A 54800-nucleotide genomic window follows, 5' to 3' on the forward strand; every position below is an offset into this window, starting at 1 on the left:
GGCACCGTCGATCTCGGTCTTCTGGCGCGGCACGCCGTGCAGGATCTCATGGAAGTAGGCGCCGTCGACCGTGCTGAAATCGTTGTCGACGCGAAACTGCGCCTCGATCTCGTTGAGCGGCTGGCCGGCCACGTGCCACTGGTAGAGCGCCTGCATGGCCAGCACGCGCGCCTGCCGGCGCGCCGCTATCTTGCCCTTGGCCGGCTTGGCACCCTGCCCGCTCTGGCCGTCGTCGCGATTGGCGCTCACTTGGCCTCCAGGGCCGCCATCAGGCTGACCATTTCCAGGGCGGACAGGGCCGCTTCGGCGCCCTTGTTGCCGGCCTTGGTGCCGGAGCGCTCGATGGCCTGCTCGATGGAGTCGACGGTGAGGACGCCGAAGGCGACCGGCACGCCGAACTGCAGGGACACCTGGGCCAGGCCCTTGGTGCACTCGCCGGCGACGTACTCGAAGTGCGGGGTACCGCCGCGGATCACCGCGCCGAGGGCGATGATGGCGTCGAACTCGCCGCGCTGGGCGACCTTCTGCGCCACCAGCGGGATCTCGAAGGCGCCCGGCACGCGGATGATGGTCAGCTCGCTCTGCTCGACGCCGTGGCGCACCAGGGTGTCGATGGCGCCCTGCACCAGGCTTTCCACGACGAAGCTGTTGAAGCGGCCGACCACCAGGGCGTAGCGGCCTTTGGCGGCGGTAAAGGTACCTTCGATGGTCTTCAGGGTCATGGCGAATCTCGTCTCGTTAAAGAACCGGAGCGCTCCCGGCGGCTCCGCAAACAATCGGTCCCGGCCTTCCAGACGGAACCGCCCGCCCCCTGCCGATAGGGGCAGGGAAAGGGCGGGCGGTTCCGGTGGGGATCATTCGGCGGGCAGGTATTCTACAACCTCCAGGTCGAACCCGGATATCGCGTTGAACTTCATCGGCGCGCTCATCAGGCGCATCTTGCGCACGCCGAGGTCGCGCAGGATCTGCGAGCCGGCACCGACGGTGCTGTAGGTACTCGGCGACTTGGGCGTGCCCTCGCGCAGCAGGGTCAGCACCTCGTTGGCTTCCAGCGGATGGCCGAGCAGCAGCACCACGCCGCGGCCGGCGTGGGCCACCTCGGCCATCGCCGCGCGCAGGCTCCAGCGCCCCGGCTGACGGACCATCAGCAGGTCGCGCAGCGGGTCCATGTTGTGCACCCGCACCAGGGTCGGCTCATCGGCATGGATCTCGCCCATGATCAGCGCCATGTGCACGTCGTCTTCCACCGCGTCGCGGTAACTGACCAGGTGGAAGCGGCCCAGCTCGCTGTCCAGCTCCTGCTCGGCGATGCGCTGGATGGTCCGCTCGTGGATCAGCCGGTAGTGGATCAGGTCGGCGATGGTGCCGATCTTGATGCCGTGCTGCTCGGCGAAGACTTCCAGCTCGGGACGGCGGGCCATGCTGCCGTCGTCGTTCATGATCTCGCAGATCACCCCGGAAGGCTCGAAGCCGGCCATCCGCGCCAGGTCGCAGGCCGCCTCGGTATGCCCGGCGCGGGCTAGCACGCCGCCCGGCTGGGCCATCAGCGGGAAGATGTGCCCGGGGCTGACGATATCGTCGGCCTTGGCGCTCTTCGCCGCGGCGACCTGCACGGTGCGCGCCCGGTCGGCGGCGGAGATGCCGGTGGTGACGCCCTCGGCCGCCTCGATGGAGACGGTGAACTTGGTGCCGAAGCCGGAGCCGTTGCGCGGCGCCATCAGCGGCAGCTTGAGGGTCTCGCAGCGATCGCGGGTCATCGGCATGCAGATCAGCCCGCGCGCGTATTTCGCCATGAAGTTGATGTGCTCGGCCTGCACGCATTCGGCGGCCATGATCAGATCACCCTCGTTCTCGCGATCCTCGTCATCCATGAGGATGACCATCTTGCCCTGGCGGATGTCTTCGATCAGTTCGTCAATGCTGTTGAGAGCCATCAGGCCACTCCTCGATTACTTCAGGTAGCCGTGCTCGGCCAGAAAGCTGCTGGTGAGGCCGGAGGCGCTGGGTTCGGCGGCCTTGTCGCCGAGCATCAGGCGCTCCAGGTAGCGGGCCAGGAGGTCGACCTCCAGGTTCACCTGCCGGCCCGGCCGGTAGTCGGCCATGATGGTCTCGCCCAGGGTGTGCGGCACGATGGTCAGCTCGAACTCGGCGCCGTTCACCCCGTTGACCGTCAGGCTGGTGCCGTCGACGGTGATCGAGCCCTTGAGGGCGATGTAGCGGGCCAGCTCGCGCGGCGCGCGGATGCGAAACTGCACGGCGCGGGCGTTTTCCTCGCGGGAAATCACCTCGCCGACACCGTCGACGTGCCCGCTGACCAGGTGGCCGCCGAGGCGGCTGGTCGGGGTCAGGGCCTTCTCCAGGTTGACCCGGCTACCGGCCTTGAGGTCGATGAAGGCGGTGCGCGCCAGGGTCTCGCGGCTGACGTCGGCCCAGAAGCCGTCGCCGGGCAGCTCCACCGCGGTCAGGCAGATGCCGTTCACCGCGATGCTGTCGCCGAGCTTGACGTCGCCGAGGTCGAGCTTGCCGGTCTGGACATAGACGCGCACGTCGCCGCCCTTGGGGGTGAGGGCGCGGACGGTGCCGATGGCTTCGATTATGCCGGTGAACATGCCGTCCCCCCCTGGCGCACTGCTGCGGAAAATGGTGCATGAAACGATCTCCTGTTTCGGAAAAACAGGGCATGCAGATCGAAAGGGATCGCGCGCGCGGACTGCGCGTGGCGGAACATCCCGCTCTCTCTCATCCGGACTCTGACCGTCGGCTCCGGAATCGCACCGGATCTGCTGACCTTGCGTGGGGTTGCCCCGTGGCAAGCGCTCGCGGGCTGGACGCTGTACGTCATCACCGCCGGTGGGGAATTCCACCCCGCCCTGAGAACGTCGGGCCCTGCGGCCCGGAGGCGCTTTTTACCACAAGGCGCGCGCCGCCGGCCACCGGCGCCTGGCTCTCCGGGCGAGGATGAGGCGCCGTCTAGGCGGGCACGGCGACGATCTGCCAGTCCTCGCCCACCGCGCGGATGTCGCGGATCTTCAGCTCGCGCGCCTCGGCCATGCGCTCCAGAGGCAGCTCCAGCAACGGCCGGGCAGTCGAGCCGAGGAACTTGGGCGCGACGAAGAGGCGGTACTCGTCGACCAGCCCCAGCCGGGCGAAGGCCCCGGCCAGACGCGGGCCGGCCTCCACCAGCACCTCGTTGGCGCCGCGGGCGGCCAGTTCGGCCAGCAGCGCCGGCAGATCGACCCGACCGGCCTCGCCCGGCACGGCCAGCAGTTCGTGGCCGGCCGCGCGGTAGGCGGCCTCGCGCTCGGCCGCGAGGGTCGCCACCAGGGCCGGCCCGGCCTGGAAGAAGGGTGCGTCCAGCGGCACCCGCAGGCGCCCGTCGATCAGCACGCGCAGCGGCGGGCGCTGCAGCGCCAGGGCGGCCTGCTCGGGCGCCAGCCCCAGCTCCGCGCCGCGCACGGTGAGCCGGGCGCTGTCGGCAAGGACGGTGTCGGCGCCGGTCAGCACCACGCTGGAGCGGGCGCGCAGGCGCTGCACCGCGGCGCGCGCCGGCGCCCCGGTGATCCACTGGCTCTCGCCGCTGGCCATCGCCGTGCGGCCGTCCAGGCTCATCGCCAGCTTCACCCGCACCAGCGGCAGGCCGCGCTCCATGCGCTTGACGAAACCGGCGTTGAGCGCGCGCGCTTCGGCTTCCAGCACGCCGACCTCGACCGCGATGCCGGCCTGGCGCAAACGCGCCAGACCGCGCCCGGACACCTGCGGATTGGGGTCCTGCATGGCCGCCACCACCCGGCCGACCCCGGCGGCGACCAGCGCCTCGGCGCAGGGCGGCGTGCGCCCGTGGTGGCTGCAGGGCTCCAGGGTGACGTAGGCGGTGGCACCGCGCGCCCGCTCGCCGGCCTCGCGCAGGGCGTGGACCTCGGCATGCGGCTCGCCGGCGCGCACGTGCCAGCCCTCGCCGACCACCGCGCCGTCGGCGACGATCACGCAGCCGACCCGCGGATTGGGATGGGTGGAATACAGCCCCTGGCGCGCCAGCTCCAGGGCGCGGGCCATGTACGGATAGTGGTTCATGGCTTGGACGGCTCGCGGGACAGGCGCTCGATCTCCTCGCGGAACTCGTTGAGGTCCTGGAAACGCCGGTAGACCGAGGCGAAACGGATGTAGGCGACCTCGTCGAGCTTGCGCAGCTCGGCCATCACCAGTTCGCCGAGCACCCGCGACTTGACCTCGCGTTCGCCGGTGGCGCGCAGCTCGTGCTTGATCCGGCCGATCGCCGCCTCCAGGCGCTCGATGCTCACCGGGCGCTTCTCCAGGGCCCGCTGCATGCCGGCGCGCAGCTTGTCCTCGTCGAACGGCTGGCGGCTGCCGTCCTGCTTGATCAGCCGGGGCATGACCAGTTCGGCGGTCTCGAAGGTGGTGAAGCGCTCGCCGCAGGCCAGGCACTCGCGCCGGCGGCGCACCTGGTCGCCCTCGGCGACCAGCCGCGAGTCGATGACCTTGGTGTCGTGGGCGCTGCAGAAGGGACAATGCATGGACGGAGTTGTCGCAGAGTGAAGGGGACTCATGGTAGCGCATCCCGCCCCCAAGACAACCCACGGGCTTTGCGCTATACAGACGCCCAGCCGTCCCCTCGCCAAGGAGTCTCCATGTCGCTGCGCCCTTTCGCCCTCCTCGGCCTGAGCCTCCTGCTCGCCGCCTGCTCCAGCCAGCCCGAAACCCCAGAGCCCCCGTCGGCCTCGACGCCCCCCGCCGCCGCCAGCGCGCGCCAAGCGCTGCCCGCCGGCCAGCGCGAGCTGCGCGGCAGCCTGCTCGGCGCCCCGGCGAACAGCGAAGTGGAGCTGGCGCTGCTGGTGGTCGACGAACGCGGCCGACCCCAGGAGGAGCTCGGCAGCACCCACCTGCCGGGCAACGGCCAGGCGCTGCCGTTCAACCTGCACTTTCGCCCGCAAGCCTCCGTCGCCGGCCTGCGAATCGAGCTGCGCGGCCGGGTCAGCCAGTCCGGCCGGCTGATTCTGCGCCTGCCGCCGCGGACCCTGTCCGCCATGGACAGCCAGGCGCTCGGCACCCTGCAGCTGGTCCCCGCGCCGTGAACGCGCCGCCCCTGCTGCAGGCGGCGCTGAGCGATCTGCTCGGCGACGCCCGGCTGGTCGCCCAACCGCTGCCGGGCAGCGAACTGCGCCTCTGGCTGCTCGACCCGGCGAACATGGCGCGCGCCTTCAGTCCGGAGGAGACCCGGCGCATTCTCGAGGAGCCGCCTTACTGGAGCTTCTGTTGGGCCAGCGGCCTGGCGCTCGCCCGCTGGCTGGCCGAGCGCCCGGAATGGGTGCGCGACCGGCGCGTACTGGACTTCGGCGCCGGCAGCGGCGTCGCGGCGATCGCCGCGGCCCGGCTGGGCGCCGCCGAGGTGGTGGCCTGCGACCTCGACCCGCTGGCGCTCGCCGCCTGCCGGGCGAACGCTGCGCTGAACGGCGTGGAGCTGGGCTATTCGGCGGACTTCTTCGCCGAGGCCGACCGCTTCGATCTGATCCTGGTCGCCGACGTGCTCTACGACCGCGCCAACCTGCCGCTGCTCGACCGGTTCCTCGCCCGCGGCCGCGAAGCCCTGGTCGCGGACTCGCGGGTGCGCGACTTCGCCCACCCGCGCTACCGGCGCCTGGCCAGCCTCAAGGCCTGCACCTGGCCGGATCTGGCCGAGCCGGCGGAGTTCCGCCAGGTCAGCCTGTACCACGCCCGGCGCGCTGCCTGAGGGCAATCCAGCCGCGCCTGCCTTGCTTCCCCCGCTGCGCGCCCCCACTTACCATGCTGGATTCCATTCCAGCCCACTGCCGAGAGTTCCGATGAGCGAAACCCCCTATATCTTCGACGTCACCGACGCCAGCTTCGACCAGCTGGTCCTCGAAAACTCCTTCCACAAGCCGGTGCTGGTGGACTTCTGGGCCGAATGGTGCGCGCCCTGCAAGGCACTGATGCCGCTCCTGGCGAAGATCGCCGAGAGCTACCAGGGCGAACTGCTGCTGGCCAAGGTCAACAGCGACGTCGAGCAGCAGACCGTGATGCGCATGGGCATCCGCAGCCTACCCACCGTGGTGCTGTTCAAGGACGGCCAGCCGGTGGACGGCTTCGCCGGCGCACAGCCGGAATCGGCCATCCGCGCCATGCTCGAGCCCCATGTGCAGCTGCCGGCCGCCCCCGACGCCGACCCGCTGGAGGTCGCCCTGGAGCTGTTCGCCGCCGGCCAGATCAGCGAGACCGAAAACCTGCTCGTGGCGTTGCTCGGCGAGGACAACGAGAACGGCGCCGCACTGATCCTCTACGCCCGCTGCCTGGCCGAGCGCGGCGAGCTGAGCGAAGCCGAGGCGGTGCTGGATGCCGTGCAGGGCGACGAACACAAGCAGGCCCTGGCCGGCGCCCGCGCCCAGCTGACCTTCCTGCGCCAGGCCGCCGACCTGCCGGAAGTCGCCACCCTGAAAAGCCGTCTGGCCCAGGATGCCAACGACGACGAGGCGGCCTACCAGCTGGCGATCCAGCAACTGGCGCGGCAACAGTACGAGGCGGCGCTGGACGGCCTGCTGCGCCTGTTCGTGCGCAACCGCAGCTATGCCGACGGTCTGCCGCACAAGACCCTGCTGCAGGTGTTCGACCTGCTCGGCAGCGATCACCCGCTGGTCGCCACCTACCGCCGCAAGCTCTACCAAGCCCTCTACTGAGGGGCGGCCATCACTCCGCCCAGTGGTAGATCGGTGCGTCCGGCGCGTTCTCGACCCGGACCTGCGCGCAGTGGCGCAAGCGCACCAGCAGGCGCTTGCCCGCCTCGGCGCTGCCGGCCAGTGCCTGCAGTTGGTTGAGCAGCGCCGGCCCCTCGATCTGTCCGGCGCTGCGCAACACTTGCTGGGCGGTCTGCCAGAGGCGGTCGGCCGGCTCCGCCGCCGGAGCTGCGGGAGCGCCGGCATTGCCGGCGGCCAGCCGGGCCCCCAGGCGCGCCCAATCTTCGTCGTCCAGTTCCAGAGTCAAATCCACCGGCCAGTCGCCGATGTGTCCGCGTATTCTCAGCATGGGCATAGCTCCTCGCGATGAAGGGCACCATGCTCCCACGCTGCCCGTACGCAGCCAAGCGCGGCTGGCGGGGCCGGGTGAACTCGTTATAAGGTAACGTGAAGCCGGCCCGGAGACCGCCATGCCCCGCCTACTGCTCGCCCTGCCCCTCGCCCTGCTGTCCCTGGGCCTTGCCCAGGCCGAAGAGGCCCATCGCCATCCCGGAGAAACCCTCGCCGCCCATGAGCACGGCAGCGCCCAGCTCAATCTGGCACTGGACGGCGATATGCTGGAAATCGAGTTCGCCAGCCCGGCCATGAATCTGCTCGGCTTCGAGCATGCACCCCGCAGCGACGCCGACCGGGCCACGCTGGCCGCCGCCCGTGCCCGGCTGGAACAGCCGCTCGCGCTGTTCGGCGTTCCCGCCGTGGCCGGCTGCCAAGTCCGCGGGCAAGACCTGCACGGCGCGCTCTTCGAAGCGGCCGAAACCCGCGAGCACAGCGAGATCGAGGCGCACTACCGCCTGCAATGCAGCACGCCAGACGCGCTGCAAGGCTTGAATCTTGCCGCGCTGTTCGGCACATTCCCGGCCACCCGGAAGATCCAGGTCCAGCTGATCGGCCCGCGCGGCCAGCAGGGGCTGGAACTCACCCCCGAGCGCAGCGAGCTGACCTTCTGAAGCCGCTGCCGAGCGCCCACCCGATCTGCCCGACCGACACCATGAGCACACCCCTGATCGAACTGTCCGACCTCGGCTTCGCCTGGCCGGGCCAGCCCGAGCTGCTGGACATTCCCGAATTCCACCTGCGGCGCGGCGAAACCCTGTTCCTCAAGGGCCCTCCGGCAGCGGCAAGACCACCCTGCTCGGCCTGCTCGGCGGTGTGCAGAAACCGTCCCGCGGCCATATCCGCCTGCTCGGCACCGAGCTGGGCGCGCTCTCCGCGGCGGCCCGCGACCACTTCCGGGTCGATCACATCGGCTACATCTTCCAGCAGTTCAACCTGCTGCCGTTCCTCTCGGTGCGCGCCAACGTCGAACTCCCCTGCCACTTCTCCAGATTGCGTGCCGAGCGCGCGCGCCAGTGCCACGGCAGCATCGAACGGGCCGCCGCCCAGTTGCTGGAACACCTGGGGCTCGACGCCACGCTGCTGGAGCGCCGCGCCGCGGAACTGTCGATCGGCCAGCAGCAGCGGGTCGCCGCGGCCCGCGCGCTGATCGGCCGGCCCGAGCTGGTGATCGCCGACGAGCCCACCTCGGCGCTGGATGCCGACGCCCGCCAGGCCTTCCTCGACCTGCTCTTCGCCGAGTGCCGCGGGGCCTCGGCCAGCCTGCTGTTCGTCAGCCACGACCAGAGCCTGGCGGGGCTGTTCGAACGCCGCCTGTCGCTCCTCGAACTGAACCGCGCCGCCCGGCCCCAGGAGATCTGACATGCATCTGCTGCGCCTGGCCCTGGCCAGCCTGGCCAACCGTCGAGCCACCGCCCTGCTCACGGTGTTCGCCATCGCCGTCTCGGTCTGTCTGCTGCTCGCCGTCGAGCGGGTGCGCACCGAGGCCCGCGCCAGCTTCGCCAGCACCCTGAGCGGTACCGACCTGATCGTCGGCGCCCGCTCCGGCCCGGTGAACCTGCTGCTCTATTCGGTGTTCCGCATCGGCAACGCCACCAACAACATCCGCTGGGAAAGCTTCCAGCACTTCGCCGACCACCCGCGGGTGAAGTGGGCGATCCCGCTGTCGCTCGGCGACTCGCACCGCGGCTACCGGGTGCTGGGCACCACGGCGGCCTACTTCGAGCATTACCGTTACGGCCGCCAGCAGCCGCTGCAGCTGACCGAGGGCCGCGCCTTCGCCACGGACCCGTTCGAGGTGGTGCTCGGCGCCGAGGTGGCCGAGGCGCTGCACTACAAGCTGGGCGACGAGATCGTGCTGGCCCACGGCGTGGCCAGGATCAGCCTGACCCGCCATGAGGACAAGCCGTTTCGCGTGGTCGGCATCCTCGACCGCACCGGCACGCCGGTCGACCGCACCCTGCACATCAATCTGGCCGGCATGGAAGCGCTGCACGTCGACTGGCGCGGCGGTGTGCCGGCCCAGGGCAAGGCGCGCATCGACGCCGAGCAGGCGCGCCGCATGGACCTGCAGCCCAAGGCGATCACCGCCTTCCTGCTCGGCCTCGACAGCAAGATCGCCACCTTCGCCGTGCAGCGGGAAATCAACGACTACCTCGGCGAGCCGCTGCTGGCGATTCTTCCCGGGGTCGCCCTGCAGGAGCTGTGGGGCCTGATGGGCACCGCGGAGCAGGCGCTGTTCGTGATCTCGCTGTGCGTCGTGCTGACCGGGCTGATCGGCATGCTCACGGCGATCCTCGCCAGCCTCAACGAGCGCCGCCGGGAGATGGCGATCCTCCGCTCGCTGGGCGCACGGCCCTGGCACATCGCCGGACTGCTGGTGCTGGAGGCCTTCGCGCTGACCCTGATCGGCGTGCTGCTCGGCCTGGCCCTGCTCTACCTCGGCATCCTGCTGGCCCAGGGGCCGCTGCAGGCGGCCTACGGCCTCTATCTGCCGTTCGCTGCGCCGAGCCCCTACGAATGGCTGCTGCTCGGTGGCATTCTGACCGCGTCCCTGCCGCTGGGCGGCGTGCCGGCCTGGCGCGCCTATCGCCAGTCGCTGGCCGACGGCCTGTCCATTCGTCTGTGAGGAATCCCGATGCGACGCCTTCTGCTTGTCCTGCTGCTCGCCCTCGCCATGCCGCTGTGGGCGGCCGAACCCCGGGATCTGGCCTGGACCGAGATGATTCCCGAGGGCACGCCACCAGCACCGGAACCCCAGGCGCCGATGCACGAAGGCCAGGGCGACGACGGACTGGCCGACGAAGCCGCACCGGCGGCGGCCCAGGCCTCGCCGTCGGCGCCGGTGGTCAAGGCGCTCGACGAGCAACTGGTCCGCCTGCCCGGCTACCTGGTGCCCCTGGAAACCGGCAGCGACGGCCGCGTCCGCGAGTTCCTGCTGGTGCCCTACTTCGGCGCCTGCATCCATGTGCCGCCGCCGCCGTCGAACCAGATCGTGCACGTGCGCAACGAGCCGGGCGTGCAGCTCGACGTGCTGTACCAGCCGTACTGGGTGGAGGGCAAGCTACAGGTCGAGCAGACCAGCAGCGAGCTGGCCACGGCGGGTTACCGGATGACGACCAGCAAGGTCTATCCCTACCAGCTGGAGCAATGAAGCCGGCGAGGCTACCGCCGCTCAGTCGGCCCCGGCCAGAGGCCGGTCGCGCTCGAAGGCCAGCTCGCTTTCCGCCCACTCGCGCCAGACGCGTATCTGACTGCCGGCCGCGCCGGCCTGCTCGGCGCGCTTCAGCGCGTCCAGCCCCAGCAGCCAGTGGGCCTGTTCCAGCTCCAGCTGGGCAAGACTCAACCAGTGGCCTGGGTTGTTCGAGCTGGCGGCGAGACGGCCGAACACCTCGGTCGCCCGCGGCCGGTCGCGGGCCTGCCACCAGAGCAGGCCGAGGCGCTCCTCGCGGGCCGCAGTGCGGGCCAGGACGCCGTTCTGCAGCAGCACGGCCAGCAGCCTGGCCCCTTGCCAAGGCTGGCCGGCCCCCGCGGCCAGCAGCACGAGATCGTCCAGTTCGCGTTCGCTGAAGTGCAGCCCCTTGCTGTAGGCCGTGCGCAAGGTCGCCAGCGCCTTGTGCCCCGCACCGCTCCTCTGCTGCAGGGCGGCCAGCTGGCGCCATTGGCCGATCTCGTCGGGATGGCGGGCCAGCAGCTGGCGCTGCCAGCGCTCGGCGACAGGCCAACGCCTGAGATCGGCGCTGGCAGCGACCAGAAAGCGCAGCCAGCTGTCCGTCGCCGCCGGAGTGACTTCTACATAGCGCTCGGCCAGCGGCAGGGCCCTGTCGGGCTGCCCCAGCCCCTGATAGGCCTGCGCCAGCATCAGCAGGACCTCCCCATCGGCCGTGGCGGAAAGCGCCGCGAGCAGCTCGACCACCTGGGCATGGCGGCCCTCGGCGGCGTTCAGCCTGGCCAGGTTGAGGCGCTCGCGGGCTGCCACCTCCTTGTCCAGCCTGCCGCTGGCCAGCGCCTTGGACAGCAGCTCGATGGCTCGCACGGTGTGGCCCTCGGCCCAGGCCAGATAGCCGCGGCTGCGCCAGAGCAATGCCTCCTCGAGACTGCCCGGTGCACCCTTGACGCCCTCCAGGACGCGCCGGGCAGCCGCACGATCGCCCCTCTGCTGCGCCGCCTGCGCCGCCTGCAGGGCCTGGAGCACAGTAGAGTCGACGTTTTGCGTCGCCTGCGCCGCCGCCGTCAGCACAAGCAGCAAAAACACCAGACGGCGCATCTCAATCCCCCTTGCGAATCTTGAAATACAGGGTCTTGAACGCTTCGCGGTCGACAGCCCGGCCGCTCTCGGTACGCGGTGCGAAGCGCCAGCGGGCGGCGGCGCTGCGCGCCTCGCGCTCGAAAACACCGGGCGGCGAGGCTTCCAGCACGCGGATGTTCTCCACGCTGCCGGCGCGGTTGATGGTGAAGGCCAGCTTCACATGCCCCTCGATGCCGCGCTGCAGGGCCTCTTGCGGATAGCGCGGACGGACGTCGTTGAGCGGCCGCACATCGCTTTCCACCCCCGCGGACGGGCCGGCCTCGCCGGCTCCGCTCCCGCTGCCGCCAGTTGCCCCGCCGCTGCCGCTCTCTGCGGAGCCGGCCGCGGCCGACGTCGATGCCGGGCCGGATGCGGCCGGTGCGGCGGCCAGCCCCTCCAGAGTCGGAGCCGGCGCACTGGCGACACCGATCCTGCTCGACAGAGCCGGGATTTCCAGATCGAGGCTCGGCAGCCGGGATACGGGCGCGGCGGCAACCGGCGCCAGCGGGGTCGCCGGCGTCGGCAATGCCTTGGCTTGCGGCAGGTCCGGCGCCGGCTGCCGGCTGGCGCTCGCACGGCTCGGCTCGACCGCCCCTATTCGCACGAAATGGCCGACATTGAGCGGGTCCTCGGGAACCTTGCCGCCCGGCAGATCGACCAGGCTGAGCATCAGCGAGAACAGCGCTAGGGTCACCAGGCAGGCGACGGCAAAGGACAGTGGCAGACGCATCAGCGCACGTCCGCACCGGCGGCCAGCGCCACATCGGTCACGCCGGCCTGCCGCGCCTGGTCCATCACCTGCACGACCAGCCCGGTCCGCGCGTCGCGGTCGGCCTGAACCAGCACCGCACCGTTGGGCTGGTCGGCACGCAGGCGCTCGACATGGGCGCGCACGCTGCGCACATCGACGATCTGCCTGTCGATCCAGACCTGGCCGTCGGCGGTCACCGCGATCAGGATGTTGCCCTTGTCCTGGGCACTGGCGGTGTCCGCCTGCGGGCGCTGGACCTCGACACCGGACTCCTTGATGAAGGAGCTGGTGACGATGAAGAAGATCAGCATGATGAAGACCACATCAAGCATCGGCGTCAGATCGATGCCGACCTCCTCGTCCTGCTGGTAGTGGTGGCGGCGCATCTTCATCGTCGATGCCTCCGCTCAGTCGTGACGCAACTGGTCGGCCAGCCGCTCGAGCATGCGCTCGGCGCTGCGCTCCAGCCGCGCCAGGCTGAACAGGCCGGTGATGGCCAGGACCATGCCGGCCATGGTCGGCAGGGTCGCCCGCCAGACCCCGGCGGCCATGCTGCGCGGATTGGCGACCCCGCTCAGGGCCAGCACGTCGAATACCGCGATCATGCCGCTGACGGTGCCCAGCAGGCCAAGCAGCGGGTACAGCGCCACCAGGACCTTGCCGAAGCGCAGGGGGCCGGCGAGCTTCTGCCGGGCCTGGGCCAGCCAGGCGGTGCGCACCGCGCGTTGCCAGGTGCCGGGCTGCTGGCTGATCGCTCCCCAGTCTTGGCGGCGCGCCTCGGCCCAGCGCGGGAATACCCGACGCATGAACCACAGGCGCTCGAACACCAGCGTCCAGTAGATCACGCAGAGTCCCGCCAGGACCCACATCTCCGGCCCGCCGGCGGCCATGAAGTCGAGCAGTGCGTGGCCGCTGTCGACCAGCCGCAGCCAGTGGAGGTACAGATCAGTCACGGCGCGGCGCTCCCGACAGGTGCAAAGCGACCAGGCCGGCGCTCTGTTGCTCGAGCAACTGGACCAGCGCTTTGCTGCGACCGGCCAGCAGGCTGTGCAGGAACAGCATGGGGATGGCCACCACCAGCCCCTGTACGGTGGTCACCAGGGCCTGGGAGATGCCATCGGCCATCAGCCGCGAGTCGCCGCCGCCGCTCTGGGTGATGGCCTGGAAGGTGACGATCATGCCGGTCACGGTGCCGAGCAGGCCGAGCAGCGGCGCCACGGCGCTGATCAGCTTGATCAGGCCCTGGCCGCGCTCCAGCAGCGGAGCCTCCAGGAGGATCGCCTCGTCCAGCTTGAGCTCCAGGGTTTCCAGATCGCCCAGTTGCGGCTTCGGCCCGAGCACGCCGAGGACCCGCCCTAGGGGATTGTCGTCGCGGGGCGTACCGAGGTCCTGCAACTGGGCCCTGACGCGGCGGGCGACGCCAGCGAGATAGACCATCCGCCAGGCGGCGAGGCACAGACCGAACAGGCCGAGGGCGACGATCACCCAGCCGACCAGCCCGCCCTGCTGCAGGCGATCCCAGAAACTCGGCTCGCGTTGCAGCTGGGCCAGCAGGACGCCGCGCGTGGGGTCGATGGGCAGCTCGGCAAGGGCGCCGCCGCTCTCCAGATAAGCCTTCACCCGATCGCCGCCGGAAGGCTGGCTGGCGGCGGCCAGCAACTCGCCAGCCTCTGCGTCGTAGCGCAAGAAGCCCGCCTCGCCAAAGGCGGAAAAGGTGCCGACACGCAGCACCGGCTGGCTCTTGCGCTGGCCGTCAAGGCCCACCACCGGCAGTTCGACCCGCTCGACCCGGCCGCTGGCGGCGAGATCTTCGAGCAGGGTCATCCAGTAGCCGTCGAGATCCTCGCTGGAGGGCAAGGCCTTGCTTTTCGCCAGCGCCTCGAGGTGTGTCAGACGCCCTGGGTACTGCGCGTTGAGCAGGCTGTCCTGCCACTGCCCGGCGATATCTCCGGCACTCTGGCGGACCACGGCGAACAGCTCGCCAAAAGTGCCGGTACGCAGGGCCAGTTGCTTTTCCTGCTCGGCCAGCAAAGCCGCCTGACGGTCGAACTCGGCCTTCAGCCGCTCGGCCTCGACCTTCTGTGCCGCCAACTCGGCATGTGCGGCGGCGAGCAGCCTGGCCTGCTCACCGCGCTCGGCGAGGAAGGCCCTTTCCCGCTCGGCCATGGCCTGGACTTCGGCGGCACGCTCGCTGCGGATGCGCTCGAGCAGCTGATCGGGAGTCAGGAGAGCGGCCGCCTGGAGGACAGGGGAGAACAGCCCCAGGATAGCGAGGAGGAACAGACGGGGGCTCACGGCCTAGTCTCCCGGGTCAAGGTCCTGATGGGCAGCTGCAGATAGGCTGGCGCCAGTTGCTGGCGGGCCATGCCGATGGCCTGGGCCAGCGGGCGGCGGACGCTGCCGTCGAGCGCTTCCCAGCGCTTCGCCTGTGGGTTCCACCAGCCGCTCTCATGGCCATCGAGGGTCTGGTAATAAAGCATCACTCGGCCCAGGCGGAAGAACTCGACGCTGCGCAGGTCGCCCTCTGCGTGCAGTTCGCCGCGCCATGCCTCGAGGGTGCGGCCATAGTCGCTCTCGATCTGGTAGGCCTCGAGGATGCGCCGGTACTTCTCGGCCAGGGAAATACCCGGCTGCGGTAGCAACCCCTGCAATTGCGCCAGCCGGTCGCCGCGCTCCTCACGAAGAAACGGCAGATCGGCAGCGATGAACTCGCCCAGCACCTCGACCATGCGCTGCATCTGTGGCGCCACCGCCTGCTGGGTGCGCTCGATATCCGCCAGTTGCTGCTGGTAGCTGACCAGCTCCTTGCTCTGGACGATGGTCATTTCGCGCATCTGGACGTTGTAGCCCTTCAAGGCTTCGGCCTGCTGGATGGCGACGCGGTACTCATTGAGCATAGCCCGGCTGGCATCGTCCAGCGCCTCGACGCGAGCTTGCGAGGCCTTCGCCTCCTCGGCCAGGTGCTGGCTCTCGTCCAGCGCCGCCTCCAGCGACGCCGCCAGCAGCGGCTGGCTGGCCAGGAGTAGGACAGCCGTCAACAGATAGCGGGAGCAAGAGGTCATACGGAGCCTCCTCGGCAAGGCACAGCGTAGAAGAGCTACCCGGAGCAACCATTGCAGCTTCTGCCCGAGGCTGCGAAAAGACGTCCGTCGCAGATGGCGACAGGCGGCATCTGCGCCGCTGAAGCCAAATTTTGTGATCTACATCACGCATCTATCGAAAAGCAAAAGAGCCAGGGAACTTTTATTGCGCCAGGTCAACACGAGGACGCCTGAGCAAAATATCCTTTACCCCAACAGGAAGAGCGCTTCCACGAGGAGCCTTCCGACTCCCTTATCCAGTAGTAATAGCAGATCCCCGCCCTCGTTCCTTCGCAGTATTAATTGCCGACGCTTACCGGCAATTCAAATCTCTTACGAAAGCTCTTTTCGTTTCGCCGCAAAACAGACTTTCCCATTGCAACAAATCATTCCAATCGGCAACTTTCCGAATATCTCCTCCATTAATAACACTTACTTTTTTAGTGCCCACCCCAATAAGAAAGCAATCCGATTGTTTTATTGAGGCAAATCAAGGCTGGCCTGCCGGAACTTATTAACATTAACTCCATACAAAAATACTTCTTCGGGAGTTCGCCATGGCCAAGTTCAAATCCTTCTTCGCCCTTTCCTTGGTCGGCATGGCCCTGGCAGCCCCCTACGTCAGTGCACATGAGCGCGGCGACATCATCCTGCGGGCTGGTGCAGTCACCGTCGACCCCCGCGAAGACAGTGAGGACATCCGCCTCGCCGGCGCCGGCAAGCTCTCCGGCACCAAGGCCACGCTCGACAGCGATACCCAACTCGGCCTGAACTACCTCTACATGCTGACCGACCACGTCGGCATCGAATACCTGGCCGCCACCCCCTTCACCCACGAGGTGAAAGCCAAGGGTCTTCCCGCCAACCTGGATGGCCGCCTGGGCGACTTCAAGCAGCTGCCGCCGACCGTCAGCCTGGTCTACTACCCGCTGTCGCCCAACGCCACCATCCAGCCCTACGCCGGGGTCGGCATCAACTACACCTACATCTTCGAGACCAAACTGGGCAAGGCCGCCGAGCACAAGGGCTTCAGCGGCCTGGACATGCAGGATTCCATCGGCCTGGCCGCCCAGGTGGGCGTGGACTACATGCTGACCGACACCCTGATGCTCAACGCCCAGGTGCGCTACATCGACATCGAGACCAAAGCCACCACCTACCTGAACGACAAGAAGGTCACCGTCGACGTGGACGTCAACCCCTGGGTCTACATGGTCGCCTTGGGCTACAAGTTCTGAACCCACCCTCCAGCGAAAAAGGCGCCAGATGGCGCCTTTTTTGTTTCCGCGACATCGTGCCGCACAATGAAAACGGATTGCTCAACGCCCCAAAAGCTCCATCAATCAATACCCGTATTGATGCGGATCAAAGGGTCTTCGATCCCCAAAGATTTTTCCGACCAATATTAACTGCAAGTTCTCCTTCAAGTTATCGGAAGCAGCAGAAGAACCTCGAGAGCGGGCCTTGATTCAAATCAAGAAAGCACAAACGGTAACGACCGCCTGGCGGACCAGGCCTGCCCCTTTTGACATGCATCAAGCGCACTCAAACAACCGGTCCAGCCCCCAATAATTGGCATGAATATAGTGGCCATTATTTATTGAGTTGAATCAAAACAGCTTAAGGCGAACGGCCTAATATGGAGCCCAAGAACCAAACATATTAAAGGCCGACAACTTCACTGGCCTTTAGGAGCAAGACCATGCGCAACTCACTGTTCGCCCTTTCCCTGGTCACCATGGCCCTGGCAGCCCCCTACGTCAGTGCACATGAGCGCGGCGACATCATCCTGCGGGCTGGTGCAGTCACCGTCGACCCCCGCGAAGACAGTGAGGACATCCGCCTCGCCGGCGCCGGCAAGCTCTCCGGCACCAAGGCCACGCTCGACAGCGATACCCAACTCGGCCTGAACTACCTCTACATGCTGACCGACCACGTCGGCATCGAATACCTGGCCGCCACCCCCTTCACCCACGAGGTGAAAGCCAAGGGTCTTCCCGCCAACCTGGATGGCCGCCTGGGCGACTTCAAGCAGCTGCCGCCGACCGTCAGCCTGGTCTACTACCCGCTGTCGCCCAACGCCACCATCCAGCCCTACGCCGGGGTCGGCATCAACTACACCTACATCTTCGAGACCAAACTGGGCAAGGCCGCCGAGCACAAGGGCTTCAGCGGCCTGGACATGCAGGATTCCATCGGCCTGGCCGCCCAGGTGGGCGTGGACTACATGCTGACCGACACCCTGATGCTCAACGCCCAGGTGCGCTACATCGACATCGAGACCAAAGCCACCACCTACCTGAACGACAAGAAGGTCACCGTCGACGTGGACGTCAACCCCTGGGTCTACATGGTCGCCTTGGGCTACAAGTTCTGAACCCACCCTCCAGCGAAAAAGGCGCCAGATGGCGCCTTTTTCTTTTCCCACGTCTCTCTTCTGCAGGTGCCGGCCGTCACGGCTGTGCCTGTCCCAGCAGGCAGGCCAGACCGGCAGCCATCGAGGTTGGCTCGGCCAGTCGATAGCGCTCCAGCAGGCGTCGGTTGTTCGCCCGCGAGTGACGAATATCGCCCGGACGGGCGGTCTCTCGGCGCACCTCCGGAAGACCGCCGAACAAGGTCGAGATTTCCTCGAGCAGCCGGTTCAGGCTGAGGCTGCGGTTCAATCCGACATTCACCGCTCCCGGCAGGACCTGCGGCGCCTCCAAGGCCTGCAGCAGCACCGCGACGAGATCGGCGATGTAGACGAAATCGCGGGTCTGCTCGCCATCGCCGAACAGGGTTATCGGCAAGCGCTTCGCGGCACGCTCGGTGAAGATGCTGATTACGCCCGAGTAGGGCGACGACGGGTCCTGCCTCGGCCCGTAGATATTGAAGAAACGGAAGATCACCGGCTCCAGCCCGTGCTGGCGGTGATAGAAGTCAAGGTAATGCTCGCTGGCCAGCTTGTCCGCCGCATAGGGCGTGAGCGGCGCCTTCGGCGTGTCCTCGTCGATCGCCTCGCCTTCTCCGTTGTTGCCGTAGACCGCGGCACTGGAGGCGAACAGCACACGCCTGACTCCTTGCTCGCGCATCGCCTCGCAGACATTCAGGGTGCCGATGAAATTGCTCCGGTGGGTTCCTACCGGGTCGAGCACAGAAGCCTGAACCGAAGCCACGGCTGCCAGATGGACCACAGCGGCACAGCCGCCCATGAGCTTCCGCAGCAGGGTGGCATCGGCGACATCGCCCTCGACCAGTTCGAGACGGGAATCGCCGAGCGGCAGATTGTCCGGCTTGCCGCTGGACAGGTTGTCCAGCACGCGCACGGAATACCCTTTGGCGAGCAGCGCGTCGACCAGATGCGAGCCGATGAAGCCGGCGCCCCCGGTGACCAGAACAGGCAGATCAGACATGGCGATAATAGCGATCCAGCAGGTTCGGCAAACCGGCGCGCCAGGCACGCGGCTTGATGCCGAAGGTGTTGAGAACCTTCTTGCAGGATAGCACCGCATGCTGTGGTTCTTCGGCCGCGTCCGGGCTCGCTCCGTGCGGCTGGGCCTGGATATCCTCGACGACCAGCCGGCGGTGGACACGCGCCTCGCCGAGGACCGCCTGACCGAAGGCCAGCGCGGTGGTCGCCTCGTGGCCGCCGTAATGATAGGTGCCCCACAGCGGCGCCCGGCAATCCAGTTGCTTGAGCACAGCGAGCATCACCCGTGCGGCGTCGTCCACCAGGGTCGGGTTGCCGCGCCGGTCATCGGCGAGCGTCAGCACACTTTCCTGCTCGGCACGCTGGAGAAAGCGCCCGAGCAGTCCGTCAGGACTGTCGTCGTATAGCCAGCCGAAACGCAGCAGCACATGCCAGGGACAGATCGCGCGCACGCTCTGCTCGATGCGCAGCAAAGATTGTCCTCGCGACCCGAGCGGCAGCGGCTCGTCCTTCTCGCTGTAGGCTGTGGCGCGGGCACCGTCGAAGACCCGGTAACTGGACGGCTGCATCAGAATGATCTGATGATGTTGACAAAGCTCAGCCAGGCGCTCAGTAGCCCGCTCCTGAGTGGCCAGACGCGCCGCATCGAGGGTCTCGGCCTGAAACCAATCATGGTAGTAGGCGAGATTGACCAGGGCCTCGGGGCGGGTCTCGTCGAGCAGAAGGGTCAGGCTAGCCGAATCCCAACCCTGTTCGGGCGGACGCGGAGCCAGAAAGCTGATGTCGGCCTCGGCACCCAGGTGTATCAGGGCTCGCCCCAAGGCGCTGCCACCGCCCAGTAGCATCAGGCGCATATGCATGGGATGAGACTATCCTGGGTTGGCAGAAGGAATGAATGCATGGAAAGGCCGGAAGCGGTCCATCATCTGCAGTGATCGGCACCGGGTCGGCCAAACCATTCCCGGCAATTGCGCGTTATTGTGCGGCTTTCGACCGTGCACGTCACTACTGCCAGCGCCACGGCGCGGAACGCGCCTCAGAAGCCGCTTCGCAAAACACGACCAAGCGGAAAGCACCCTGCGCCCCTGAAGACAATGTAGACCGACAGAAACGGCATCGGCAGCAGATGTTGGATTCCGCGGTCGATCCACACCAAGTCGGCCTGAGAATGTGAGTACTCGCCAGCATCTGCCCTGCCATCAGGGCAGCCCGCGACCGGATGGCCAAGCCGACCGCCAGCGACAGACCGCCGATGCCCTTCAGCAGCGCCATGCACAAGGCAAAGAGAGTCGGCTCCGGCAGGTGCGATACCTCTTGGATCGGTTTGATCGAGGCCGCCATGGGATCGGTCATGGAACCATGGGAGAGATTCCCAGCAGCCTGGGTAGGCCGTGACTCGCCACTGCGGCAGAAGCTGCCGAATTAGAGCGCCGCTTCGGTTGCGCGTCGCGATCGTCGCTTAGCTCTTGGTGCTCTATGCCAAACATTTCGCGTTGCTTGCAGCAACAGGGAGCATTTACAGGCACCGAGCGCCTGAACTCCCGCCCGCCGCAAGACAGGCGGGAAAGCCGGCCTAGAACGGAATGTCGTCGTCGAAGCTGTCGTAGTCCGGCGCTGGCGGCTGCCGATCCTGCTGCGGAGCGGGACGCGACTGGGGGCTGGGGCCTGCTGCTGCGGCTCGCGCGGGGGGCGCGGCGCACGCGGGGCCTCGTCGGCATTGCCGCCACGCCCGCCTAGGAGTTGCAGGGTGCCGTTCATGTCGACGACGATTTCGGTGGTGTAGCGGTCCTGACCGTCCTGGCCCTGCCACTTGCGGGTCTGCAGACGGCCCTCGACGTAGCACTGTGACCCCTTGCGCAGGTATTCGCCGGCAATCTCGGCGAGCTTGCCGAAGAACACCACGCGGTGCCATTCGGTACGCTCCTGCTGCTGGCCAGTCTGCTTGTCTTTCCAACTGTCGGTGGTGGCCAAGGTGATGTTGGTGACCGCATTGCCATTGGGCAGGTAGCGGGTTTCCGGGTCGCCGCCGACGTTGCCGATCAGAATGACTTTGTTAACCCCACGGGCCATAACGTTCTCCTAGGCTTCAGCACGCACCGGCGCCGGGTCGATCAGGCGCTCGAGGGACGTGCGGTCCAGTTTCTGGGTATCCACTTTGATATACAGGGCAGCCTCCTCGGCCACCACTTCGGCATCTGCCACTCCGGGCACGGCCAACAAACGCTCGCGCAGGGCCACATCGCGCAAGGCTGCGGGCGACAGCGGCAAGCGCAGGCTGGTCACGTAGGGAGGTTCGCGCATGGTAACAGCTATCGCCAGCCACAGGGCGCAGAGCAGTGCACAGCCGACGAATACCGCACCCAGCCCGCCCTGCTGATACAACCAGCCGCCGAAGATCCCGCCCAGTGCCGCACCGAGGAACTGACTGGTGGAGTACACCCCCATTGCCGTCCCCTTGCCCCCCGCCGGAGCGACCTTGCTGACCAGAGAGGGCAAGGACGCCTCCAGCAGATTGAAGGCAGTGAAGAAGGCCACGGCCCCCAGCACCAAGGCCGTCAGACTGCCGCCAAACAGCCAGAAATACAGTTCGCAGAACAACAGCGTGGCCACCGCCGCGCAGAACACCCGCTTCATCTGCCGCCTCTTTTCAGCATAGAAGATGAAGGGGACCATCCCGAAGAAGCCCACGAACAGGGCGACCAGGTAGACCCACCAGTGCTCCTCCCGGGGCAAGCCGCCCCGCTCCACTAGGGCCAGCGGCAGGGCGACGAAGGTAGCCATGAGGATCGCATGCAGCGCGCCGATGCCGAAATCCAGGCGCAGCAGGTCGGAATGACGCAGCGTGGCACCCAGGGCCTGGCGCGCCACGGCGGATTCGCGATGCTGCAGGGCTCGCGGCGCTACCGGCACCAGCACGGCGACAAGCAGGATACCGAACAAGGCCATGCCCGCCGTCGCCCAGAACAGTCCGGACAGGCCGAAGGCACTGGTCAGCAGCGGACCGATCACCATGGCGGCAGCGAATGACAGGCCGATGCTCATGCCGATCATGGCCATGGCCTTGGTGCGGTGCTGCTCACGGGTCAAGTCGGAGAGCAGGGCCATGACAGCCGCCGAGATGGCTCCGGCGCCCTGCAGCACGCGGCCGGCGATGACGCCCCAGATGGAGTCGGCATTGGCCGCCAACGCTGCGCCGACGGCAAAGATCACCAGGCCGACATAAATGACCGGACGCCGGCCAATACGGTCGGAAAGGATACCGAAAGGAATCTGCAGCACCGCCTGGGTCAAGCCATAGGCCCCGATCGCCAGACCGATCAAGGCCGGCGTGGCCCCCTTCAGATCCATGCCATAGGTGGCGAGCACCGGCAGTACCATGAACATGCCCAGCATGCGAAAGGCGAACACCAGCGCCAGCCCGCCTCCCGCCCGGATTTCGCTGCCACTCATGCGTTCGCGGTCGTGCATGCTTCAACCCTCGTGAAAAGGCGCGATTCTACCAGCCGCATCCCGGCCAGCCCATGCCAGCCGGGCCGGGCGTTTCCCGCCCTCCCCCGGCGCGCCGTATACTCGCGGATTTCCGCCCGCCATGCGAGGCCGCTTTGGACAAGATCCTGATCCGTGGGGCACGTACCCACAACCTGAAGAACATCGACCTGACCCTGCCCCGCGACAAACTGATCGTCATCACCGGCCTGTCCGGCTCCGGCAAGTCCTCGCTGGCCTTCGACACACTCTATGCCGAAGGGCAGCGCCGCTATGTGGAGTCCCTCTCGGCCTATGCCCGGCAATTCCTGTCGATGATGGAAAAGCCTGATGTCGATGCCATCGAAGGGCTCTCGCCGGCGATCTCCATCGAGCAGAAATCCACCTCGCACAATCCGCGGTCCACCGTCGGCACCATCACCGAAATCTACGACTATCTGCGCCTGCTCTATGCCAGGGTCGGTACCCCGCGCTGCCCGGAACACGACGTGCCGCTGGAGGCACAGACCGTCAGCCAGATGGTCGATCAGGTGCTGGCACTGCCGGAAGGCAGCAAGCTGATGCTGCTGGCCCCGGTGGTTCGCGAGCGCAAGGGCGAACACCTCTCTGTGTTCGAGGAGTTGCGTGCCCAGGGCTTCGTCCGCGCCCGGGTCGACGGCCGACTCTTCGAGCTGGACGAGCTGCCCAAACTGGACAAGCAGAAGAAGCACAGCATCGACGTGGTGGTCGACCGTTTCAAGGTACGTGGCGATCTGCAGCAGCGCCTGGCCGAATCTTTCGAAACAGCCTTGAAACTGGCTGACGGGATCGCCTTGGTGGTGCCGATGGAAGGTGAGGCCGGCGACGAGTTGATCTTCTCCGCACGCTTCGCCTGCCCGCACTGCGGCCACTCGATAGGCGAGTTGGAGCCCAAGCTGTTTTCCTTCAACAACCCGGCCGGCGCCTGCCCCTCCTGCGACGGCCTGGGCGTCAAACAGTTCTTCGATCCGCGCAGGCTGGTCAACGGCAAGTTGTCCCTCGCCGCAGGCGCGATTCGCGGCTGGGACCGGCGCAATGTCTACTACTTCCAGATGCTCGGCTCACTGGCGGAGCACTATGGGTTCAGCCTCGAAGAGCCGTTCGAGGAGTTGCCGGCCGCACAGCAAAAGATCCTGCTGCAGGGCAGCGGCCGCGAGAGCATCAATTTCCGCTATCTCAATGATCGTGGTGACATCGTCGTGCGGGCGCATCCCTTCGAAGGGATCATTGCCAACCTCGAGCGCCGTTACCGCGAAACCGAATCCGCCAGCGTGCGCGAGGAGTTGGCCAAGCTGCTCAGCAGCCAGCCCTGCCCCGACTGCCGCGGTACCCGACTGCGCCGCGAAGCCCGGCATGTCTGGGTTGGCGAAAAGACCCTGCCGGCCGTCACCGCCCTGCCGGTGGGCGATGCCTGCGGTTACTTCGCCGATCTATCGCTGACCGGTCGACGCGGCGAGATTGCCGGGAAGATCCTCAAAGAGATCCGCGAACGCCTGCAGTTCCTGGTCAATGTCGGCCTCGACTACCTGACCCTTGATCGCAGCGCCGACACCCTGTCCGGCGGCGAGGCACAGCGCATCCGCCTGGCCAGCCAGATCGGTGCAGGTCTGGTCGGTGTCATGTACATCCTCGACGAGCCCTCCATCGGTCTGCACCAGCGCGACAACGAACGTCTGCTGGCCACCCTCACCCATCTGCGCGACTTGGGCAATACGGTGATCGTGGTTGAACACGACGAGGATGCCATCCGTCTAGCCGACTATCTGGTCGATATCGGTCCCGGTGCCGGTGTGCACGGCGGACAGGTCGTCGCCGAGGGTGCGCCGGCCGAAGTGATGGCCCACCCCGACTCGCTGACCGGCAAGTACCTCTCCGGCCGAGTCAAAATCAAGGTACCGGCCGAACGCACCCCCCGTGACGCCCAGAGACTCCTCATGCTCAAAGGAGCCCGTGGCAACAATCTGCAGAATGTCGATCTGGAAATACCGGTGGGCCTTTTCACCTGCATTACCGGGGTGTCCGGCTCGGGCAAGTCGACCCTGATCAACAACACCCTGTTTCCCCTCACCGCCACGGCCTTGAACGGCACTAGCTCACTGGAAATCGCCCCGCACGACAGCTTCGATGGCTTACAGCATTTGGACAAGGTGGTCGATATCGACCAGAGCCCGATCGGCAGGACCCCTCGCTCGAATCCAGCCACCTATACCGGGCTCTTCACACCTATCCGCGAACTGTTCGCCGGGGTCCCGGAGTCGCGCTCGCGCGGCTACAACCCTGGGCGCTTCTCCTTCAACGTCAAGGGGGGGCGCTGTGAGGCCTGTCAAGGTGACGGTGTAATCAAGGTGGAGATGCACTTTCTCCCCGACATCTACGTTCCCTGCGACGTTTGCAAAGGCAAACGCTACAACCGTGAAACGCTAGAGATAAAGTACAAGGGGCGAAACATCCATGAAGTGCTAGAAATGACCATCGAGGAGGCGCGCGATTTCTTCGATGCCGTACCGGCAGTGGCGCGCAAGCTGCAGACGCTTATTGACGTCGGCCTCTCCTACATTCGCTTAGGCCAAAGCGCCACGACCTTGTCCGGCGGCGAGGCGCAACGGGTCAAGCTGAGCCGCGAGCTGTCGAAACGAGATACCGGCAAAACCCTGTATATCCTCGACGAACCTACCACAGGGCTGCATTTCGCCGATATCCAACAGCTGCTGGACGTGCTGCACCGCTTGCGCGACCATGGCAATACAGTGGTAGTGATCGAGCATAATCTGGATGTGATCAAGACAGCCGACTGGATTGTCGACCTTGGCCCCGAAGGTGGCTCGCGAGGAGGCAGCATCATCGGCACCGGAACACCCGAAGAGATTGCGTATATGGAGCGCTCCCATACCGGTCGCTTTCTCAAGCCCTTACTGGAGCGTGACCGGGCCTGACAAGAGAGCTCAAGGCAAAAAGTCAGTCCTTGGCGAGGTCGACTTTTCCGTTTAGTACCGGTAAAGATCCTTGCCAAGACTCAAGCGAATAAGACTGGACGCCCCTGCCGATGATCGGGTCGACCTGCCTAAGCTCTATCTGCCTGGTTATTGCCAGCGCATTCGCTCCTTCCGTGGCCCAGACAGCCTAATGTCGAGACCATGCGCCTGCTGGAGCGCCTGGCTCCGGGCTTCAAAAGCATGGCTGACCTTCACAAGGATAATAGACCCGAGCCTCAGGAGGTCAGCTGTCGAGCCTTCGTATAATTCTGCAACCGGATCGGGCTGTTCGCCGGAGAGCGGCTAGCCGTAAATGACAGCAAATTTCAGACGGCAACCTCAAGCGCGTCGACAGCTGAGCCCCAAACACCTTAAGTGTCCATAGATAACTCTGAACAAGAACATTGCCGAGTATCTGGCGAAGCTGGACGAGGTCGGCGAAACGCTAGATCGCTCAGTCGTCAAGGCGCCTCTGGAGCAGTTGCAACGCCAACAGCGCCGACAACTTGACCTACCAGGGGCTGATTGAGACTCAGCAACTGGAACAGTTCGTGGCCCGCAAGCCGGATGCGCTGGAGCCGATGGTCAAGGCAACTCAAGGCAGCGCTGGAGCAGGAACGCTTGGACGTTAAGGCCGGAAAAGTGCTGAGCCTGAAAAACTCCAATCGTGGCCAGCAGCTCTATATGGCCAAGTCCGAGGAGTACACGCATTGGCAACCTGAAGCAGTGGCTGCTCGGCAACAGCCACCTCCTTCTGCGCCAGCTCGGTGGTGAGCAAACGGAAATGACCCTAGTGTGGTGAATCACAACTACTCAGGATAAATCTTGTCTACCGCGGAGCTGACAGAGTTTTTCGGAGGGCATGCGATGAAAACAGGCCGCCCAGCCGTTCGGATCGAACTGACCGAACAAGAGCATGCCGAACTCACCCGCCGCCGAGCCAGGCACAAGGGGCCTGCCGATATGCAGCTGCGCGCCGAGATCATTCTGTCCTGCGCTCGAGGCGAGTCCGGCTCTTCCATTGCTCGACGGCTTGGCATTACGGCGCAAACCGTTTCGAGGTGGCGCCTTCGCTTCGCCCGTTTGGGCCTGCAAGGCCTCAATGACGAGCCGCGCTCAGGCCGCCCACGCAGCATCAGTGATGAAAAGGTCCAGGAAGTGGTCGACCGGGTGCGGCAGACCAGGCCCGACGATGCCAGTCATTGGAGCTCGCGCCGGATGAGCAAGGCCACCCATATTTCACCGGCGAGCGTACAGCGTATCTGGCGAGCCTTCGGGCTCAAGCCCCACCTGGAGCACACCTTCAAGCTGTCCACCGATCCTGCCTTTGTCGACAAGGTGCAGGATATCGTCGGGCTCTATCTAAATCCCCCTGATAAAGCGCTGGTACTGTGTGTCGATGAGAAAAGCCAGATCCAGGCGCTCAATCGAACACAGCCGGGGCTGCCGCTGGAGCCTGGGTATCCGGCGACCCGTACCCATGATTATCAGCGCCATGGCACGACGTCCTTGTTTGCCGCCCTGGATGTGGCCACCGGCGAGGTGATCGGACGTCTCAAGCGCCGTCACCGCAGCGCAGAATTCCTGGAGTTTCTCAGGGCCATCGAGGAAACGGTCAAGAGCGACAAGGCCATCCACCTGATCATGGATAACTATGCCGTGCACAAGACCGACAAGGTGCGTGCCTGGCTTGTCGCGCACCCGCGTTATCACGTGCATTTCACCCGACGTCTGCGTCATGGCTGAATCGGGTGGAGCGCTTTTTCTCGATGCTCACCCAGAAGTGGATAAAGCGCCAGGCCCATACCAGCGTGAAGGATCTCGAGCAGTCCATCGAGTATTACCTGGCGACCTACAACCAGAATCCAAGGCCTTTCCGCTGGAGTAAGGGAGCAGGTGAAATCCTGGCCTCTGTCGGCAGGGCTGCTCGAGCCTTGCAAAGAAATAATAATGAAGCGAACTTGTGATTCACCACACTAGAGCCTGTTATTAACCACTGCTTTGGTTATCGTTTGCAGTTATGCAGACGACAACCCGAAAACCCTACCCCACCGATGTCAGCGATGAGGAGTGGGCCTTCGTGGCGCCCTATCTGGCGCTGATGCCCGAATCCTCCGCCCATCGTGTCCACAGCCTGCGCGAGGTCTTCAATGCCCTGCGCTACATCGTCCGCGGCGGCCTGCTCTGGCGGCAGATGCCGCATGATCTGCCGCCGTGGCAGGTGGTGTATCAGCAGACCCGACGCTGGATCGAGGCCGGCGTCTTCGAGGAACTGCTGCATGATGTGCGCGAGTTGATCCGGGTGGCGGACAAGCGCAAGGCTCAGCCCAGCGCCGTGATCCTCGACAGCCGCACCCTGCAGTCGACGCCGGAAAGCGGCGCACGGGCCGGCTATGACGGGGCCAAACGCCGCAAGGGCTCGAAGGTGCATATGGCCGTGGATACGCTGGGGCAGTTGCTCGCCCTGCGGGTGACGCCCGCCAACGAACAGGACCGCGCCCAGGTGGCCGCCCTCGCCGAGCAGGTGCAGCGGGTGACCGGTGAGGCGGTGGAGGTTGCCTTCGCCGACCAGGGCTACAGCGGCGAGTCGGCGGCCCGGCAGGCAGAGGCGCATGGCATCCAGCTGGAAGTGATCAAGCACACGGAAGCGAAGAAGGGCTTCATCCTGCTGCCCCGGCGCTGGGTGGTCGAGCGCAGTTTCGGCTGGATGGCCCGCTTTCGAAGACTGAGTCGGGATTACGAGCGCCTGGCCTCGACGCTGGCGGGCTTTCACTTCATAGCCTTTGTTTGCCTGATGTTGCCGACTGCTCTCAAGGCCTTGGCAATACCCGGCTGATCAAGAAACGAACGGGTTAATAACAGGCTCTAGCTGTGCGAGCCTACAACCCCAAGCGAGCGATCAACATCGCTGGGGCCTGGCCCCTAATGGCGCCACGAGCCTGAGAAGGCTTTTGTTCGCATGCAGAATCGGGCAACAGCCCTAAAGTAAACGCCCCGAGCAAGTCGGGGCGCTTGTTTGAGCCGCTGCAGCATGCTTTCACACAAGCTGCTTAGCTTAGCTCAGCTTTTCAGCGAGACAACGCTTATTCGGTAGCCGCGGATTCACCAGCGGCCGGACGGTCAACCAGCTCGACGTATGCCATGGGAGCATTATCACCAGCCCGGAAACCGCACTTCAGAATGCGCAGATAGCCGCCCTGACGGTTGGCATAGCGCTTGCCCAGATCGTTGAACAGCTTGCCGACGGCAGACTTCGAGCGGGTGCGGTCGAAGGCCAGGCGACGGTTGGCGACGCTGTCTTCCTTGGCCAGGGTGATCAGCGGCTCGGCGACGCGGCGCAGCTCCTTGGCCTTGGGCAGGGTGGTTTTGATCAATTCGTGCTCGAACAGCGACACTGCCATGTTCTGGAACATGGCTTTGCGATGTGCGCTGGTGCGGCTCAGGTGACGGCCACTTTTACGATGACGCATGGTTCAATTCCTTACCAAACTTGTTCGTTCGGTGGTTATGACGCTCAGGCCGTAGCCTTGTCGTCCTTCTTAAGACTTGCCGGCGGCCAGTTGTCGAGGCGCATACCGAGGGACAGACCACGGGAGGCCAGAACGTCCTTGATCTCGGTCAGGGACTTCTTACCCAAGTTCGGAGTCTTCAACAGCTCCACTTCGGTACGCTGAATCAGGTCACCGATATAGTAGATGTTCTCCGCCTTCAGGCAGTTGGCCGAACGTACGGTCAGCTCCAGATCGTCAACCGGACGCAGGAGGATCGGATCGATCTCGTCTTCCTGCTCCACCACTACCGGTGCGGCGTCACCCTTGAGGTCGACGAACGCGGCCAGCTGCTGCTGCAGAATAGTCGCGGCGCGGCGGATAGCCTCTTCGGGATCCAAGGTACCGTTGGTTTCCAGATCGATGACCAGCTTGTCCAGGTTGGTACGCTGCTCGACACGGGCGTTTTCCACCACGTAGGCCACCCGACGGACCGGACTGAAGGAAGCGTCGAGCTGCAGACGGCCAATACTGCGACTCTCGTCTTCATCGCTCTGGCGGGCGTCGGCAGGCTCATAGCCACGTCCGCGAGCCACTTTGAGCTTCATGTTCAGTACGCCGTTGTCCGACAGGTTGGCGATTACATGGGCGCCGTTGACGATTTCGACATCATGATCCAGCTGAATATCGGCAGCGGTGACCGCGCCAGGGCCCTTTTTGCTCAGGCTCAGCGTGACTTCGTCGCGACCGTGCAGCTTGATGGCCAGGCCCTTCAGGTTGAGCAGGATTTCGATGACATCTTCCTGCACACCTTCAATGGCGCTGTACTCATGAAGCACGCCGTCGATCTCGGCCTCGACCACTGCACAGCCGGGCATAGAAGACAGCAGGATGCGACGCAGGGCATTGCCCAGGGTATGACCAAAACCGCGCTCAAGAGGCTCAAGCGTGATCTTGGCGCGGGTCGGACTGACCGCTTGCACATCGATGTGGCGAGGGGTCAGGAACTCATTTACCGAACTCTGCATGGATATACCTATTTTCTAGCCCTTACTTGGAGTAGAGCTCGACAATCAGGTTTTCGTTGATGTCGGCGGACAGGTCGCTGCGAGCCGGCACGCTCTTGAACACGCCAGACTTCTTCTCGGTATCCACTTCAACCCACTCGACACGGCCACGCTGACCACAGAGTTCGAGAGCCTGGGCGATGCGCAGCTGATTCTTGGCTTTTTCGCGAACGGCTACGACATCACCAGCCTTGATCTGGTAAGATGGAATGTTCACGGCCTGACCATTGACAGTAATGGCCTTGTGCGAAACCAGTTGGCGGGATTCGGCACGAGTAGCACCGAAGCCCATGCGGTAGACCACGTTGTCCAGACGACACTCAAGCAGCTGCAACAGGTTCTCACCGGTGGAGCCCTTGCGACGACTGGCTTCCTTATAGTAACCGCTGAACTGGCGCTCCAGCACGCCGTAGATCCGGCGGACCTTCTGCTTTTCGCGCAGTTGGGTGCCATACTCGGAGAGGCGACCGCGGCGCTGGCCATGGATACCCGGTGCCGACTCGACGTTGCACTTGGATTCGAGCGCGCGCGAGCCGCTCTTCAAGAACAGGTCAGTGCCTTCGCGACGGGACAGTTTGCATTTGGGACCAATGTAACGTGCCATTCTTCACTGTCTCCTATTACACGCGACGCTTCTTCGGCGGGCGGCAGCCGTTATGCGGGATCGGGGTCACGTCGGTAATGCTGGCAATCTTGTAACCGCAGGCATTAAGAGCGCGTACGGCTGATTCACGACCCGGGCCGGGGCCCTTGACATTCACGTCGAGGTTCTTCAGGCCGTACTCAAGAGCGGCCTGGCCGGCACGCTCGGCAGCCACCTGGGCAGCGAACGGCGTGCTCTTACGCGAACCACGGAAGCCGGAGCCGCCGGAAGTGGCCCAAGATAGGGCGTTACCCTGACGATCAGTGATGGTCACAATGGTGTTGTTGAAGGACGCATGGATATGGGCGATGCCATCCACCACGGTCTTTTTAACTTTCTTACGAGGACGAGCAGCAGGTTTTGCCATGATTAGATTCCTGTCGATTCGCGAATGCGATTACTTGCGGATCGGCTTGCGCGGGCCCTTGCGGGTACGAGCGTTAGTCTTGGTACGCTGACCGCGAACCGGCAGGCCACGACGATGACGCAGGCCGCGGTAGCAGCCCAAATCCATCAGGCGCTTGATTTTCATGTTGACTTCGCGGCGCAGGTCACCCTCGGTGGTGAGCTTGGCCACTTCGCCACGCAGTTGTTCGATCTGCTCGTCCGACAGATCTTTGATCTTTGCTGCCGGATTGACACCGGTGGCGGCACAGATAGCCTGTGCAGTAGTACGACCGACACCATAGATGTAGGTCAGCGAGATAACAGTATGCTTGTTATCCGGAATGTTGACGCCTGCGATACGGGCCATTCAGTGGAACTCCAATTGACAGCTACCCACGCCCTGGAAGCCAAGAAATAGGGCGCAGGATACTAGCGCTGTAATAAAAAATAATCAACCCGACAGCACACTAGCTGCCGGGCTCAGCACGCGAGGATCACACTCAGCCTTGGCGCTGCTTGTGACGCGGCTCTGCGCTGCAAATCACGCGCACGACACCGTCGCGGCGGATGATCTTGCAGTTGCGGCAGAGCTTTTTCACCGACGCACGAACTTTCATTACCAACTCCTCGAACCTTACGGGCAGATCAGCGGAGCATGCCGCCACCGTAGCCCTTCAGGCTGCTTTTCTTCATCAGGGATTCGTACTGGTGCGAAACGAGGTGCGATTGCACTTGTGACATGAAGTCCATCACAACCACCACCACGATCAGCAACGAAGTCCCGCCAAGATAGAACGGCACGTTGGCTGCCACCACCAGGAACTGCGGAAGCAGACAGACCGCCGTCATGTAGAGAGCGCCAAAAATGGTCAGGCGGGTCAACACGCCGTCGATATAGCGAGCCGACTGCTCACCCGGCCTGATCCCCGGAATAAAAGCGCCCGATTTCTTCAAGTTTTCCGCCACATCCTTGGGATTGAACATCAGCGCAGTGTAGAAGAAACAGAAGAAAATGATCCCCACACTGAAAAGAATGATATTCAATGGCTGGCCGGGCGCAATGGCCTGCGCTATGTCCTGAAGCCAACCCATGCCTTCAGACTGGCCGAACCACGACCCCAGCGACGCCGGGAACAGCAGGATGCTGCTAGCGAAAATGGCCGGGATGACCCCCGCCATGTTCACCTTCAGCGGCAAGTGACTGGTCTGTGCAGCAAAAACCTTGCGACCCTGTTGGCGCTTGGCGTAGTGCACCGCAATACGCCGCTGGCCACGCTCGACGAAAACCACGAAGCCAATAATCGCCACAGCCAGCAGCGCGACGGCCAGCAGCGCGACGATATTGATATCACCCTGGCGGGCAGACTCGAACGACTGACCGATCGCCGCCGGCAGACCGGCTACGATCCCGGCAAAAATCAGCATCGAAATGCCGTTACCGACGCCTCGCTCGGTAATTTGCTCGCCCAGCCACATCATGAACATCGCACCTGCCACGAAGGTGCTCACAGCCACGAAGTAGAAGCCGAAATCGGCGGCAAAGGCGACGCCCTGACTGGCCAGACCGACGGACATGCCGAAGGCCTGGATGATCGCCAGAGCAAGTGTCCCGTAACGGGTATACTGGCTGATCTTGCGACGACCGGCCTCGCCCTCCTTCTTCAACTGCTCCAACTGGGGGCTGACCACGGTCATCAGTTGCATGATGATCGATGCCGAAATGTACGGCATGATCCCCAGCGCAAAGATGCTCATCCGTTCCAGCGCACCACCGGAGAACATGTTGAACAGGCTAAGAATGGTTCCCTCGTTCTGCTGGAACAGTTCCGCGAGCCTGTCGGGGTTGATTCCTGGCACCGGGATATGCGCGCCTATACGATAGACGATGATCGCCAGGAACAGGAACCGCAGCCGAGCCCACAGCTCGGACAACCCGCCATTGCTGAGTGCGGAGAGAGCACCTTGCTTAGCCATTTAGTCCTCGATTTTACCGCCAGCTGCTTCGATGGCCGCACGCGCACCCTTGGTGACGGCGATTCCCTTCAGAATAACGGCTCGGCCTACCTCGCCAGATAGCATGACTTTCACGCGACGGACGCTTTGATTGACCAAATCGGCATCCTTCAGCGACTGCAGGGTCACGACATCACCGACCACCTTAGCCAGCTCGGAAGTGCGAATTTCCGCACGATCCATGGCTTTCAGGGAAGTGAAGCCAAACTTCGGCAGACGGCGATGCAGAGGCTGCTGACCGCCCTCGAAGCCGGGCGCAATCTTGCCGCCGGAGCGGGAAGTCTGCCCTTTATGGCCCCGACCGCCAGTCTTGCCGAGGCCGCTACCGATGCCACGACCCGGACGCAGCTTTTCGCGCCGGGCACCCGGAGCGGAACGCAGATCGTTCAGTTGCATGGATCAACCCTCCACACGCAGCAGGTAATAAGCCTTATTGATCATCCCACGATTCTCAGGGGTATCCTGAACTTCGACGGTATGACCAATGCGCCGCAGGCCCAAGCCCTTGACACAGGCCTTGTGATTGGCCAGACGACCATTCAGGCTCTTAACCAGAGTGACTTTGACAGTTGCCATGATCAGAGAATCTCCTCGACGCTCTTACCACGCTTGGCCGCCACAGATTCCGGAGACTGCATTTCCTTCAGTCCCTTGAAGGTGGCGTAAACCACGTTCACTGGATTGGTCGAGCCGTAGCACTTGGCCAGAACGTTCTGCACACCCGCAACCTCGAGAACGGCACGCATGGCGCCGCCGGCAATGATACCGGTACCCTCGCTGGCAGGCTGCATGTAAACCCGAGATGCGCCATGGGCGGACTTGACCGGGTACTGCAGGGTGGTACCGCTCAGATCAACTTGGATCATGTTGCGACGGGCAGCTTCCATGGCCTTCTGGATGGCAGCAGGCACCTCGCGGGACTTGCCGCGACCGAAACCGACACGCCCTTTGCCGTCGCCGACTACCGTCAGTGCGGTAAAGGTAAAGATCCGGCCACCCTTGACGGTCTTGGCAACGCGATTGACCTGAACCAGCTTCTCGATGTAGCCCTCGTCGCGCTTTTGCTCGTTATTCGCCATAACTTAGAACTCCAGCCCGCCTTCACGAGCAGCATCGGCCAGTGCTTTGACACGACCGTGGTACTTGAAGCCAGAACGGTCGAATGCCACCTGAGTTACGCCAGCGGCCTTCGCACGCTCGGCCACCAGCCGACCAACCCTCTTAGCCGCATCGACGTTGCCAGTAGCACCGTCGCGCAGTTCTTTGTCCAAGGTCGAGGCGGAAGCCAGAACCTTGCCGCCGTCGGTCGTAATGACCTGGGCATAAATATGCTGGGAAGAGCGGTATACGCAAAGGCGTACGGCTTCCAGCTCGCGCATTTTCAGGCGTGCCTTGCGAGCGCGACGCAGACGAGTTTCTTTCTTTACGCTCATTTGCTATGCCCTACTTCTTCTTGGCTTCTTTGCGATGGACCACTTCATCGGAATACCGCACGCCCTTGCCCTTATATGGCTCGGGACGACGGAAATCCCGAATTTCGGCCGCCACCTGCCCCACCAGCTGCTTGTCGATGCCCTTGATCAGGATATCAGTCTGGCTAGGAGTCTCAGCAGTGATGCCTTGCGGCAACTCATAGTCCACCGGGTGGGAGAAGCCAAGCGCCAGAGACAGGATCTGCCCTTGGCCTGCGCCTTGTAACCAACGCCAACCAGTTGCAGCTTGCGCTCGAAGCCCTGACTGACACCAATCACCATGTTATTGACGAGTGCACGAGTGGTACCGGCCATGGCTCTGTTCTGCTGATCGCCATTGCGGGCGGCAAAACGCAGCTCACCGGCATCCTGGATGACCTCGACGGAAGGATGCAGATTCAATTCGAGAGAGCCTTTCGCTCCCTTCACCGAAAGCTGCTGACCGGCCAGCTTGACTTCTACGCCAGCGGGCAGCTTGACGGGGTTCTTAGCAACGCGAGACATGCTGTTCCCCCCTTAGAACACTGTGCAGAGCACTTCGCCGCCAACACCGGCAGCACGGGCCGCACGATCGGTCATCACACCCTTGTTGGTGGACACGATCGAAACACCCAGACCACCACGCACCTTCGGCAGCTGATCGACGGACTTGTATTGGCGCAAGCCAGGACGGCTCACGCGCTTGAGCTCCTCGATGACCGGACGGCCCTCGAAATACTTGAGCTCGATGGACAGCAGCGGTTTGGCATCGCTGCTGACTTGGTAATCCGAAATGTAGCCTTCGCTTTTGAGAACATTGGCCACAGCCACCTTCAGCCTGGAAGACGGCATACTCACGACGGTCTTCTCAGCCATCTGGGCATTACGGATACGAGTTAGCATGTCCGCTAACGGGTCCTGCATACTCATGGGCTAATTGCTCCTGAATACAGAAAGAAAGCCTTGCGGCCTGTGCCCCCGACCTTGATCAAAAATAAAACCAAGAGCCAGGAGAGCCGAGCATCCTAGAGGCTGCCCAAAAAAGAATCAAGCCCCAATAGGGGCTTGATTCAGATGATTCGGACTCGACGCAGAAAGCACGAGCCCGAGACGCGCTTACCAGCTGGCCTTAACCAGACCCGGCACGTCACCGCGCATGGCAGCCTGGCGCAGCATGTTGCGAGCCAGGCCGAACTTGCGGTAGACGCCATGGGGACGACCGGTCAGGCGGCAGCGGTTGCGCAGGCGCGAAGCACTAGCGTCACGCGGCTGCTTCTGCAGGGCGATCTGGGCTTCCCAGCGCTGCTCCGGCGTGGAGCTCGGGTTGGCGATGATCGCTTTCAGCTCGGCACGCCTCTTGGCGTACTTGACAACCGTTTGCTGGCGTTTCAGCTCGCGGTTCTTCATGCTCTGTTTGGCCATTGCCTGCTCCAGTCAGTTGCGGAACGGGAAGTTGAAGGCGCGCAGCAAGGCACGACCCTCATCATCGGTACGGGCAGTGGTGGTCAGGGTGATGTCCAGACCACGCAGCGCATCGATCTTGTCGTAATCGATTTCCGGGAAGATGATCTGCTCCTTCACACCCATGCTGTAATTGCCGCGCCCATCGAAGGACTTGGCATTCAGACCACGGAAGTCACGCACACGCGGTAGGGAGATGGAGAGCAGACGATCCAGGAATTCGTACATACGATCGCGGCGCAAAGTCACCTTGACACCGATCGGCCAGCCTTCGCGGATCTTGAAACCGGCAATGGACTTGCGGGCATAAGTGACCACGGCCTTCTGGCCAGTGATCTTCTCCAGGTCGGCAACAGCGTTCTCGATGACCTTCTTGTCACCGACCGCTTCGCCAAGCCCCATGTTCAAGGTAATTTTGGTGATGCGCGGAGTTTCCATCACGTTGGCCAGCTGAAGCTCGTTCTTCAGCTTGGGCGCGATCTCGTTCCGGTAAATCTCTTTTAGTCGTGCCATGGTTATCTACCTAGCAGTGCTCAAGCATCAACCGGCTTTTGGGTCGACTTGAAGACACGAATTTTCTTGCCGTCTTCGACCTTGAAACCGATGCGGTCAGCCTTGTTGGTTTCAGCATTGAAGATGGCCACGTTGGAGACGTGCAGCGGTGCCTCCTTCTCGACGATACCGCCCTGAACACCCAGCATCGGGTTCGGCTTGCTGTGGCGCTTGATCAGGTTGACCCCGCCGACGACCAGACGGTCGTCAGCAAGCACCTTGAGCACCTTGCCACGCTTGCCCTTGTCCTTGCCGGCGATGACGATGATCTCGTCGTCACGACGAATCTTTTGCATGACGGCTTCTCCTTACAGCACTTCAGGGGCGAGCGAGACGATCTTCATGAACTTCTCGGAACGAAGCTCACGAGTGACAGGCCCGAAGATGCGAGTGCCGATCGGCTCCTGCTTGTTGTTCAGCAGGACTGCCGCATTGCCATCAAAGCGAATGATGGAGCCGTCGGGACGACGCACGCCGTGCTTGGTGCGGACCACCACAGCCGTCATGACCTGGCCCTTCTTGACCTTGCCGCGCGGAATCGCTTCCTTCACGGTGACCTTGATGATGTCGCCGATGCCGGCGTAACGACGATGCGAGCCACCCAGCACCTTGATGCACATAACGCGACGAGCACCGCTATTGTCGGCCACATCGAGCATGGATTGAGTCTGAATCATAACTTTCTCCGACCCTTAGTCTCTTAGACTTCCACCGCGCGCTCGACGACTTCCACCAGCATCCAGGACTTGGTCTTGGCCAGCGGACGGGTCTCGCGAATGGTGACCGTGTCGCCGATACGGCACTGATTGGTTTCGTCGTGGGCATGCAGCTTGGTCGAACGCTTCACGTATTTACCGTAGATCGGGTGCTTTACGCGGCGCTCGATCAGGACGGTGATGGTCTTGTCCATTTTGTCGCTTACGACACGGCCGGTCAGCGTGCGAACGGTTTTCTGAGCTTCAGCCATGATCACTTACCTGCCTGCTGGTTGAGCACAGTCTTGACGCGAGCGATATCGCGCTTCACTTGCGAGAGCAGGTGGGACTGCCCCAGTTGACCAGTAGCCTTCTGCATGCGCAGATTGAACTGGTCACGCAGCAGGCCGAGCAATTGCTCGTTCAGCTGCTCAGCCGATTTTTCACGAAGTTCATTCGCTTTCATCACATCACCGTCCGCTTAACAAAAGTGGTGGCGAGCGGCAGCTTGGCTGCTGCCAGGGCGAAAGCCTCGCGCGCCAGCTCTTCGGAAACACCCTCGATTTCGTAGAGCACCTTGCCCGGCTGGATCTGGGCTACCCAGTACTCGACGTTACCCTTACCCTTACCCATACGAACTTCGAGGGGCTTCTTGGTAACCGGCTTGTCGGGGAATACGCGGATCCAGATCTTGCCGCCACGCTTGACGTGACGGGTCAGGGCGCGGCGTGCAGCCTCGATCTGGCGAGCGGTGAGACGACCACGGCTCACGGACTTCAAGGCAAATTCGCCGAAGCTGACCTTGCTACCACGGTGAGCCAGACCACGGTTGTGGCCGGTCATCTGCTTGCGGAATTTTGTACGCTTGGGTTGCAGCATGTTGCGTACTCCTCTTACTTAGCAGCTTTTTTACGAGGCGCAGGCGCTTGCGGCTTGAGTTCTTCGTGCTGGCCACCGATGACCTCGCCCTTGAAGATCCAAACCTTGACGCCGATCACACCATAGGTGGTGTGCGCTTCGTAGGTGGCGTAATCGATATCTGCGCGCAGGGTGTGCAGCGGCACACGGCCTTCGCGATACCATTCGGTACGGGCGATCTCGGCACCGCCCAGACGACCGCTCACCTGGATCTTGATGCCCTTGGCACCAATACGCATGGCGTTCTGCACGGCGCGCTTCATGGCGCGACGGAACATCACGCGGCGCTCGAGCTGCTGAGCTACGCTCTGAGCAACCAGCATACCGTCGAGCTCCGGCTTACGGATCTCTTCGATGTTGATGTGCACCGGCACACCCATTTGCTTGGTCAGGTCCTGACGCAGCTTCTCGACATCCTCACCCTTCTTGCCGATCACGATGCCGGGGCGAGCGGTGTGGATGGTGATGCGTGCGGTTTGAGCCGGACGAGCGATGTCGATACGGCTCACGGATGCGCTTTTTAGTTTGTCTTGGAGGTACTCACGGACCTTCAGATCGGCAAACAGATAATCCGCATATGTGCGCTTGTCTGCATACCAAACGGAGGTGTGCTCCTTGACGATTCCCAGGCGGATGCCAACGGGATGTACTTTCTGACCCATCTGATCGACTCCGTTACTTGTCCGCAACCTTGACAGTGATATGGCAAGACCGCTTGACGATGCGATCAGCACGGCCTTTGGCACGCGGCATGATGCGCTTAAGCGAACGCCCCTCGTTGACGAAAACAGTAGAGACCTTCAGGTCATCCACGTCTGCGCCCTCGTTGTGCTCGGCGTTGGCCACGGCCGACTCCAGCACTTTCTTCATGATCTCGGCGGCTTTCTTGCTGCTGAAAGCCAGGAGGTTGAGCGCATCGCCCACCTTCTTCCCGCGGATCTGGTCGGCGACCAAGCGGGCTTTCTGGGCGGAGATTCGAGCGCCCGACAGCTTAGCGGCTACTTCCATCTTTCCTTACCCCTCAACGCTTGGCTTTCTTGTCTGCCGCATGACCACGATAGGTACGGGTAGCAGCAAACTCGCCTAGTTTGTGACCAACCATGTCCTCGCTGATAAGCACCGGGACATGCTGACGGCCGTTATGCACAGCGATGGTCAGACCAACCATCTGCGGCAGGATCATCGAACGACGCGACCAGGTCTTCACCGGTTTGCGATCGCTTTTTTCCACCGCCACTTCGACCTTCTTCAACAGGTGAAGATCGATGAAAGGACCTTTTTTCAGAGAACGCGGCACAGTCGTATCCCTCTAGTTACTTACGGCGGCGGACGATCATGTTGTCGGTGCGCTTATTCGACCGGGTCTTCGCACCCTTGGTCGGGAAGCCCCACGGCGACACCGGATGACGACCACCCGAGGTACGACCTTCACCACCACCATGCGGGTGGTCGACCGGGTTCATCGCTACGCCACGAACGGTCGGGCGAACGCCACGCCAGCGCTTGGCACCAGCCTTACCCAGCGAGCGCAGGCTGTGCTCGGAATTGGATACCTCGCCCAAGGTCGCACGGCAATCAGCCAGAACCTTGCGCATCTCGCCGGAGCGCAGACGCAGGGTCACGTAGGCACCTTCACGCGCAACCAACTGCACGGAAGCACCGGCGGAACGGGCGATCTGAGCACCCTTCCCCGGCTTCAGCTCGACACCATGAATGGTGGAGCCGACCGGAATGTTGCGCAGCGGCAGGGCATTGCCCGCTTTGATCGGCGCATTCACGCCGGAGATCAGCTGATCACCAACTGCCACGCCCTTCGGCGCGATGATGTAGCGACGCTCACCATCGGCGTACTTCAGCAGCGCGATATGTGCGGTGCGGTTCGGGTCGTACTCGATGCGCTCGACGATAGCAGGAATGCCATCCTTGCTGCGGCGAAAGTCGACTAGGCGATAGTGCTGCTTGTGACCACCGCCGATATGACGAGTGGTAATGCGCCCGTTGTTATTACGACCACCGGACTTGGACTTCTTCTCCAGCAGCGGCGCATAGGGAGCACCCTTGTGCAGCTCCTGGTTGACCACCTTGACCACGAAGCGGCGGCCAGCGGAAGTCGGTTTGCATTTAACGATTGCCATGATGCACCCCTTTATTCAGCGCTGCTGGCGAAATCGAGATCTTGGCCGGCCTGAAGAGCGACGTACGCCTTCTTCCAGTCGTTGCGCTTGCCCAAACCGCGAGCGGTACGCTTGGTCTTGCCCTGAACATTCAGAGTGGTGACACGTGCGACCTTCACTTCGAACAAGGCCTCGACAGCCTTCTTGATTTCCAGCTTGGTTGCATCGGTGGCAACCTTGAAAACGAACTGCTTCTTGCTTTCCGCCAGCACAGTGGCCTTCTCGGAGATGTGCGGACCAAGCAGCACTTTGAATACGCGTTCCTGGTTCATCCCAGCAGCTCCTCGAATTTCTTCACCGCCGACACGGTGACCAGCACCTTGTCGTATGCGATCAGGCTGACCGGATCGGAACCCTGGACATCACGTACATCGACGTGCGGCAGGTTGCGCGCAGCCAGATACAGATTCTGATCGACTGCATCGGAGACGATCAGCACGTCATTCAGACCCAGACTGCCCAGCTTGCTCACCAAGCTCTTGGTCTTTGGCGCATCAACAACGAAGTCCTCAACAACGACCAGACGCTCCTGACGCACCAGCTCGCTCAGGATCGAGCGCAGAGCGGCACGGTACATCTTCTTGTTGAGCTTCTGATCATGATTCTGCGGACGAGCAGCGAAGGTCACGCCACCGCCACGCCAGATCGGACCACGGGTGGTACCCGCACGGGCGCGGCCGGTACCTTTCTGACGCCAGGGGCGCTTGCCACCACCGCTCACATCAGAGCGGTTCTTCTGCTGCTTGCTGCCCTGGCGACCACCCGCCAGATAGGCAACGACAGCCTGGTGCACGAGGGTCTCGTTGAACTCGCCGCCAAAGGTGCGCTCGGAGACTTCGATCGCCTGAGCGCCATTCACATTCAATTGCATCTCAGCTTCCCCTTAACCGCGAGCCTTGGCCGCCGGACGCACGATCACATCGCCGCCGGTAGCGCCGGGAACGGCACCCTTGACCAGCAACAGATTGCGCTCGGCATCGACACGAATCACTTCCAAGGACTGCACAGTTACGCGCTCGGCGCCCAAATGACCGGACATCTTCTTGCCCTTGAACACACGACCAGGAGTCTGGCACTGGCCGATGGAGCCCGGAACACGGTGGGAAACGGAGTTGCCGTGGGTATTGTCCTGACCGCGGAAATTCCAGCGTTTGATAGTACCGGCGTAGCCCTTACCCTTGGACTGACCGGTGACATCCACCAGTTGTCCCGCCTGAAAAATTTCGGCAGCGATTTGGTCACCGACCTGGTACTCCCCTTCTTCGAGGCGGAACTCCCAGACACCACGACCGGCAGCGACATTCGCCTTGGCGAAGTGACCGGCTTGAGCCTTGGTCACGCGCGAAGCCCGACGCTCGCCAACAGTGACCTGCACGGCACGGTAGCCATCGCTTTCTTCGTTCTTGAACTGGGTCACACGATTCGGCTCGATCTCGATGACCGTAACCGGAATGGAGACACCTTCTTCGGTGAAAATGCGGGTCATGCCGCACTTACGACCGACTACACCAATAGTCATTTTTTGAACCTCTTGAGTGTACGGGGCTTTCACCCGCTATGGCCGCCCATTTCAGAGCGTTACACGACCAAAACCCGAGCGGGTTTTAGCCGAGGCTGATCTGCACTTCCACACCAGCCGCCAGATCGAGCTTCATCAGCGCGTCGACGGTCTTGTCGGTCGGCTGAACGATGTCCAGCACACGCTTGTGGGTACGAATTTCGTACTGATCGCGCGCATCCTTGTTGACGTGCGGCGAAATCAGAACGGTATACCGCTCTTTGCGGGTAGGCAGAGGAATCGGACCACGCACCTGAGCACCAGTACGTTTCGCGGTTTCCACGATTTCCTGGGTAGATTGATCAATCAGGCGATGGTCAAAAGCCTTCAACCGAATACGGATTTGTTGGTTTTGCATTTTGACCTCAGACTCGAAGTTGCCACCCTATCGAGCGAAATACGCCCGATAAAAGGAGGCGCAATTGTACGGATGCCCCCCCAGGGTGTCAATAAAATGATCAGTAATAGAAAAAGCCCCAAAAGGGGCTTTTTCTATCAGCTCATCGATTACTCGATAATTTTGGCAACCACGCCGGCGCCCACGGTACGACCACCTTCGCGAATGGCAAAGCGCAGGCCGTCTTCCATGGCGATCGGAGCGATCAGGGTGACGACCATCTTGATATTGTCGCCTGGCATCACCATCTCGACGCCTTCCGGCAGCTCGACGTTACCGGTCACGTCAGTGGTGCGGAAGTAGAACTGCGGACGATAGCCCTTGAAGAACGGAGTGTGACGACCACCCTCCTCCTTGGACAGCACGTACACTTCGGCCTCGAACTTGGTGTGCGGCTTGATGGTGCCCGGCTTAGCCAGAACCTGGCCACGCTCCACGTCTTCGCGCTTGGTACCACGCAGCAGGGCACCAATGTTTTCGCCGGCACGACCTTCATCGAGCAGCTTGCGGAACATTTCCACGCCAGTGCAGGTGGTCTTGGTGGTCGGACGGATACCGACGATTTCCACCTCTTCACCCACCTTGACGATGCCACGCTCGACACGACCAGTCACCACGGTGCCGCGACCAGAGATCGAGAACACGTCCTCGATCGGCATCAGGAACGGCTGATCGATGGCACGCACCGGCTCCGGGATATAAGAGTCCAGGGTTTCCACCAGCTTGCGCACAGCAGAAACGCCGATGCCGTTGTCATCCTTACCTTCCAGCGCCATCAGTGCGGAGCCGGTGATGATCGGAGTGTCATCGCCCGGGAAGTCGTAGGTCGACAGCAGATCGCGCACTTCCATCTCGACCAGCTCCAGGAGCTCGGCATCGTCCACCATGTCGGCCTTGTTCAGGAACACGACGATGTAGGGAACGCCTACCTGACGCGACAGCAGGATGTGCTCGCGAGTTTGCGGCATGGGGCCATCGGCAGCCGAGCAGACCAGGATCGCACCATCCATCTGGGCAGCGCCGGTAATCATATTCTTCACATAGTCGGCGTGACCGGGGCAGTCAACGTGCGCATAGTGGCGAATAGCGGAATCGTACTCAACGTGGGAAGTGTTGATGGTGATGCCGCGAGCCTTTTCTTCCGGCGCGTTGTCGATCTGGTCGAAGGCGCGAGCAGAGCCACCCCAGGTCTCGGAGCAGACCTTGGTCAGCGCAGCCGTCAGAGTGGTCTTGCCATGGTCCACATGACCGATGGTGCCAACGTTGACGTGCGGTTTGTTACGTTCGAATTTTTCCTTAGCCACGACAGTAAACCTCTTACTTAAAGGGCTGAATCAACCTTGTTTTTTGACGATAGCTTCGGCGATGTTCGCCGGAGCTTCGGCGTACTTCGAGAATTCCATGGAGTAGCTGGCGCGTCCCTGGGACATCGAACGTACATCGGTAGCGTAACCAAACATCTCGCCCAGCGGGACTTCGGCGCGGATAACCTTGCCAGAGACGGTGTCCTCCATACCCTGGATCAGACCACGGCGACGGTTCAAGTCGCCCATGACATCACCCATGTAGTCCTCCGGAGTAACCACCTCGACCTTCATGATCGGCTCGAGCAACACCGCACCACCCTTCTGGGACAGCTGCTTGGTCGCCATGGAAGCCGCGATCTTGAACGCCATTTCGTTGGAGTCAACGTCATGGTAGGAGCCATCGAATACGGCGGCCTTCAGACCAAGCAGCGGATAACCCGCAACCACACCGTTCTTCATCTGCTCTTCGATACCCTTCTGGATCGCCGGGATGTATTCCTTCGGAATCACACCACCCACAACCTCGTTAGTGAAGAGCAACCCTTCCTGCCCCTCGTCAGCCGGCTCGAAACGGATCCAGCAATGACCGAACTGGCCACGACCACCGGACTGACGCACGAACTTGCCTTCGATCTCGCACTTGTTGCGTATGGTCTCGCGATAAGCCACCTGAGGCTTGCCGATGTTAGCCTCGACACCGAACTCGCGCTTCATGCGATCGACCAAAATATCCAGATGCAACTCGCCCATACCGGAAATGATGGTCTGGCCACTTTCCTCGTCGGTCTTGACGCGGAAAGACGGATCCTCCTGCGCCAGCTTGCCGAGGGCGATACCCATCTTCTCCTGGTCGGCCTTGGTCTTCGGCTCGACCGCCACGGAGATTACCGGCTCCGGGAAGTCCATACGCTCAAGAATGATCGGCTTCTCGATCGAGCACAGGGTGTCACCAGTAGTGACATCCTTCATGCCGATCAGTGCCGCGATGTCGCCGGCGCGTACTTCCTTGATCTCTTCGCGAGTGTTGGCATGCATTTGCACCATGCGCCCCACGCGCTCTTTCTTGCCCTTGACCGAGTTGACAACCGAGTCGCCAGAACTGAGAACACCCGAGTACACCCGAGCAAACGTCAAGGTCCCCACAAACGGGTCGGTAGCAATCTTGAACGCCAGCGCTGAGAACGGCTCGCTATCATCGGCATGGCGCTCGTCGACGACTTCCTCGTTATCCGGATGCACGCCCTTGATTGCAGGGATCTCGGTCGGAGCCGGAAGAAACTCGATAACGGCGTCCAGAACCAGCGGAACGCCCTTGTTCTTGAAGGAGGAACCACATACCGCCGGGACGATTTCGCAGGCGATGGTACGCTGACGCAGCCCAGCCTTGATCTCTTCGATCGACAGCTCGCCACCCTCAAGGTACTTATTCATCAGCTCTTCATTGGCTTCGGCAGCCGCCTCTACCATGTTGGAGCGATACTCATCGGCCAGCGCCTGCAACTCCGCCGGAATTTCTTCCTCGCGGTAGGTCATACCCTGATCGTCTTCGTTCCAGTAGATCGCTTTCATCTTGAGAAGATCGATCTGGCCTTGGAAGTTCTCTTCCGCACCGATGGCCAACTGCACTGGGACCGGAGTATGACCCAGACGCTTCTTGATCTGCTCGACGACGCGCAGGAAGTTGGCACCCGCACGGTCCATCTTGTTCACGTAGACGATACGCGGCACGCCGTACTTGTTGGCCTGACGCCATACGGTCTCGGACTGCGGCTCGACACCGGAGGTACCACAGAACACCACCACAGCCCCGTCCAGCACGCGCAGCGAACGCTCCACCTCGATGGTGAAGTCCACGTGCCCAGGGGTATCGATGATGTTTACGCGATAGTTGTCATACTGCTTGGTCGAGCCCTGCCAGAAGGCAGTGGTCGCAGCGGAGGTAATGGTGATACCGCGCTCCTGCTCCTGCACCATCCAGTCCATGGTGGCGGCGCCATCATGCACCTCGCCCATCTTGTGGTTGACGCCTGTGTAGAACAGGATCCGCTCCGTAGTCGTCGTCTTGCCTGCGTCCACGTGGGCGCAAATACCGATGTTACGGTAGCGATTGATCGGGGTTGTACGGGCCACAATGAGGTCCTCGTAGATGGAGGCTGAATTCAGAAACGATAGTGCGAGAACGCCTTGTTCGCCTCGGCCATGCGATGCACGTCTTCACGCTTCTTCACAGCAGCGCCCTTGCCCTCGGAGGCATCGAGCAACTCGCCAGCGAGACGCAGAGCCATGGATTTCTCACCACGCTTGCGTGCGGAGTCCACCAGCCAACGCATGGCCAGCGCATTGCGACGTGACGGACGGACCTCGACCGGAACCTGGTAAGTCGCACCACCCACGCGGCGGGACTTCACTTCGACCAGCGGAGCGATGGCGTCGAGTGCTTTTTCGAAGATTTCCAGGGGATCGGCGTTCTTGCGGGATTTGACGGTATCCAGTGCGCCGTAAACGATGCGCTCGGCAACCGCCTTCTTGCCGCTTTCCATCACATGGTTCATGAACTTGGCAAGAATTTGGCTTCCGTACTTCGGATCGTCCAAAATCTCACGCTTGGCTGCTACACGACGTCTTGGCATTGATAAGCCCTCAAACGGTCTTCAGGTTAGCTCGGAACACTGGCCACGCAGGCCATGCCCGACCTTACTCTTATCGACTCGACAAAAAAATTGGATTACTTCGGACGCTTGGCGCCGTACTTGGAACGACCCTGCTTGCGGTCCTTCACGCCGGAGGTATCCAGCGAACCACGCACCGTGTGATAACGCACACCTGGAAGGTCCTTGACACGACCACCACGAATCAGCACGACACTGTGCTCTTGCAGGTTGTGACCCTCACCACCGATATAGGAGGTGACTTCGTAACCGTTGGTCAGGCGCACACGGCAGACCTTACGCAGTGCCGAGTTCGGTTTTTTCGGCGTGGTGGTGTACACGCGAGTGCACACGCCACGGCGCTGGGGGCAGTTCTGCAGCGCTGGCACGTCGCTCTTGTCGACGAGGCGCTTGCGCGGCTGACGCACCAGCTGGTTGATAGTTGCCATCTACTAGCTCCACTGTTGTCTTTCGACATAAACAAAATGGCAGAGCAATTTGCCCTGCCAAATTTAGGGGTCCGTAAGTCTAAAGAGACTTCCGGACCTCGTCAAGGCAAGGCCCAACAGACACACTGGCCCGCCCCCCGGCAGTCAACTGCCGCTGGTGTTGAGCGCCTCGGTCAGCGCGGCCTCGACCTCTTCCGCGCTCACACGCACGGGCTTCTCGGCATCACGCTTGCGCTTGCGCTCGCTGTGATAGGCCAGGCCGGTACCGGCCGGAATCAGCCGACCGACGACCACGTTCTCCTTCAAGCCACGCAGATAATCGCGCTTGCCTGTGACCGCTGCCTCGGTGAGCACGCGGGTAGTTTCCTGGAAGGAAGCCGCGGAGATGAACGACTCGGTCGACAGCGACGCCTTGGTGATGCCCAGCAGAATGCGCTCGTACTTGGCCGGGAAGCGGTCCTCGGTCGCCAGTTGCTCGTTCTCTTCTAGGACTTGGGTCAGCTCCACCTGGTCGCCCTTAATGAAGCTGGAGTCGCCGGCCTCGGCGACCTCCACCTTGCGCAGCATCTGCCGCAGGATGGTCTCTATGTGCTTGTCGTTGATCTTCACACCCTGCAGACGGTACACGTCCTGGATCTCGTTGACGATGTACTTGGCCAGAGCACTGACACCCAAGAGGCGTAGGATGTCGTGCGGGTTGCTCGGGCCGTCAGAGATCACTTCGCCGCGGTTCACCTGTTCGCCCTCAAACACGTTGAGGTGGCGCCACTTCGGAATTAACTCCTCGTACGGCTCGCTGCCATCGTTCGGAGTGATGACCAGACGACGCTTGCCCTTGGTTTCCTTGCCGAAGCTGATGGTGCCACTGACCTCCGCCAGAATCGACGGCTCCTTCGGACGCCGCGCCTCGAACAGGTCGGCCACTCGCGGCAAACCACCGGTGATGTCACGGGTCTTCGAGGTTTCCTGAGGGATACGGGCGATCACGTCGCCCACCCCCACTTCGGCACCATCGGCCACACCCACCAGAGCGTTGGCCGGCAGGAAATACTGAGCCGGCACGTCAGTACCCGGCAGCAGCAATTCCTTACCGTTGGCGTCGACCAGCTTGACCGCCGGACGGATATCTTTACCAGCAGCTGGACGATCCTTAGGATCCATCACCTCGATGTTGGTCAGACCAGTCAATTCGTCGGTCTGCCGCTTGATGGTGATACCCTCTTCCATGCCGACGAAGGTCACCGTACCCTTCATTTCGGTCACGATCGGGTGGGTGTGCGGGTCCCACTTGGCAACGATGGCCCCCGGATCGACCTTGTCGCCCTCCTTCACCGAAATCACCGCACCGTAAGGCAGCTTGTAGCGCTCGCGCTCGCGACCGAAGTCGTCGGCCACGGCCAGCTCGCCAGAGCGGGACACCGCGACCAGGTTGCCGTCGGCCCGCTCGACGTGCTTCAGGTTGTGCAAACGGATGTTGCCACCGTTCTTCACCTGGACATTGTCCACTGCCGAGGTCCGACTGGCCGCACCGCCGATGTGGAAGGTCCGCATGGTCAGCTGGGTACCCGGCTCACCGATCGACTGGGCGGCGATGACGCCGACCGCCTCGCCGATGTTGACCTGATGCCCGCGAGCCAGATCGCGGCCGTAGCACTTGGCGCAGATGCCGTAGCGGGTCTCGCAGGTGATCGGCGAGCGCACGACCACTTCGTCGATGCTGTTCACTTCGATGAACTCGACCCATTTCTCGTCGATCAGGGTGCCGGCCGGCACAATGACCTCATCAGTCCGGGACGGAACACATCCTTGGCGATGACCCGGCCCAGCACGCGCTCGCCGAGCGGCTCGACCACGTCGCCGCCCTCGATGTGCGGAGTCATCAGCAGGCCCTGCTCGGTGCCGCAATCGACCTCGGTCACGACCAGATCCTGGGCCACATCAACCAGACGACGGGTCAGGTAGCCGGAGTTCGCGGTTTTCAGTGCGGTATCCGCCAGGCCTTTTCGTGCGCCGTGGGTTGAGATGAAGTACTGCAGTACGTTCAGGCCTTCGCGGAAGTTGGCGGTGATCGGGGTCTCAATGATCGAGCCATCGGGCTTGGCCATCAGACCGCGCATCCCGGCCAGCTGCCGGATCTGCGCCGCGGAACCCCGCGCACCGGAGTCCGCCATCATGTACATGGAGTTGAACGACTCCTGCTCGACTTCGTTGCCATTGCGATCGATGACCTTCTCCTTGGAGAGGTTGGCCATCATCGCCTTGGACACTTCGTCGTTGGCCTTCGACCACAGGTCGATCACCTTGTTGTACTTCTCGCCCTGGGTCACCAGGCCGGTGGCATACTGGCTTTCGATCTCTTTCACTTCCTCGGTGGCGCCGTCGATGATCCGCGCCTTTTCCGCCGGAATGACGAAGTCGTTCACGCCGATGGAAACCCCCGACAGGGTCGAGAAGGCAAAACCGGTGTACATCAGCTGGTCAGCGAAGATGACGGTATCCTTCAGGCCCACCGTACGATAGCAGTGGTTGATCAGCTTGGAGATCGCCTTCTTCTTCATCGGCTGATTGACCACATCATACGGCAGACCGGCCGGTACGACCTGGAACAGCAGCGCACGGCCAACGGTAGTGTCGACGATGCGAGTGTTGTGAACCAGGCTGCCGTCTTTCTGCTTGACGGTCTCGTTGATCCGCACCTTCACGCGAGCGTGCAGTGATGCCTCACCGCCCCGGAACACCCGGTCGACTTCCTGCAGGTCGGCGAAAACGCGACCCTCGCCCTTGGCGTTCACCGCTTCGCGGGTCATGTAGTACAGACCCAGCACCACGTCCTGCGACGGCACGATGATCGGCTCGCCGTTGGCCGGCGAGAGGATGTTGTTGGTCGACATCATCAGCGCACGCGCCTCCAGCTGGGCCTCGAGGGTCAGCGGGACGTGCACGGCCATCTGGTCACCGTCGAAGTCGGCATTGTAGGCGGCACAGACCAGCGGGTGCAGCTGGATCGCCTTACCCTCGATGAGCACCGGCTCGAATGCCTGGATACCCAGACGGTGCAGGGTCGGCGCACGGTTGAGCAGCACCGGATGCTCGCGGATGACCTCGGCGAGCACGTCCCAGACCTCGGGCAGCTCGCGCTCGACCATCTTCTTGGCCGCCTTGATGGTGGTGGCCATGCCACGGGTTTCCAGCTTGCCGAAGATGAACGGCTTGAACAGCTCGAGGGCCATCTTCTTCGGCAGGCCGCACTGGTGCAGACGCAGGGTCGGGCCCACGGTGATCACCGAACGACCGGAGTAGTCGACGCGCTTGCCCAGCAGGTTCTGGCGGAAACGGCCCTGCTTGCCCTTGATCATGTCGGCCAAGGATTTCAGCGGGCGCTTGTTGGACCCGGTAATGGCCCGGCCACGACGGCCGTTGTCCAAGAGAGCGTCCACCGCCTCCTGCAGCATGCGCTTCTCGTTGCGCACGATGATGTCCGGCGCGGCCAGATCGAGCAGGCGCTTCAGACGATTGTTGCGGTTGATTACCCGGCGGTACAGATCGTTCAGGTCGGAAGTGGCAAAACGGCCACCGTCCAGCGGCACCAGCGGACGCAGGTCCGGCGGCAGCACCGGCAGCACGGTCAGCACCATCCACTCCGGCAGGTTGCCGGAGCCCTGGAAGGCCTCCATCAGCTTCAAGCGCTTGGACAGCTTCTTGATCTTGGTTTCCGAGTTGGTCTGCGGAATCTCCTCGCGCAGGCGGCCGATCTCGTGCTCCAGGTCGATCTGGTTGAGCAGTTCGCGGACCGCCTCGGCACCCATGCGCGCATCGAAGTCGTCGCCGAACTCCTCAAGGGCTTCGAAGTACTGCTCGTCGTTGAGCAACTGGCCCTTTTCCAGCGTGGTCATGCCCGGATCGATCACCACGTAGCTCTCGAAATAGAGCACGCGTTCGATATCGCGCAGGGTCATGTCCAGCAGCAGGCCGATGCGCGACGGCAGCGACTTGAGGAACCAGATGTGGGCGACCGGCGAGGCCAGCTCGATATGCGCCATGCGCTCGCGACGCACCTTGGCCAGAGCGACCTCCACCCCGCACTTCTCGCAGATCACCCCACGGTGTTTGAGGCGCTTGTACTTGCCGCACAGGCACTCGTAGTCCTTCACCGGCCCGAAGATCTTGGCGCAGAACAAGCCGTCGCGCTCCGGCTTGAAGGTACGGTAGTTGATGGTCTCCGGCTTTTTCACTTCGCCGAAGGACCAGGAGCGGATCATCTCGGGCGAAGCCAGACCGATACGGATGGCATCGAACTCTTCGAGTTGACCCTGGTTTTTCAAAAGATTCAGCAGGTCTTTCAAAGCCTTTCCTCCTCACGAACCGGCGGTGACCGACTCGTGCCGGACACCGCATGGACGGTACGTGGTTATTCGGTTTCCAGTTCGATGTCGATGCCGAGCGAGCGAATTTCTTTGATCAGCACGTTGAAGGACTCGGGCATCCCGGCCTCCATGCGGTGATCGCCGTCCACGATGTTCTTGTACATCTTGGTCCGGCCATTCACGTCATCCGACTTCACGGTGAGCATTTCCTGCAGGGTGTAGGCGGCACCATAGGCCTCCAGTGCCCAGACCTCCATCTCCCCGAAGCGCTGACCGCCGAACTGCGCCTTGCCGCCCAGCGGTTGCTGGGTCACCAGACTGTAAGAACCGGTAGAGCGCGCGTGCATCTTGTCGTCGACCAGGTGGTTCAGCTTGAGCATGTACATGTAGCCGACGGTGGTCGGGCGCTCGAACTGGTTGCCGGTCCGGCCATCGAACAGGCGCATCTGACCGCTTTCCGGCAGATCGGCCAGCTTCAGCATGGCCTTGATTTCGCTTTCCTTGGCCCCATCGAATACCGGCGTGGCCATCGGCACGCCACCGCGCAGGTTGTTTGCCAGGTCGAGGATCTCGGTATCATTCAGAGAGTCCAGCTCTTCTTCCTTGCGCCCGCCAATCTCGTTGTACACCTTTGCAAGGAACTGGCGCAGCTCGGCGACCTTGCGCTGCTCCTCAAGCATCCGGTTGATCTTCTCGCCCAGGCCTTTGGCCGCCAAGCCTAGGTGGGTTTCGAGGATCTGTCCGACGTTCATCCGCGATGGCACGCCCAGCGGGTTCAGAACGATGTCCACGGGAGTGCCGTTGGCATCGTGGGGCATGTCCTCGACCGGCATGATCACCGACACCACACCCTTGTTGCCATGACGGCCGGCCATCTTGTCGCCCGGCTGGATGCGGCGCTTGATGGCCAGGTAGACCTTGACGATCTTCAGCACGCCCGGCGCCAGGTCGTCGCCCTGCTGCAGCTTGCGCTTCTTGTCCTCAAACTTGTCGTCGAGCAGCTGACGACGATCGGACAGATAGGCCTGGGCCTTCTCCAACTGCTCGTTGAGCGCGTCGTCGGCCATGCGCAGCTTGAACCACTGCCCACGCTCGAGCCCGTCGAGCATTTCGTCTTCGATCTCGGTACCCTTCTTCAGGCCGGCCCCGCCTTCGCAAACGGCACCGACCAGAGCGACCCGTAGACGCTCGAAGGTAGCGCCTTCGACGATACGGAACTCCTCATTGAGGTCCTTGCGGATCTCGTCCAGCTGCATCTTCTCGATGGACAGAGCACGGGAATCGCGCTCGACGCCATCCCGGGTGAACACTTGGACATCGATGACGGTGCCCTTGGTGCCAGTCGGCACGCGCAGGGAAGTGTCCTTCACGTCGCTGGCTTTCTCGCCGAAGATCGCTCGCAGCAGTTTCTCTTCGGGAGTCAGCTGGGTCTCGCCCTTCGGGGTGACCTTGCCGACCAGGATGTCACCAGCCATAACCTCGGCACCGACGTAGACAATACCGGCCTCGTCCAGCTTGTTTAGCGCAGCCTCACCAACGTTCGGGATATCCGCAGTGATCTCTTCCGGGCCGAGCTTGGTGTCACGCGCCACACAGGTCAGCTCCTGAATATGGATGGTGGTGAAGCGGTCCTCCTGGACTACGCGCTCGGACAGACAGATGGAGTCCTCGAAGTTGAAGCCGTTCCAGGGCATGAACGCCACGCGCATGTTCTGCCCCAAGGCCAACTCGCCCATGTCGGTGGACGGGCCGTCGGCCATGATGTCGCCGCGCGAGACCTGATCCCCCTTGCTGACCAGCGGACGCTGGTTAATGCAGGTGTTCTGGTTGGAGCGGGTGTACTTAGTCAGGTTGTAGATATCGACACCAGCTTCGCCGGTTTCGACCTCGTCGTCATTAACGCGCACCACGATGCGGCTGGCGTCGACCGAATCGATCACCCCACCACGGCGAGCCACCACACAAACGCCGGAGTCGCGCGCCACGTTGCGCTCCATCCCGGTACCTACCAGCGGCTTGTCGGCACGCAGGGTCGGCACCGCCTGACGCTGCATGTTGGAGCCCATGAGCGCACGGTTGGCATCGTCATGTTCGAGGAACGGAATCAACGAGGCAGCAACAGACACCACCTGACGCGGCGAGACGTCCATCAGCGTGACGTCTTCCGGCGCCTTGACAGTAAACTCGTTCAGATGACGGACAGCCACCAACTCGTCAATCAGCCGGCCACTTTCGTCTAGCGTTGCCGAAGCCTGAGCAATCACGTGGTCGGCTTCCTCAATGGCAGAAAGGAACACGATCTGGTCGGTGACCTGCCCTTCCTTGACTACACGGTATGGGCTCTCCAGGAAACCGTACTGATTGGTGCGAGCATAGGCAGCCAGGGAGTTGATCAAGCCGATGTTCGGACCTTCAGGCGTTTCGATCGGGCAGACACGACCGTAGTGGGTCGGGTGCACGTCGCGCACTTCGAAGCCGGCACGCTCGCGGGTCAGACCGCCTGGACCGAGAGCGGAAACACGGCGCTTGTGAGTGATTTCCGATAGCGGGTTGTTCTGGTCCATGAACTGCGACAACTGGCTGGAGCCGAAGAACTCCTTGACCGCGGCTGCCACTGGCTTGGCGTTGATCAGATCCTGTGGCATCAGGCCTTCGCTTTCGGCCATCGACAGGCGCTCCTTGACCGCGCGCTCGACGCGGACCAAGCCAACCCGGAACTGGTTCTCGGCCATTTCGCCGACACAGCGCACGCGACGGTTACCCAGGTGGTCAATGTCATCGACGATGCCCTTGCCGTTACGGATATCGACCAGGGTCTTGAGCACGTCGACGATATCCTCGCGGCTCAGCACACCAGGCCCCTCGATCTCTTCGCGACCGATGCGGCGGTTGAACTTCATGCGACCCACAGCGGACAGATCGTAACGCTCGGCGCTGAAGAACAGATTGTTGAACAAGGTCTCGGCTGCATCTTTGGTCGGCGGCTCGCCCGGACGCATCATGCGGTAGATCTCGACCAATGCTTCCAGCTGATTGGTGGTCGAGTCGATCTTCAGAGTGTCGGAAATAAACGGACCACAATCGATGTCGTTGGTGTAGAGAGTCTCGATGCGTACGACTTGAGCCTTGGCGATCTTCACCAGCAGATCGGGGGTCAGCTCGCTGTTGCACTCGGCGATGATCTCGCCGGTAGACGGATGCACTATAACCTTGGCCGTGGTGCGGCCAGTGACATATTCCAGCGGGACGTCCAGCTCCTTGATACCGGCCTTTTCCAACTGATTGATATGACGAGCAGTAATGCGCCGCCCCTGCTCGACGATGACCTTGCCAGCAGCGTCCTTGATGTCGAATGCAGCGATTTCGCCACGCAGACGTTGCGGCACCAGCTCCAGACTGAGGCCATGCTCTGTCACATGGAACACATTGGTGGCGTAGAAGATGTCCAGCACCTCTTCGGTGCTGTATCCCAGCGCACGCAGCAACACCGAGGCCGGCAGCTTGCGGCGACGGTCGATGCGGACGAACACAGCATCTTTCGGATCGAATTCGAAATCGAGCCAAGAGCCGCGGTAGGGAATGATGCGAGCGGAATACAGCAGCTTGCCAGAGCTATGGGTCTTGCCACGGTCGTGGTCGAAGAACACACCTGGGGAACGGTGCAGCTGAGAAACGATCACACGCTCGGTACCGTTGACGATAAAGGTGCCGTTCTCGGTCATCAGGGGGATTTCCCCCATGTAGACTTCCTGCTCCTTGATGTCCTTGATCGCCTTGTTCGAAGACTCCTTGTCGAAAATGATCAGGCGCACCTTCACGCGAAGCGGTACAGCAAAAGTTACGCCACGCAGCACGCACTCCTTGACGTCGAAAGCCGGCTCGCCCAGACGGTAGCCAACGTATTCCAGAGCGGCATTGCCGGAATAGCTGATGATCGGGAAAACGGATTTGAAGGCTGCGTGCAAGCCAACGTCGCGGAGCCTGTCTTTGCTCGCACCGGCCTGCAAGAACTCGCGGTAGGAATCCAACTGGATAGCCAGGAGATAAGGCACATCCATGACGTCCGGCAACTTGCTAAAGTCCTTGCGGATACGTTTTTTCTCAGTGTATGAGTAAGCCATCAGCGT

59 protein-coding genes, 5 pseudogenes and 1 riboswitch (1 of these 65 cut by a window edge) are annotated in these 54800 nt (G+C 62.8%); of the genes and pseudogenes, 12 read left to right on the forward strand and 52 right to left on the reverse strand.

The window, feature by feature from the left end; genetic code table 11:
• The 6 genes from nusB to nrdR form a co-directional block, all read right to left on the reverse strand.
• Positions 1-249 carry the 5' portion of a transcription antitermination factor NusB gene (gene nusB / locus Atro_RS10485; protein WP_497927540.1) on the reverse strand. The gene continues 240 nt to the left of window position 1, outside the view, so 249 of the gene's 489 nt are visible here — the first part of the coding sequence; its start codon is at positions 247-249; its stop codon lies off the left edge, out of view.
• The gene (gene ribH / locus Atro_RS10490; RefSeq protein ID WP_012699351.1) at positions 246-722 is read right to left on the reverse strand and encodes a 6,7-dimethyl-8-ribityllumazine synthase; all 477 of its coding nucleotides are present in this window, start codon (positions 720-722) and stop codon (positions 246-248) included. Before ribH ends, nusB begins: the two co-directional genes overlap by 4 nt.
• 132 nt (positions 723-854) lie before the next feature.
• The gene (gene ribBA / locus Atro_RS10495; protein WP_497927541.1) at positions 855-1934 is read right to left on the reverse strand and encodes a bifunctional 3,4-dihydroxy-2-butanone-4-phosphate synthase/GTP cyclohydrolase II; all 1080 of its coding nucleotides are present in this window, start codon (positions 1932-1934) and stop codon (positions 855-857) included.
• A 15-nt stretch (positions 1935-1949) separates the two neighbouring features.
• Complete coding sequence (locus tag Atro_RS10500) at positions 1950-2609, reverse strand: riboflavin synthase (RefSeq protein ID WP_497927542.1); 660 nt, start codon at positions 2607-2609, stop codon at positions 1950-1952.
• Positions 2610-2727: 118 nt separating this feature from the next.
• Positions 2728-2882: riboswitch (FMN riboswitch) on the reverse strand.
• A gap of 88 nt (positions 2883-2970) precedes the next feature.
• Complete coding sequence (gene ribD / locus Atro_RS10505; protein WP_497927662.1) at positions 2971-4053, reverse strand: bifunctional diaminohydroxyphosphoribosylaminopyrimidine deaminase/5-amino-6-(5-phosphoribosylamino)uracil reductase RibD; 1083 nt, start codon at positions 4051-4053, stop codon at positions 2971-2973.
• A 14-nt stretch (positions 4054-4067) separates the two neighbouring features.
• Positions 4068-4532 carry a transcriptional regulator NrdR gene (nrdR, locus tag Atro_RS10510; RefSeq protein ID WP_497927543.1) on the reverse strand — a complete coding sequence of 155 codons (465 nt, stop codon included), beginning with the start codon at positions 4530-4532 and terminating at the stop codon, positions 4068-4070.
• 114 nt (positions 4533-4646) lie between these two features.
• On the opposite strand from nrdR, the gene Atro_RS10515 reads away from it, so the two are divergent.
• The 3 genes from Atro_RS10515 to trxA all read left to right on the forward strand — a co-directional run bounded on the left by Atro_RS10515 (position 4647) and on the right by trxA (position 6707).
• Positions 4647-5090, forward strand: coding sequence for a hypothetical protein (locus tag Atro_RS10515; RefSeq protein ID WP_497927544.1), 444 nt, complete (start codon positions 4647-4649; stop codon positions 5088-5090).
• Positions 5087-5746, forward strand: a complete 660-nt coding sequence (locus Atro_RS10520; RefSeq protein ID WP_497927545.1) for a class I SAM-dependent methyltransferase — start codon at positions 5087-5089, stop codon at positions 5744-5746. The genes Atro_RS10515 and Atro_RS10520 overlap by 4 nt, the downstream gene beginning before the upstream one ends.
• 91 nt (positions 5747-5837) lie before the next feature.
• Complete coding sequence (trxA, locus tag Atro_RS10525) at positions 5838-6707, forward strand: thioredoxin (protein WP_497927546.1); 870 nt, start codon at positions 5838-5840, stop codon at positions 6705-6707.
• A gap of 10 nt (positions 6708-6717) precedes the next feature.
• Here trxA and Atro_RS10530 read toward each other — a convergent pair whose 3' ends face one another.
• Positions 6718-7053, reverse strand: a complete 336-nt coding sequence (locus tag Atro_RS10530) for a hypothetical protein (protein WP_497927547.1) — start codon at positions 7051-7053, stop codon at positions 6718-6720.
• Positions 7054-7174: 121 nt separating this feature from the next.
• Here Atro_RS10530 and Atro_RS10535 point away from each other — a divergent pair, with 121 nt between their 5' ends.
• The 4 genes and pseudogenes from Atro_RS10535 (at position 7175) to Atro_RS10550 (ending at position 10251) form a co-directional block, all read left to right on the forward strand.
• Positions 7175-7711, forward strand: coding sequence for a DUF2796 domain-containing protein (locus Atro_RS10535; protein WP_497927548.1), 537 nt, complete (start codon positions 7175-7177; stop codon positions 7709-7711).
• 41 nt (positions 7712-7752) lie between these two features.
• Positions 7753-8459 (forward strand): annotated as a pseudogene (locus Atro_RS10540) (ABC transporter ATP-binding protein).
• A gap of 1 nt (position 8460) precedes the next feature.
• Entirely contained in the window at positions 8461-9726 is a 1266-nt protein-coding gene (locus Atro_RS10545) for an ABC transporter permease (RefSeq protein WP_497927549.1), read from the forward strand.
• Between the two features lie 9 nt (positions 9727-9735).
• Positions 9736-10251, forward strand: coding sequence for a DUF3299 domain-containing protein (locus Atro_RS10550; RefSeq protein ID WP_497927550.1), 516 nt, complete (start codon positions 9736-9738; stop codon positions 10249-10251).
• A 21-nt stretch (positions 10252-10272) separates the two neighbouring features.
• Here the strand turns inward: Atro_RS10550 and Atro_RS10555 are convergent, their stop codons facing one another.
• The 6 genes from Atro_RS10555 to Atro_RS10580 are packed head-to-tail and all read right to left on the reverse strand — an operon-like array spanning position 10273 to position 15198.
• Positions 10273-11364 carry a tetratricopeptide repeat protein gene (locus Atro_RS10555; RefSeq protein WP_497927551.1) on the reverse strand — a complete coding sequence of 364 codons (1092 nt, stop codon included), beginning with the start codon at positions 11362-11364 and terminating at the stop codon, positions 10273-10275.
• A gap of 1 nt (position 11365) precedes the next feature.
• Positions 11366-12115: an energy transducer TonB gene (locus Atro_RS10560; protein WP_497927552.1), complete on the reverse strand. Its 750-nt coding sequence runs from the start codon at positions 12113-12115 to the stop codon at positions 11366-11368.
• Positions 12115-12528: an ExbD/TolR family protein gene (locus Atro_RS10565; protein WP_497927553.1), complete on the reverse strand. Its 414-nt coding sequence runs from the start codon at positions 12526-12528 to the stop codon at positions 12115-12117. The genes Atro_RS10560 and Atro_RS10565 overlap by 1 nt, the downstream gene beginning before the upstream one ends.
• A 15-nt stretch (positions 12529-12543) precedes the next feature.
• Positions 12544-13089, reverse strand: coding sequence for a MotA/TolQ/ExbB proton channel family protein (locus Atro_RS10570; protein WP_497927554.1), 546 nt, complete (start codon positions 13087-13089; stop codon positions 12544-12546).
• Complete coding sequence (locus Atro_RS10575; RefSeq protein WP_497927663.1) at positions 13082-14419, reverse strand: MotA/TolQ/ExbB proton channel family protein; 1338 nt, start codon at positions 14417-14419, stop codon at positions 13082-13084. The genes Atro_RS10570 and Atro_RS10575 overlap by 8 nt, the downstream gene beginning before the upstream one ends.
• Before the next feature lie 8 nt (positions 14420-14427).
• Complete coding sequence (locus tag Atro_RS10580) at positions 14428-15198, reverse strand: DUF3450 domain-containing protein (RefSeq protein WP_497927555.1); 771 nt, start codon at positions 15196-15198, stop codon at positions 14428-14430.
• Between the two features lie 575 nt (positions 15199-15773).
• Here Atro_RS10580 and Atro_RS10585 point away from each other — a divergent pair.
• Positions 15774-16454, forward strand: coding sequence for an OmpW/AlkL family protein (locus tag Atro_RS10585; protein ID WP_497927556.1), 681 nt, complete (start codon positions 15774-15776; stop codon positions 16452-16454).
• 464 nt (positions 16455-16918) lie between these two features.
• The gene (locus Atro_RS10590) at positions 16919-17593 is read left to right on the forward strand and encodes an OmpW/AlkL family protein (RefSeq protein WP_497927557.1); all 675 of its coding nucleotides are present in this window, start codon (positions 16919-16921) and stop codon (positions 17591-17593) included.
• Positions 17594-17669: 76 nt separating this feature from the next.
• Here the strand turns inward: Atro_RS10590 and Atro_RS10595 are convergent, their stop codons facing one another.
• The 5 genes and pseudogenes from Atro_RS10595 to Atro_RS10615 all read right to left on the reverse strand — a co-directional run bounded on the left by Atro_RS10595 (position 17670) and on the right by Atro_RS10615 (position 22093).
• Positions 17670-18608, reverse strand: a complete 939-nt coding sequence (locus Atro_RS10595; RefSeq protein ID WP_497927558.1) for an NAD-dependent epimerase/dehydratase family protein — start codon at positions 18606-18608, stop codon at positions 17670-17672.
• On the reverse strand, positions 18601-19485 hold the full coding sequence (locus tag Atro_RS10600) for a sugar nucleotide-binding protein (RefSeq protein ID WP_497927559.1): 885 nt from the start codon (positions 19483-19485) through the stop codon (positions 18601-18603). The genes Atro_RS10595 and Atro_RS10600 overlap by 8 nt, the downstream gene beginning before the upstream one ends.
• 145 nt (positions 19486-19630) lie before the next feature.
• Complete coding sequence (locus Atro_RS10605) at positions 19631-19978, reverse strand: DoxX family membrane protein (protein ID WP_497927560.1); 348 nt, start codon at positions 19976-19978, stop codon at positions 19631-19633.
• Between the two features lie 220 nt (positions 19979-20198).
• Positions 20199-20695, reverse strand: a pseudogene (locus tag Atro_RS10610) (single-stranded DNA-binding protein).
• A gap of 9 nt (positions 20696-20704) precedes the next feature.
• Positions 20705-22093, reverse strand: coding sequence for an MFS transporter (locus Atro_RS10615; protein ID WP_497927561.1), 1389 nt, complete (start codon positions 22091-22093; stop codon positions 20705-20707).
• A gap of 134 nt (positions 22094-22227) precedes the next feature.
• Between Atro_RS10615 and uvrA the strand changes: the two genes are divergently transcribed.
• The 3 genes and pseudogenes from uvrA to Atro_RS10630 all read left to right on the forward strand — a co-directional run bounded on the left by uvrA (position 22228) and on the right by Atro_RS10630 (position 27937).
• Positions 22228-25062 (forward strand): excinuclease ABC subunit UvrA, encoded by a 2835-nt coding sequence (uvrA, locus tag Atro_RS10620; RefSeq protein ID WP_497927562.1) that lies wholly within the window; start codon positions 22228-22230, stop codon positions 25060-25062.
• A gap of 906 nt (positions 25063-25968) precedes the next feature.
• A pseudogene (locus Atro_RS10625) lies at positions 25969-27068 on the forward strand (IS630 family transposase).
• Between the two features lie 53 nt (positions 27069-27121).
• Complete coding sequence (locus Atro_RS10630) at positions 27122-27937, forward strand: IS5 family transposase (protein WP_497927563.1); 816 nt, start codon at positions 27122-27124, stop codon at positions 27935-27937.
• Between the two features lie 247 nt (positions 27938-28184).
• Here the strand turns inward: Atro_RS10630 and rplQ are convergent, their stop codons facing one another.
• The 34 genes and pseudogenes from rplQ to rpoB form a co-directional block, all read right to left on the reverse strand.
• The gene (rplQ, locus tag Atro_RS10635) at positions 28185-28571 is read right to left on the reverse strand and encodes a 50S ribosomal protein L17 (RefSeq protein ID WP_497927564.1); all 387 of its coding nucleotides are present in this window, start codon (positions 28569-28571) and stop codon (positions 28185-28187) included.
• A 44-nt stretch (positions 28572-28615) separates the two neighbouring features.
• A complete protein-coding gene (locus Atro_RS10640) occupies positions 28616-29617 on the reverse strand; it encodes a DNA-directed RNA polymerase subunit alpha (RefSeq protein WP_497927565.1) in 1002 nt (333 codons plus the stop codon).
• A gap of 22 nt (positions 29618-29639) precedes the next feature.
• On the reverse strand, positions 29640-30260 hold the full coding sequence (gene rpsD, locus Atro_RS10645; protein ID WP_497927566.1) for a 30S ribosomal protein S4: 621 nt from the start codon (positions 30258-30260) through the stop codon (positions 29640-29642).
• A 16-nt stretch (positions 30261-30276) separates the two neighbouring features.
• Positions 30277-30666 carry a 30S ribosomal protein S11 gene (gene rpsK, locus Atro_RS10650; protein ID WP_003093689.1) on the reverse strand — a complete coding sequence of 130 codons (390 nt, stop codon included), beginning with the start codon at positions 30664-30666 and terminating at the stop codon, positions 30277-30279.
• Positions 30667-30696: 30 nt separating this feature from the next.
• Positions 30697-31053: a 30S ribosomal protein S13 gene (rpsM, locus tag Atro_RS10655; RefSeq protein WP_012699324.1), complete on the reverse strand. Its 357-nt coding sequence runs from the start codon at positions 31051-31053 to the stop codon at positions 30697-30699.
• A 133-nt stretch (positions 31054-31186) separates the two neighbouring features.
• On the reverse strand, positions 31187-31303 hold the full coding sequence (gene rpmJ, locus Atro_RS10660) for a 50S ribosomal protein L36 (RefSeq protein WP_003281814.1): 117 nt from the start codon (positions 31301-31303) through the stop codon (positions 31187-31189).
• Positions 31304-31331: 28 nt separating this feature from the next.
• Positions 31332-32660: a preprotein translocase subunit SecY gene (gene secY, locus Atro_RS10665; RefSeq protein WP_497927567.1), complete on the reverse strand. Its 1329-nt coding sequence runs from the start codon at positions 32658-32660 to the stop codon at positions 31332-31334.
• Positions 32661-33095 (reverse strand): 50S ribosomal protein L15, encoded by a 435-nt coding sequence (gene rplO, locus Atro_RS10670; protein WP_497927568.1) that lies wholly within the window; start codon positions 33093-33095, stop codon positions 32661-32663.
• A 3-nt stretch (positions 33096-33098) separates the two neighbouring features.
• Positions 33099-33275 (reverse strand): 50S ribosomal protein L30, encoded by a 177-nt coding sequence (rpmD, locus tag Atro_RS10675; protein ID WP_039806119.1) that lies wholly within the window; start codon positions 33273-33275, stop codon positions 33099-33101.
• Between the two features lie 2 nt (positions 33276-33277).
• A complete protein-coding gene (rpsE, locus tag Atro_RS10680; protein WP_012699319.1) occupies positions 33278-33778 on the reverse strand; it encodes a 30S ribosomal protein S5 in 501 nt (166 codons plus the stop codon).
• Between the two features lie 3 nt (positions 33779-33781).
• Entirely contained in the window at positions 33782-34132 is a 351-nt protein-coding gene (gene rplR / locus Atro_RS10685) for a 50S ribosomal protein L18 (protein WP_497927569.1), read from the reverse strand.
• 10 nt (positions 34133-34142) lie between these two features.
• Positions 34143-34675: pseudogene (gene rplF, locus Atro_RS10690) on the reverse strand (50S ribosomal protein L6).
• A 12-nt stretch (positions 34676-34687) separates the two neighbouring features.
• A complete protein-coding gene (gene rpsH / locus Atro_RS10695) occupies positions 34688-35080 on the reverse strand; it encodes a 30S ribosomal protein S8 (RefSeq protein ID WP_497927570.1) in 393 nt (130 codons plus the stop codon).
• Between the two features lie 186 nt (positions 35081-35266).
• Positions 35267-35572: a 30S ribosomal protein S14 gene (rpsN, locus tag Atro_RS10700; protein ID WP_497927571.1), complete on the reverse strand. Its 306-nt coding sequence runs from the start codon at positions 35570-35572 to the stop codon at positions 35267-35269.
• A 12-nt stretch (positions 35573-35584) separates the two neighbouring features.
• Positions 35585-36124: a 50S ribosomal protein L5 gene (rplE, locus tag Atro_RS10705; protein ID WP_497927572.1), complete on the reverse strand. Its 540-nt coding sequence runs from the start codon at positions 36122-36124 to the stop codon at positions 35585-35587.
• Positions 36125-36144: 20 nt separating this feature from the next.
• On the reverse strand, positions 36145-36459 hold the full coding sequence (gene rplX, locus Atro_RS10710; protein WP_497927573.1) for a 50S ribosomal protein L24: 315 nt from the start codon (positions 36457-36459) through the stop codon (positions 36145-36147).
• Between the two features lie 12 nt (positions 36460-36471).
• Positions 36472-36840, reverse strand: a complete 369-nt coding sequence (gene rplN / locus Atro_RS10715; RefSeq protein WP_003448734.1) for a 50S ribosomal protein L14 — start codon at positions 36838-36840, stop codon at positions 36472-36474.
• Between the two features lie 23 nt (positions 36841-36863).
• Positions 36864-37130, reverse strand: coding sequence for a 30S ribosomal protein S17 (gene rpsQ / locus Atro_RS10720; RefSeq protein ID WP_012699311.1), 267 nt, complete (start codon positions 37128-37130; stop codon positions 36864-36866).
• Positions 37131-37132: 2 nt separating this feature from the next.
• A complete protein-coding gene (gene rpmC / locus Atro_RS10725; protein ID WP_031596249.1) occupies positions 37133-37324 on the reverse strand; it encodes a 50S ribosomal protein L29 in 192 nt (63 codons plus the stop codon).
• A complete protein-coding gene (rplP, locus tag Atro_RS10730; protein ID WP_012699309.1) occupies positions 37324-37737 on the reverse strand; it encodes a 50S ribosomal protein L16 in 414 nt (137 codons plus the stop codon). Before rplP ends, rpmC begins: the two co-directional genes overlap by 1 nt.
• Positions 37738-37751: 14 nt before the next feature.
• The gene (gene rpsC, locus Atro_RS10735; RefSeq protein WP_039806143.1) at positions 37752-38438 is read right to left on the reverse strand and encodes a 30S ribosomal protein S3; all 687 of its coding nucleotides are present in this window, start codon (positions 38436-38438) and stop codon (positions 37752-37754) included.
• Positions 38439-38451: 13 nt separating this feature from the next.
• Positions 38452-38784, reverse strand: coding sequence for a 50S ribosomal protein L22 (gene rplV / locus Atro_RS10740; RefSeq protein WP_003304070.1), 333 nt, complete (start codon positions 38782-38784; stop codon positions 38452-38454).
• 13 nt (positions 38785-38797) lie between these two features.
• On the reverse strand, positions 38798-39073 hold the full coding sequence (rpsS, locus tag Atro_RS10745; protein WP_497927574.1) for a 30S ribosomal protein S19: 276 nt from the start codon (positions 39071-39073) through the stop codon (positions 38798-38800).
• A 16-nt stretch (positions 39074-39089) separates the two neighbouring features.
• Complete coding sequence (gene rplB, locus Atro_RS10750) at positions 39090-39911, reverse strand: 50S ribosomal protein L2 (protein WP_497927575.1); 822 nt, start codon at positions 39909-39911, stop codon at positions 39090-39092.
• Positions 39912-39922: 11 nt separating this feature from the next.
• Positions 39923-40222, reverse strand: coding sequence for a 50S ribosomal protein L23 (rplW, locus tag Atro_RS10755; protein ID WP_039806150.1), 300 nt, complete (start codon positions 40220-40222; stop codon positions 39923-39925).
• Entirely contained in the window at positions 40219-40821 is a 603-nt protein-coding gene (gene rplD / locus Atro_RS10760) for a 50S ribosomal protein L4 (protein WP_497927576.1), read from the reverse strand. Before rplD ends, rplW begins: the two co-directional genes overlap by 4 nt.
• Positions 40822-40833: 12 nt before the next feature.
• Positions 40834-41469, reverse strand: a complete 636-nt coding sequence (rplC, locus tag Atro_RS10765) for a 50S ribosomal protein L3 (protein WP_497927577.1) — start codon at positions 41467-41469, stop codon at positions 40834-40836.
• 85 nt (positions 41470-41554) lie between these two features.
• Positions 41555-41866 (reverse strand): 30S ribosomal protein S10, encoded by a 312-nt coding sequence (gene rpsJ / locus Atro_RS10770; protein WP_003243886.1) that lies wholly within the window; start codon positions 41864-41866, stop codon positions 41555-41557.
• Between the two features lie 149 nt (positions 41867-42015).
• Complete coding sequence (gene tuf, locus Atro_RS10775) at positions 42016-43209, reverse strand: elongation factor Tu (protein WP_497927578.1); 1194 nt, start codon at positions 43207-43209, stop codon at positions 42016-42018.
• Between the two features lie 30 nt (positions 43210-43239).
• Positions 43240-45342: an elongation factor G gene (gene fusA / locus Atro_RS10780; RefSeq protein WP_497927579.1), complete on the reverse strand. Its 2103-nt coding sequence runs from the start codon at positions 45340-45342 to the stop codon at positions 43240-43242.
• 29 nt (positions 45343-45371) lie between these two features.
• Entirely contained in the window at positions 45372-45842 is a 471-nt protein-coding gene (rpsG, locus tag Atro_RS10785; protein WP_497927580.1) for a 30S ribosomal protein S7, read from the reverse strand.
• Between the two features lie 95 nt (positions 45843-45937).
• On the reverse strand, positions 45938-46309 hold the full coding sequence (rpsL, locus tag Atro_RS10790) for a 30S ribosomal protein S12 (protein WP_349572574.1): 372 nt from the start codon (positions 46307-46309) through the stop codon (positions 45938-45940).
• Positions 46310-46453: 144 nt separating this feature from the next.
• Positions 46454-50652: pseudogene (gene rpoC / locus Atro_RS10795) on the reverse strand (DNA-directed RNA polymerase subunit beta').
• Positions 50653-50717: 65 nt separating this feature from the next.
• Positions 50718-54794 carry a DNA-directed RNA polymerase subunit beta gene (gene rpoB / locus Atro_RS10800; protein WP_497927581.1) on the reverse strand — a complete coding sequence of 1359 codons (4077 nt, stop codon included), beginning with the start codon at positions 54792-54794 and terminating at the stop codon, positions 50718-50720.
• Between the last annotated feature and the right edge of the window lie 6 nt (positions 54795-54800).

The organism is Azotobacter tropicalis (assembly GCF_059739045.1).

Excerpts from the sequence above, each read along its gene's own strand:
- ribH (WP_012699351.1), bottom strand. The coding sequence starts at position 722 with ATGACCCTGAAGACCATCGAAGGTACCTTTACCGCCGCCAAAGGCCGC.
- ribBA (WP_497927541.1), bottom strand. The coding sequence starts at position 1,934 with ATGGCTCTCAACAGCATTGACGAACTGATCGAAGACATCCGCCAGGGC.
- Atro_RS10500 (WP_497927542.1), bottom strand. The coding sequence starts at position 2,609 with ATGTTCACCGGCATAATCGAAGCCATCGGCACCGTCCGCGCCCTCACC.
- ribD (WP_497927662.1), bottom strand. The coding sequence starts at position 4,053 with ATGGCCCGCGCCCTGGAGCTGGCGCGCCAGGGGCTGTATTCCACCCAT.
- nrdR (WP_497927543.1), bottom strand. The coding sequence starts at position 4,532 with ATGCATTGTCCCTTCTGCAGCGCCCACGACACCAAGGTCATCGACTCG.
- Atro_RS10515 (WP_497927544.1), top strand. The coding sequence starts at position 4,647 with ATGTCGCTGCGCCCTTTCGCCCTCCTCGGCCTGAGCCTCCTGCTCGCC.
- trxA (WP_497927546.1), top strand. The coding sequence starts at position 5,838 with ATGAGCGAAACCCCCTATATCTTCGACGTCACCGACGCCAGCTTCGAC.
- Atro_RS10530 (WP_497927547.1), bottom strand. The coding sequence starts at position 7,053 with ATGCTGAGAATACGCGGACACATCGGCGACTGGCCGGTGGATTTGACT.
- Atro_RS10535 (WP_497927548.1), top strand. The coding sequence starts at position 7,175 with ATGCCCCGCCTACTGCTCGCCCTGCCCCTCGCCCTGCTGTCCCTGGGC.
- Atro_RS10545 (WP_497927549.1), top strand. The coding sequence starts at position 8,461 with ATGCATCTGCTGCGCCTGGCCCTGGCCAGCCTGGCCAACCGTCGAGCC.
- Atro_RS10550 (WP_497927550.1), top strand. The coding sequence starts at position 9,736 with ATGCGACGCCTTCTGCTTGTCCTGCTGCTCGCCCTCGCCATGCCGCTG.
- Atro_RS10555 (WP_497927551.1), bottom strand. The coding sequence starts at position 11,364 with ATGCGCCGTCTGGTGTTTTTGCTGCTTGTGCTGACGGCGGCGGCGCAG.
- Atro_RS10560 (WP_497927552.1), bottom strand. The coding sequence starts at position 12,115 with ATGCGTCTGCCACTGTCCTTTGCCGTCGCCTGCCTGGTGACCCTAGCG.
- Atro_RS10565 (WP_497927553.1), bottom strand. The coding sequence starts at position 12,528 with ATGAAGATGCGCCGCCACCACTACCAGCAGGACGAGGAGGTCGGCATC.
- Atro_RS10580 (WP_497927555.1), bottom strand. The coding sequence starts at position 15,198 with ATGACCTCTTGCTCCCGCTATCTGTTGACGGCTGTCCTACTCCTGGCC.
- Atro_RS10585 (WP_497927556.1), top strand. The coding sequence starts at position 15,774 with ATGGCCAAGTTCAAATCCTTCTTCGCCCTTTCCTTGGTCGGCATGGCC.
- Atro_RS10590 (WP_497927557.1), top strand. The coding sequence starts at position 16,919 with ATGCGCAACTCACTGTTCGCCCTTTCCCTGGTCACCATGGCCCTGGCA.
- Atro_RS10595 (WP_497927558.1), bottom strand. The coding sequence starts at position 18,608 with ATGTCTGATCTGCCTGTTCTGGTCACCGGGGGCGCCGGCTTCATCGGC.
- Atro_RS10600 (WP_497927559.1), bottom strand. The coding sequence starts at position 19,485 with ATGCATATGCGCCTGATGCTACTGGGCGGTGGCAGCGCCTTGGGGCGA.
- Atro_RS10605 (WP_497927560.1), bottom strand. The coding sequence starts at position 19,978 with ATGACCGATCCCATGGCGGCCTCGATCAAACCGATCCAAGAGGTATCG.
- Atro_RS10615 (WP_497927561.1), bottom strand. The coding sequence starts at position 22,093 with ATGCACGACCGCGAACGCATGAGTGGCAGCGAAATCCGGGCGGGAGGC.
- Atro_RS10630 (WP_497927563.1), top strand. The coding sequence starts at position 27,122 with ATGCAGACGACAACCCGAAAACCCTACCCCACCGATGTCAGCGATGAG.
- rplQ (WP_497927564.1), bottom strand. The coding sequence starts at position 28,571 with ATGCGTCATCGTAAAAGTGGCCGTCACCTGAGCCGCACCAGCGCACAT.
- Atro_RS10640 (WP_497927565.1), bottom strand. The coding sequence starts at position 29,617 with ATGCAGAGTTCGGTAAATGAGTTCCTGACCCCTCGCCACATCGATGTG.
- rpsD (WP_497927566.1), bottom strand. The coding sequence starts at position 30,260 with ATGGCACGTTACATTGGTCCCAAATGCAAACTGTCCCGTCGCGAAGGC.
- rpsK (WP_003093689.1), bottom strand. The coding sequence starts at position 30,666 with ATGGCAAAACCTGCTGCTCGTCCTCGTAAGAAAGTTAAAAAGACCGTG.
- rpsM (WP_012699324.1), bottom strand. The coding sequence starts at position 31,053 with ATGGCCCGTATCGCAGGCGTCAACATTCCGGATAACAAGCATACTGTT.
- rpmJ (WP_003281814.1), bottom strand. The coding sequence starts at position 31,303 with ATGAAAGTTCGTGCGTCGGTGAAAAAGCTCTGCCGCAACTGCAAGATC.
- secY (WP_497927567.1), bottom strand. The coding sequence starts at position 32,660 with ATGGCTAAGCAAGGTGCTCTCTCCGCACTCAGCAATGGCGGGTTGTCC.
- rplO (WP_497927568.1), bottom strand. The coding sequence starts at position 33,095 with ATGCAACTGAACGATCTGCGTTCCGCTCCGGGTGCCCGGCGCGAAAAG.
- rpmD (WP_039806119.1), bottom strand. The coding sequence starts at position 33,275 with ATGGCAACTGTCAAAGTCACTCTGGTTAAGAGCCTGAATGGTCGTCTG.
- rpsE (WP_012699319.1), bottom strand. The coding sequence starts at position 33,778 with ATGGCGAATAACGAGCAAAAGCGCGACGAGGGCTACATCGAGAAGCTG.
- rplR (WP_497927569.1), bottom strand. The coding sequence starts at position 34,132 with ATGAGCGTAAAGAAAGAAACTCGTCTGCGTCGCGCTCGCAAGGCACGC.
- rpsH (WP_497927570.1), bottom strand. The coding sequence starts at position 35,080 with ATGAGTATGCAGGACCCGTTAGCGGACATGCTAACTCGTATCCGTAAT.
- rpsN (WP_497927571.1), bottom strand. The coding sequence starts at position 35,572 with ATGGCCAAACAGAGCATGAAGAACCGCGAGCTGAAACGCCAGCAAACG.
- rplE (WP_497927572.1), bottom strand. The coding sequence starts at position 36,124 with ATGGCACGACTAAAAGAGATTTACCGGAACGAGATCGCGCCCAAGCTG.
- rplX (WP_497927573.1), bottom strand. The coding sequence starts at position 36,459 with ATGCAAAAGATTCGTCGTGACGACGAGATCATCGTCATCGCCGGCAAG.
- rplN (WP_003448734.1), bottom strand. The coding sequence starts at position 36,840 with ATGATTCAGACTCAATCCATGCTCGATGTGGCCGACAATAGCGGTGCT.
- rpsQ (WP_012699311.1), bottom strand. The coding sequence starts at position 37,130 with ATGGCTGAAGCTCAGAAAACCGTTCGCACGCTGACCGGCCGTGTCGTA.
- rpmC (WP_031596249.1), bottom strand. The coding sequence starts at position 37,324 with ATGAAAGCGAATGAACTTCGTGAAAAATCGGCTGAGCAGCTGAACGAG.
- rplP (WP_012699309.1), bottom strand. The coding sequence starts at position 37,737 with ATGCTGCAACCCAAGCGTACAAAATTCCGCAAGCAGATGACCGGCCAC.
- rpsC (WP_039806143.1), bottom strand. The coding sequence starts at position 38,438 with ATGGGTCAGAAAGTACATCCCGTTGGCATCCGCCTGGGAATCGTCAAG.
- rplV (WP_003304070.1), bottom strand. The coding sequence starts at position 38,784 with ATGGAAGTAGCCGCTAAGCTGTCGGGCGCTCGAATCTCCGCCCAGAAA.
- rplB (WP_497927575.1), bottom strand. The coding sequence starts at position 39,911 with ATGGCAATCGTTAAATGCAAACCGACTTCCGCTGGCCGCCGCTTCGTG.
- rplW (WP_039806150.1), bottom strand. The coding sequence starts at position 40,222 with ATGAACCAGGAACGCGTATTCAAAGTGCTGCTTGGTCCGCACATCTCC.
- rplD (WP_497927576.1), bottom strand. The coding sequence starts at position 40,821 with ATGCAATTGAATGTGAATGGCGCTCAGGCGATCGAAGTCTCCGAGCGC.
- rplC (WP_497927577.1), bottom strand. The coding sequence starts at position 41,469 with ATGACTATTGGTGTAGTCGGTCGTAAGTGCGGCATGACCCGCATTTTC.
- rpsJ (WP_003243886.1), bottom strand. The coding sequence starts at position 41,866 with ATGCAAAACCAACAAATCCGTATTCGGTTGAAGGCTTTTGACCATCGC.
- rpsG (WP_497927580.1), bottom strand. The coding sequence starts at position 45,842 with ATGCCAAGACGTCGTGTAGCAGCCAAGCGTGAGATTTTGGACGATCCG.
- rpsL (WP_349572574.1), bottom strand. The coding sequence starts at position 46,309 with ATGGCAACTATCAACCAGCTGGTGCGTCAGCCGCGCAAGCGCCTCGTC.
- rpoB (WP_497927581.1), bottom strand. The coding sequence starts at position 54,794 with ATGGCTTACTCATACACTGAGAAAAAACGTATCCGCAAGGACTTTAGC.